Consider the following 49,255-nt stretch of genomic DNA (forward strand, 5'->3'; position numbering starts at 1 on the left):
CGGGTCGACACCGCGCGCCTGGACGAAATCATGAACATGGTCGGCGAGCTGGTGCTGGTGCGTAACCGCCTGGTGCGCCTGGGCCTGAACAGCGGCGACGAGTCCATGGCCAAGGCCGTGTCCAACCTGGATGTGGTCACCGCCGACCTGCAGACCGCGGTGATGAAGACCCGCATGCAGCCGATCAAGAAGGTCTTCGGCCGCTTCCCGCGCCTGGTTCGCGACCTGGCGCGCAACCTGAAGAAGGAAATCAACCTCGAGCTGGTGGGTGAGGACACCGACCTGGACAAGAACCTGGTCGAGGCCCTGGCCGACCCGCTGGTGCACCTGGTGCGCAACGCCGTCGACCATGGCATCGAGTCCCCCGAGGCGCGCGAGGCCGCCGGCAAGCCGCGTACCGGTCGGGTGGTGCTTTCCGCCGAGCAGGAAGGCGACCACATCCTCCTGATGATCACCGACGACGGCAAGGGCATGGACGCGGCCGTCCTGCGCGCCAAGGCGGTGGAGAAGGGGCTGTTGGACAAGGATGCCGCCGAGCGCCTGACCGAACTGGAGTGCTACAACCTGATCTTCGCCCCGGGCTTCTCGACCAAGACCGAGATCTCCGACGTCTCCGGCCGCGGTGTCGGCATGGACGTGGTGAAGACCAAGATCTCCCAGCTCAATGGCACGGTGAACGTGTTCTCGCAGAAGGGCTCCGGCTCGAAGATCGTCATCAAGGTCCCGCTGACCCTGGCGATCATGCCGACCCTGATGGTGATGCTGGGCAACCAGGCCTTCGCCTTCCCGCTGGTCAACGTCAACGAAATCTTCCACCTCGACCTGTCGCGCACCAACGTGGTGGACGGCCAGGAAGTGGTGATAGTCCGCGACAAGGCCTTGCCGCTGTTCTACCTCAAGCGCTGGCTGGTGCGTGACGCCACCTTCGAGGGGCAGGGCGAGGGGCATGTGGTGATCCTCTCGGTGGGCACCCAGCGCATCGGCTTCGTGGTCGACCAGCTGGTGGGCCAGGAAGAGGTGGTGATCAAGCCATTGGGCAAGATGCTCCAGGGCACGCCGGGCATGTCCGGCGCCACCATCACCGGCGACGGCCGCATTGCCCTGATCCTCGACGTGCCGAGCATGCTCAAGCACTACGCACGCCGCGGCTGATAAAGGGCGGCCGGGAATGGCCGCCCGCAAGGAGCTTTTTTCATATGGCAGTCAAGGTTCTGGTGGTGGATGACTCCGGGTTCTTCCGCCGCCGTGTCTCGGAAATCCTTTCTTCCGATCCCAATATCCAGGTGGTGGGTACCGCCACCAATGGCCGCGAGGCCATCGACCAGGCGCTGGCACTCAAGCCGGATGTCATCACCATGGACTACGAGATGCCGATGATGGACGGCATCACCGCGGTGCGGCACATCATGCAGCGCTGCCCGACGCCGGTGCTGATGTTCTCCTCGCTGACCCACGAAGGCGCCCGCGTCACCCTCGACGCGCTGGACGCCGGCGCCGTGGACTTCCTGCCGAAGAACTTCGAGGACATCTCGCGCACCCCCGAGAAGGTCAAGCAACTGCTCTGCGAGAAGGTCCACAGCATCGCCCGCAGCAACCGCCGCTACAGCAGCTTCAGCAGCACGCCGCATTTGCTGCCGGCGACCAGCAGTCCGGCCCGCCCGGCAGCGGCGCCGGCCGCGGTGTCCGCGCAGCCGAGCCATGTCGGCCATGCCGCGCCGACGAGCTCCCACGCCCCAAAGCGTAAGGCCTACCGGCTGGTGGCCATCGGCACCTCCACCGGCGGGCCGGTAGCGCTGCAGCGGGTGCTGACCCAACTGCCGGCCAACTTCCCGGCGCCGCTGGTGCTGATCCAGCACATGCCGGCGGCCTTCACCAAGGCCTTCGCCGAGCGTCTGGACAAGCTCTGCCGGATTTCCGTCAAGGAAGCCGAGGACGGCGATGTGCTGCGCCCCGGCCTGGCCCTGCTGGCTCCCGGCGGCAAGCAGATGATGGTCGACGCGCGTGGCGTGGTGCGCATCCTGCCCGGCGACGAGCGCCTGAACTACAAGCCCTGCGTGGATATCACCTTTGGTTCGGCGGCCAAGTCGTACGCTGACAAGGTCCTCGCCGTGGTGCTCACCGGCATGGGCGCGGACGGCCGAGAAGGCGCGCGCCTGCTGAAGCAGGGCGGCAGCCAGGTCTGGGCCCAGGACGAGGCCAGCTGCGTGATCTACGGCATGCCCATGGCGGTGGTGAAGGCCAACCTGGCCGACGCCGTCTATGGCCTGGACGACATCGGCCGGCACCTGGTCGAGGCCTGCATGTAATGGAGAAACCCAGGTAATGGATGTACTGAGCCTCATCGGGGTAATCCTGGCCTTCGTCGCCATCATCGGCGGCAACTACCTCGAAGGCGGTCACGCCGCGGCCCTGCTCAACGGGCCGGCGGCGCTCATCGTGCTGGGCGGTACCCTGGGCGCGGCTTTCCTGCAGACGCCCATGAGCATCTTCAAGCGTGCCCTGGGCATCTTTCGCTGGATCCTCTTCCCGCCCCATCTGGACCTCGCCGGCGGCATCAACCGCGTGGTGAACTGGAGCATGACCGCGCGCAAGGAAGGCCTGCTGGGCCTGGAACCGGTAGCCGACAGCGAGCCCGACCCCTTCGCCCGCAAGGGCCTGCAGCTGCTGGTGGACGGCGCCGAGCCGGAGTCCATCCGCAGCATCCTCGAAGTCGATCTGTTCACCCAGGAGGGCCGCGACCTGCAAGCCGCCAAGGTGTTCGAGAGCATGGGCGGCTATGCGCCCACCATCGGCATCCTCGGCGCTGTCATGGGCCTGATCCACGTCATGGGCAACCTGGCCGATCCCAGCCAGCTGGGTAGCGGCATAGCCGTGGCCTTCGTCGCCACCATCTACGGCGTGGGCTTCGCCAACCTGCTGCTGCTGCCCATCGGCAACAAGCTGAAGTCCCTCGCCATTCGCCAGTCGCGCTACCGCGAAATGCTGCTGGAGGGCATCCTCTCCATCGCCGAGGGCGAGAACCCGCGCTCCATCGAACTGAAGCTGCAAGGCTTCATGGACTGAGGGACGGACCATGGCGCGCAGGCGGCATCAGGAAGAACACGAGAATCACGAACGCTGGCTGGTGTCCTACGCGGACTTCATCACCCTGCTGTTCGCCTTCTTCGTGGTGATGTACTCCATCTCCTCGATCAACGAAGGCAAGTACAAGATCCTCTCGGAAACCCTGGTGGGCGTGTTCAACCAGCCGGACCGTTCGGTCAAGCCGATCCCGGTGGGCGAGGAGAAACCGCGCACCACCGAGCCGGACCGGTCCATGGCGGAGGAGAGCGAGCGTAGCCAGGCCACCATCGACGATCCGGGCGCCGACCCCTTGCAGGAAATCGCCCAGAGCATGCGCGATACCTTCGGCGACCTGATCAGGTCCGACCAGCTGAGCGTGCGCGGCAATGAGCTCTGGGTGGAGATCGAGATGAACTCCAGCCTGCTGTTTCCCAGTGGCGATGCCATTCCCAACGACGTCGCCTTCACCCTGATCGAGAAGGTCGCCAGGATTCTGGCGCCCTATGGCAACCCGGTGCATGTCGAGGGTTTCACCGACAACTTGCCCATCGCCACCACGCAATTTCCGTCGAACTGGGAGCTGTCCACGGCGCGGGCCGCGAGCATAGTACGCATGCTCTCCGTGGAAGGCGTGGCGCCGGAACGCCTGGCCGCGGTGGGCTATGGCGAGTTCCAGCCAGTGGCCGACAACGCCACGGCCGAAGGCCGGGCGCGCAACCGCCGCGTGGTGCTGGTGGTTTCCCGCAATCTCGATGTGCGCCGCAGCGTCAGTGGCGTGGGCAGCGCACATGCCCGGCCGGATGCCGTCTTGCAGAGGGCTGGCACGCAACCTGCACCAGCAGCGCCAGCACAGGCCCCTGTCACGGGTGCCGTCAATTCCCCGTCACCGGCCCCCTAGGCCAGGTGCTGATTCTCGGCCAGCAGCAGCCGGGAGGATGAAGAAGATGAGAGTCTGGGCAGTAGCCAACCAAAAAGGTGGAGTCGGCAAGACCACCACATCGATCGCCCTGGCGGGCCTGCTGGCCGACGCCGGCAAGCGCGTGGTGGTGGTGGACCTCGACCCCCATGGATCGATGACCAGCTATTTCGGGCACGACCCGGACACCCTGGAGCACAGCTGCTTCGACTTGTTCCTGAACCAGGGCGGCGTGCCCGATGGCCTGCCGCGCGAACTGCTGCTGCCGACCAGCCACGAACGCATTTCGCTGCTGCCGTCGAGCACCGCGCTGGCCACCCTGGAGCGCCAGTCGCCGGGGCAGAACGGCCTCGGCCTGGTGATCGCCAAGAGCCTGACCCAGCTCTGGCAGCAGTTCGACCATGCCATCATCGACAGCCCGCCGCTGCTCGGCGTGCTCATGGTCAACGCCCTGGCCGCCAGCCAGCAGCTGGTCATCCCGGTGCAGACCGAGTTCCTCGCGGTGAAGGGCCTGGAACGCATGGTCAGCACCCTGGCCATGGTCAACCGCTCGCGCAAGCAGGCGTTGCCCTACAGCATCGTGCCGACCCTCTTCGACCGGCGCACACAGGCCTCGCTCAATACCCTCAAGGTGCTGCGCAACAACTACCCCGATCACCTCTGGCAGGCCTATATCCCGGTGGATACGCGCCTTCGGGATGCCAGCCGTGCCGGCGTCACGCCGTCCCAGTACGATGCCAACAGCCGCGGCGTGATCGCCTACCGCGCTTTGCTCAAGCACCTGCTCGGCCAGCAGTTGGCTGCCCAGGTGGCCTGAGGTGCGTCGTCTCGCCGATCGCCGGGGCTCAAGTGAAGGGCGTCGCCTGCCGATAGGCTGTACAGATCAATCCCGTGGGTTCCCAACATGAGTCGTCCCCTCGCTACCGCCACCCGCCCGCAACTGGCCCTGCAGTCGTACCTGGATGCGTTGTTGCACGAGGCTTCGGTCGAGCTGGCCGAAAGCATCAGCCGGGAAGAGTTCGAAGCCGCGGTGCTGGAGGAGCAGGTGCGCGACGCGCGCCTGACTCGCGTGCTCGCCGAGACGCCCCTGGCGGCGCCCGAGCCGACCGTTGCGCCGGTGATCGCACCGGTCGAAGTGGAGTTCGAGCCGGAGCCCGAGTGGGAACCGGAGCTCCTGGTGCCCACCGTCCCGGTGGCCGAACCCGTGCAGGCCCGTGTCGAACCGCTGGTGGAGCTCAGCGCGCCGGGTTCCCAGTCGCTGGAAATCCCGGCGCTGGCAGGCGGCCGTCCGGCCTGGGGTGAGGAACCCTTCGAGTGCCTGCTGTTCGATGTCGCCGGCCTGACCCTGGCGGTGCCGCTGGTCTCGCTGGGCTCCATCTACCCGCTGGCAGGGCAGGAGCTTACTCCGCTGTTCGGCCAGCCGGAGTGGTTCCTCGGCATACTGCCGTGCCAGGCCGGCAACCTGAAGGTGCTGGATACCGCGCGCTGGGTGATGCCCGAGCGTTATCGCGACGACTTCCGCGAAGGCCTGCAGTACGTGATTTCGGTGCAGGGCTACGAATGGGGCCTGGCGGTGCATCAGGTCAGCCGCTCGATCCGCCTGGACCCGAGCGAGATCAAATGGCGCAGCCAGCGTAGCCAGAGGCCTTGGCTAGCCGGTACCGTGATCGAGCATATGTGTGCGCTGCTGGATGTCTCGGCGCTGGCCGAGCTGATCGCCAGTGGCGCCGTGAAACACATGTCGCTGAATTGAGGGGGAGGTTCCGTCGCGCGCGGGACCTGATGGACAAGACAGCGGTAAAAAACCGCGAATGCCACCCCGGGGTGGCTCAAGAGAGGCTAGGGAACATGAAGAAATCGTCCGCTCAAGGTGCCGAAGACCCCATCCTGCAATGGGTGACTTTCCGCCTGGACAACGAAACCTACGGCATCAACGTGATGCAGGTGCAGGAGGTCCTGCGCTACACCGAGATCGCCCCGGTGCCGGGGGCGCCGAGCTATGTGCTGGGCATCATCAATCTGCGCGGCAACGTGGTGACCGTGATCGACACCCGCCAGCGCTTCGGCCTGGGCCCTGCGCCGGTGACCGACAACACCCGCATTGTCATCATCGAGGCGGACAAGCAGGTGGTGGGGATCCTGGTCGACAGCGTGGCCGAGGTGGTCTATCTGCGCCAGTCGGAGATCGAGACCGCACCCAACGTCGGCAACGACGAATCCGCCAAGTTCATCCAGGGCGTCTGCAACAAGAACGGCGAACTACTGATCCTCGTCGAGCTGGACAAGATGATGAGCGAGGAAGAGTGGTCGGAGCTGGAGAGCATCTGAGTTGATCTGGATCGCACTGCTCGCCGCGACCCTCGCCCTGGCCTGCATGGGCCTGGGCTACGTCAGCCATCGGCTGGCCAGGCGCCTGCGCGAGGAAGTGGCGGCCCAGGCCGAGCGCGACGCCGTGCGCGACCAGAAGCTCAAGGAGCTGGTCAAGCGCCTGGACACTTTCGTGGACGGCAGCGTTCGCATGGGCGAAGAGCTGCACGAGCTGCGCCGCCTGGTGGCGCCGCTGCCGGACAAGCTCAACCAGATCGAACAGCGCGACCCCAGCAGCCTGTCCTTCAGCCAGGCCGCACGCCTGGTGGGCCTCGGCGCCAGCGTCGAGGACCTCACCCAATCCTGCGGCCTGACCAAGGCCGAGGCCGAACTGGTGAGCAAGCTGCACCAGGCGCGCCAGGAGCGGGGCTGATCCCCTGGAGTGCTCGCAGGAAGGGAGCACGTAGCCAGATATGTAGGGTGCGCTGTGCGCACCAAACCTGCAGACAGGGCCAGCACAGAGTAGCCGGCACCAATGACTGGTGCGCACGGCGCACCCTACGGTTATCACCTCGCCTATTTCACCCGCACCTCCAGGGCCACGCCACCCACGATCTTCCCGCTCTCCCGCTGCACCAGGTCGAGGGTGAAACGCGTGCCCCGCTTGGCACCCGCCGGCACCCGGACCCGGAGTCCCACCCATTGCGCTTCCGCCGGCTTCAGCGTGACCGGCAGCCGCACGCGCTGGCCACGGGCGAAAGCCAGTTCCAGCGCGCCGGGGAAGGCTTCCGCCAAGCATTCCGGCGCATGGCTGGTGAGCAGCGCCGGGCCGGCGTCTTCCGCCTTGAGGTGATCATCGCAAGAGCAATCCAGCCGACCGGAATGCGCCCGCACCGGGGCCGTCGGCAGGACCAGGGCATTTGCCCGTAATTCGACCGGCAGAGCCCGTTTCTCCACCAGCAGGCTCGCCGCCAGGGTATCCATGCCCGCCGGCCGGATCAGCTCCAGCTCCACTGTCCGTGACAAGCGCGGACGCAGGTTGATGGCCAGCAGCGGCAGAACAATCCAGGCGTTCGGCGCGAGGTCGACCACGCTCAGGTTCTTCTGCGCCAGGTTGTTCTGTTCCCAGACATGACGCCCGGCGAGCGGACGGTCGAAGCGCGTCAGCACGCTGGCCAGCAGGCAGGGGTGGGTGCCCACCGGCGGTATCGAGCTGCGCGGCAGGCGTGCCTTGACGATGCGCGTCTCGCCGGGACCGAGGTCGAAGGCCGCCACTGCGGTGACGGCGGGCAGGAAGTCGGCGGGGTAGACGAACTGGCTCCCGGCGTACTGCTTGATATTGAAACTGACCACCAGGTGGCGGGCGCTGGCCGAGGCGCTACGGTTGCGCACCCGTGCATGGATCCAGTTGTCCTGGCCGTACTCGAGGTTCTGGTGGGTCAGGCCGCCGTCATCGCGATTGCGAATCCACAGGTCGGGCGAGTCCCAGAAGCGGCCCGCCCAGTCGTTGGCGCCGGGGTCCGCCGCGTCGTCGCGTAGCCAGAGGTCGGGCAGCGGCGACGGGTCGCCGAAGCCGTAGACGAAGCGGTGGAAGGCATCCACGCAATCCGGATTGCCGGTGCGCGCGACCAGGTGGCACTCGATGTCCTCGGTGCGCACCGGGCGCGGATAGCGCGCCAGGTAGAAGGCGCGCAACAGGTCGCGAAGACTGGCTGCGCCCACCAGGGCGGCCACGCCTTTCCAGACCCGTTCGCCGGCGCCATAGGCATCGATATGGGTGATGCGTACCCACGGATTACGTGAACACAGCGCCACGGCGGGATTGGCGAAGTTGAACGGCAGCACGGCGGATGCGCCATTGTCGTTGTAGACCGTCCAGGCCTCGTCGAACCAGGCGTCCGGCTGGCTCGCAGGCTTGAGGCCGCGCGCCCACCAGCTGTGGAAGGTTTCGTGGCGCAGTGGCCCGGTGCCGGTCGTGGTGCCCCCCTCGTACTCCATGCCGCCCTGGTGGATGAAGGCGGTGAAGCGCCCGCCGTGGATGTAGCGTCCGGAGCTGCTTTCGTTGTCGACCAGAAAACCGGCGATGGCGTTGGCCTGGGCGACCAGGTCCACGGGGCTGCTGGCCAGCTTCCAGGCGGTGATCGCCACGTGGGTTCCCGAGACCGGCAGCACCACGTTGACCGTGGTGCTCTGCAGGCTGTCCGTCGCCCTTAGTTCCAGCAGCGGTGACAGGGCCGTATGGCGTGAAGGAAAGGCGATGCTCCAGTGATTGGTGCCGAGCGGGGTGATTGTGCCGTTGCTGATGGGCGTATGGGCGATGGCTGTGTTGACCAGCTGCAGGTCCAGGACCAGTTCGAACTGGTCGTAGATGAGGTTGGCCGGTATGAAGGCCTCCAGGTAACGCCCCGCGCCCAGGTCGGTGAAACCGAAGTTGAAGGCCAGCCGCGGGCCGGCGCTCCAGGTGATCTGCGGCAGGTAGGAGCCGGCCATCGAGGCTTGCGGCATGCCGAGCCCATAGGTCAGGCGCAGGCTGTGGCTGCTGCCGGCCTCGAGCACTCGGGCGAGTACCCGCAGGTTGGCATTGGCTCCGCCGCCGAAGTCGTGCGCAGCCACTTCGGTGAGGGCGAGCGGGGTACCGTCGAGCCAGGCGCCGGTCGGGGTCTGGCGCAGGTCGAAGATCGGGCAGCCGGCATGCACGCCGAGGCGGAACTCCAGGGTCGCATCGCCCGTGGCCTGCTGGGTCGCCGCATCGAAGCGCAGGCTGGCGTTGATCTGTGCAATATCGATGGGCACCGCCCACAGACCATCCACCAGGCGTGGCCGTGGAGCCAGGTCGAGGTTGCTGCCCGCCAGGTCGGCCAGTGCCGGCAGCAGGCCGAGCAACCCGGCCAGGCCGGCGACGCACTCACCGTCGCCCGGCATGCAGGCACCGGAATTGCGCTTGAGGATGCCCCTCCAGCCGAAGCCCCGTGCGGCCAGGACGTCCGCCGCCGCTTCGCTGATGAAGATCGTTCGGTCACTGGCCGCCGTGTGCTGCGCCTTGGTCCGCGCCAGGTCGAAGATCGGCTGCGCCGGCTTGCCGAGGTTGCCCGGAAGCTCGGTGGACAGGGTGACCAGTTCGGGCTCGATGTAGCGCGCAAGGTGCAGCTGGTCGAGCAGGGCCTGAATGTCGGCGAGGGTCGTCCCTGCCGCCTGGTTGCTGATGAGGCCGAGGCGATAGCCACGGGCCTTGAGGATTTGCAGACAGTCCAGGGTGTCGGCGTAGCGCTGGCGTACGCCGCCGCTGGTGAAGATCAGGGTATCGCCCAGGTCGAAGAAGACCGTGGCGGGGAAGGGGCCTGGCATATCGCCCTCCTGGCAATGGTTCAGGCCCGGGGTTCAGTCGTCACGGCGATAGGCGAACCGGCAACCCGAGGCATCGGTGAAGGTGAGGGTGTGGGCGTCGAGCACATAGTCGTAGGAGATCACCGCGTCATTGGCGGTCGACAGCGCGAGCTGGCCGGGGGCCTTGACCTCCCAGGTGCCGCCGTCCCACCAGGTAAAAGTGCCGGGAGGTTCGCCGTGGCCGAAGTAGAGCCCGTTGGGTTCGAAGCGCAGGTGCATGGCATAGCCGGCCGCGCAGAGTTGTTCCGTGCTGCGGTGCCACTCGCCCACCAGTCCCATGTCCAGTGCCGCCATGCTGCAATCTCCTGATTCGACTAGGGCGGCGCGATGGCCGGAGCCACCGCGCCGTCCGGTTCCTCGACTGGCTACTTGGCGCGTACCAGGGGGGCGGACTTCGCCTTGCCCTTGAGCGCCTTGGCCAGGTCCTTGGTCGCCGCACCGCCGGCATCGTCGATGAGGCGGATCAGTTTGTCGCGTTCGGCGTCGCTCATCACCGTGTCCTGCTCGATCAGTGCCGAGGCGGCCTTGGCGTCGGGCCGGCGCTTGATGAAGCGGCGCGCCAGCCGTTTCGCCGCGATGGCGGCGAAGTGCGGCTTGAGGACCGCCGAGTCGAGGGCCGCCTCCAGTGCGTCCAGGCCTTCACTGAGGTGGTCACCACCGATGGCCAGCACCAGGTGCAGGTCAGGTGTCGCCAGCACCTTGTGCGCCGCTTCGGCATGTCGGGCGTCGACCGCGGCGGTCACCATCACGGTGGCGCTGCCGGCCAGGTGGGCGACCATGCCTTCGATCTCCCAGTGCACCTCGACCCGCACCTCATGGACGCCGGGTGCGCCGAACAGCGCGCCTTCGGCACCGCGCAACAGGGTCATGGAGTCCTCGATGCGCTCGCCCGGCTGCAGCACCTTGAACGGATGGTCCTCGATGCAGTGGACGACGGTGCGGAAGGTGCGCTGGCTGCCTGCCGGGTCGATCACGCTGCCGCTGACGAAGTCGCTCTTCAGGCTCAGGGTAGCGGGCACTCGAACCGGCTGGTCGCCCTGGTTGACCAGGACCACGCCCACCCGCACCGGCGCACCCAGGGGCACTTCGCCCAGCAGCGGGCTGACTTCCACGGCCAGGCCGTAGACTTCGGCTTCCAGGTCGGTCGGGGTGATGCTCGGGGTGCTGGTGGAGGCGCTGCCGAAGGCTACCGAGCCCGGGCGCACGAAGGCGTCGGGGTAGTGGCGCAGCTGCTTGAGGTTGTCGGGGTGGAAGGACCACTGGATGTTGCTGGGGAAGGGCGTGGCCGGGGTTCCGGCGGCGGCGATGACATCGCTGGTGCACATGAACCCGTGGTCGGCGAAGTTGTGGTACAGCCCCATGGCATGGCCCAGCTCATGCACCGCGGTGCGGAAGTAGGGCGCCGCTGCCGTGCCGAAGCGCTGGTCGCTGACCGTGCCCCAGCCCGGAGCGATGATCCAGTGGGAGGAGATGCCCAGGCCTTCGCGTGGCACGTTGTTGGAGTCGGTGCCGGCGGCGTCGTACATGATCCCGCGTGGCGTGGAGTCGATGTTCTTCACCGCGAGTATGTGGTAGCGCCATTCGCTGTCGAGGTTGACCACCGCGCGCCGGGCCAGCATCGCCGCGTGCATCTCGGCATCGGACCAGGAGTTGCCGGTGGGCTCGACGACGTTGGTGTCGCTGAGGTTGACCGTGGTCTGCCAGCCCACGGCGTCCATCACGGTCGCCCAGGTATGGCCGACGCCGCTGTTGGTGGGCCGTTCGGAGCCGCTCACCGTATCGATCTCCACTGTGCAGCGGCGGAAGTAGGTGGACAGCCAGCCCATGGTCAGGCGCCCAACCACGGTGTTGGCGGCGTTCTTCACATCGCCTTCGGCGTAGTCAGCCGGCGAGGGATAGCCCGCCGGCGCCGTCATGCGCACCATCTGCGCGGTGAGGGTGGACTCCAGGGCCCAGCTGTTGGGCGCGGTGAAGCGGTAGAGCTGGAAGGTCAGGCCGAAGCTGTTGCCCAGGTAGAAGTACTCCGGCAGGGCGGTGACGCGGATGTAATAGCGATAGCGCGAGCGCGCGAGGATCGGGATGCCGGAAGCCGGGTTGGGGCCGGCGAGGAGGATCGGCTTGAGTGGCAGGTTCTGGCTGATGCTCGGCTGGCCCTGGAGGACCGGGAAGGGCGAGGGGATCGGGATGGGCAGGAAGATCACCGGCCGCTGGTAGAGGTCGCCGCTGGCGGTGCGTCCATCGCTGTGGCTTTCGACCCGCAGGGTCCCGTCGTAGGACACCAGGGGCGCGCCGCTGGGCTTGTAGTTCAGCAGCCAGCAGCCGGCGCGCACACTGCGAAATGGCGGCAGGGTTATTGTTCCCGGGAAGGGCTGGAGCAGGTTGGGATTGAGGGCGGTCGGAGCGGGTGTTGGACCGTCTTCCTGGCTGGGAAGGAGCAGGTCGGGCATGGGAGGGATTTGCGAATTTTCAGGCAAGTTGGACACGTTGAACACTCCTATTCAACAAGGGGGGCGCACCCTGCCCGTGTATCCAAAATCCGCGCGAGCTACTGCAGTGGTCTGGTACGTCGCCCTTGAACTTGTCTCCTTATTTCGGTTGGGGTCATGTACGGCGAGCAACCCATGACGCCAGAGAGTATGGGCCGGCCAAAGCGCCTGTAAAACGCCGCTCATCGCCTGCAGGCCGCGTGGTACGTGGGTTCCAGCCTGGTCGCGATGTGCCGTGGGTGGCTTAGAGCGGGGAGTTATTAGCCCCTTGTCGAGTGGCGCCAAGAGTTCCAATCCGCGCCGGCCGGGCTGGCCTAAGCTGAAATTCCGGGGCTTCTCTCCGGGGAGGTCCGGTCATGCGTCTGCTTCCACTGCTTCTGTTCTGCCTGGTGCCCCTGCTCGAGGCCCAGGAGGCTCCCATGGAGGTGGAGGGCGCGATGACGGTCAATGTGCTGCAGGCGCGCTATCTGTACGAGCGAGGGGCGATCTTCATCGATGTCCGGCCCACCCGCGAATGGGCCTGGGGCCATGTCCACGGTGCCCTTCACCTGGACCTGCTGAGCCGCTTCGGCGACCTGGCCCAGCCGCAATGGCCGCGCCAGGTGCCGCTGGTCATCTACTGCGACAGCGAGGTCTGCCCCCATGGCGCCGAGGCGGTGAGGTTGGCGGTGAGCTGGGGGTACCGCCAGGTGTTCTATTTCCGCGAGGGGTATTTCGCCTGGCAGCTGCAGGACTTCCCGCAGGGAAAAGGCCTGGCGGGCGAGCGTCTGGTGTTCACCCAGCGGGACCCGTCAGGCGCTTCATCGGCGGAGTGATGTCGCGTTGGGCGTCTGCAGCTTCCTGATCGAAACCGACCGGGCACTTGCCCTGAGGTACCAGGCAAAGGCGATGATCTCGGCGATGGTGCGGTAGAGCGCCTCGGGAATCGCGTCGCCCAGTTCCAGCCGCGCCAGCAGGCGCACCAGATCGGCATTCTCGTAGATGGGCACTTCGTACTCGCGGGCGATGGCGAGAATGGCTTCGGCCAGTTCGTCGTCGCCCTTGGCGGTCAGGTTGGGGGCGCTGACGCCGTCGTAGGAGAGGGCGATGGCCTGGCGCGGCTTCGTCTGACTCATTCCGGCTTCCTTGCAAAAGTGCAGCGCGAAGGCCAGAGAGCAGCGACGAGACAGTACGAATAGTACGGTGAGGAGCTGCGAGCGCAGCCGACAACGCTGAACGCATGCAAGGGAGTTGGAATCATGCGGTTTCATCCACCCAGCGTTGCTCGAGGGTCGTGCGTTGCCCCTGGGGCGGCTTGCCCTGGCGGCAGGCCAGTTCGCCCACATTGAGGCCGGCTGCCAGCAGGCGCTCGCGCAGATGCGGTAGTTCATGGTCGATCAGTCTGGCGGTGTCGCTGCGCTCGGCCCACAACTGGCTCGACAGGCTGCCCTGGATCAGTTGCGCCTGGACCTGCAGTGGCCCCAGGGGCTCCAGGTCGAAGGCCAGTTCGACGCGCCAGAGACTCTCCTTGCGCGCGTCCTTTTCCTGCCGGGACTCCTGCTCCTGCTGCAGCTTGATCTGCAGCGGGACCAGTTCCTGCTGATTGCGCATGGGCACTTCCAGCTGCCAGGTGGTCAGCAGGTTGCCCTCGGGTGTGACCTGGGTCTGGGCCAGGCTGGACAACTGGTGGGTCTGCAGCCGCGAGACGGCGGCGGCGGCCAGCTTGAGCAGGGTTGCCAGGTCGCCTTCGTCCTCGGCGGTCTGGGCCAGCCGCGACGGCAGGGGAAAACTCAGGGCCTGCTGGCGGGCATTGGCCTGGCCAAGGGCGCCGAGGGCATTGCGGATGAAGGCCGGCAGGGCCTGGGCCATGGCCTGGCTGGTGCCGGCTGTTGGCAGGCTGGAGGGTGTCGGCAGGGCCGGCAGCAGTTGGCCGATCAGGCGCAGCAGGTTGGCCTTGAGGTCCTGGGGCAGGGCGCCGGCCTGGCCGGCTAGCAGGCGTGACTCCAGCAGCGCGCCGCTGTTCTCCAGGGCCTGGGCCAGCAGCTTGGGGTCGCCGAGCTGGCGGATGTCGGGCAGGGCGCCGAGCAGTCGGTCCACGGCGCCGCGCAGGTTGTCCGGAAGTTTGTCCCGGCCCATGGCCTGGAGGGCACGGTGCAGGCCGTCGAGGGAGCCCTGGCGGTTCTGCTGGCCGGCCAACTGCTGGGTGAGTTCGAGCTGGTCCAGCTGCGCGGCCAGGGGCAGGAACTGCAGCATCTGGCTGCCCTGGACCTGGGCGCTGAGGAGGCTGCCGACGGCCAGTGGCCGCGGGCTCTCGATGCTCAACTGGCGGCCGGCGAGCGGCGTGTTGAGCAGATTGACCAGAACCTTGTAGACCGCCGCCTGGGCCTTGCCCTGGGCAGCCAGTTCGCTGGATACCACCTTGCCCTGGACCAGGCTGCCCACCGGCAGCAGCTCCAGGTCGAGGCTGCCGAGGGCCGCTTCAGCGACTTTGAGGACCATGGCCAGGCGGGTGTCCGAGAGCGCGGTGACGTTCAGCTGGCTGCCCGCGGCCAGCGGCCGCGGGCTGATGGCCTCCAGGGTGGCCTGGCTGCCATTGCCCAGGGTCAGCTTCAGCAGCACCTGGAAGCTCTGGGCGGTTTCCCTGAGGGCGACGACTTCGGCCTCGGCGCTCTCCCCGGCGGCCAGCAGGCCTTCCAGCGGCTGCAACAGCCGGAGCGCCAGATCGGCAGCGTTCTGCGCGGGGCGAGCGAGCGGCTGGCTGGGCGGGAGAGGGCGAGTACCGCTGATTTCGGTCATCAAGGGGTTACAACCTGTCGAAAAAGCTCGCTTCGGGGGCCAGGGTTGGCATGTATAATGCCGCCCCGTCCGGGCCGGCCACGAGTCTTGGCGCTCACCAGTATAGCGGCCGGCACCTCCCTGACTTGAATGCTTCCCGGGTATCCATGCCGTGACCAGTCCCTACCTAGAGACCGTGGCCCTCGCCTGCGAGCGGGACTGGCGCCTGCTGTTCGAACGGCTGGACCTGCAACTGGCCCGAGGCGAGATGCTCCAGGTTGCCGGCCCCAACGGCAGCGGCAAGACCAGCCTGCTGCGCCTGCTCTGCGGCCTGATGCAACCCACTGCCGGCGAAGTGCGCCTGAACGGAAAGCCGCTGGCCAGCCAGCGCGGCGAGCTGGCGCGCAACCTCTTGTGGATTGGCCACGCCGCCGGCATCAAGGGATTGCTGACCGCCGAGGAGAACCTGCGCTGGCTTTGCGCCCTGCACCAGCCAGCCGGCCGCGAGGCCATCTGGCAGGCCCTGGACGCGGTGGGCCTGCGTGGTTTCGAGGATGTACCCTGCCATACCCTGTCGGCCGGCCAGCAACGCCGCGTCGCCCTGGCACGCCTGTACCTGGACGCGCCGCCGCTGTGGATCCTCGACGAGCCCTTCACCGCCCTCGACAAGCAGGGCGTCGCCCAGCTCGAGGTGCATCTGGCGCGGCATTGCGAGCAGGGCGGCCTGGTGGTCTTCACCACCCACCACAGCATGGGCCTGGTGCCCGCCGGCTACCGCGAACTTGACCTGGGGCAGCGCCGCGCATGAGCAATGTCTTTACCCTGCTGGTCGCCCGTGAAGCTCGCCTGCTGGTACGCCGTCCGGCGGAATTGGCCAATCCCCTGGTGTTCTTCGCCATAGTGATCGCATTGTTCCCGCTGGCCGTGGGACCCGAGACCCAATTGTTGCAAAGCCTTTCTCCCGGCCTGGTCTGGGTAGCGGCCCTGCTGGCCGTGCTGCTCTCGCTGGACGGGCTTTTCCGCAGTGATTTCGAGGACGGCTCGCTCGAGCAGTGGGTCGTTTCGCCGCACCCCCTGCCGCTTCTGGTACTGGCCAAGGTGCTGGCACACTGGCTGTTTTCCGGATTGGCCCTGGTGCTGCTGGCGCCGCTGCTGGCGCTGATGCTCGGCCTGCCGGCGCGCTGCCTGCCGGTGCTGCTGCTGTCGCTGCTGCTGGGCACCCCGGTGCTCAGCCTGCTGGGTGCGGTGGGCGCCGCGCTGACCGTGGGGCTCAAGCGCGGCGGCCTGCTCCTGGCGCTGCTGATCCTGCCGCTGTACATCCCCGTGCTGATCCTCGGCAGCGGGGCGTTGCAAGCGGCCCTGCAAGGACTGCCGGCGGTCGGCCACCTGTTGTGGCTGGCCAGCCTTACCGCCCTGGCGGTGACCCTGACACCCTTTGCCATAGCCGCCGGCCTGACCATCAGCGTCGGCGAATAAAAAATAGAGTTGCCTGATGAACTGGACTTGGTTTCACAAACTCGGCTCACCGAAGTGGTTCTACGAGATCAGCGGCCGCTGGTTGCCCTGGTTCGCCTGGGGCGCGGCAATCCTGATGACCGTGGGCCTGGTCTGGGGCCTGGCCATCGCGCCGCCGGACTACCAGCAGGGCAACAGCTTCCGCATCATCTATATCCATGTGCCGGCCGCCTTGCTCGCCCAGTCCTGCTACATCATGCTGGCGGTCTGCGGCGTGGTCGGCCTGGTGTGGAAGATGAAGCTGGCCGACGTCGCCCTGCAGGCCGCCGCTCCCATCGGCGCCTGGATGACCTTCGTCGCGCTGCTCACCGGCGCCATCTGGGGCAAGCCAACCTGGGGCGCCTGGTGGGTTTGGGATGCACGCCTTACGTCGATGCTAATCCTCCTTTTCCTGTACTTCGGTGTCATTGCCCTCGGCCAGGCGATCAGCAATCGTGACAGCGCCGCCAAGGCCTGTGCAGTGCTGGCGATAGTCGGGGTGATCAACATCCCGATCATCAAGTACTCGGTGGAGTGGTGGAACACCCTGCACCAGCCGGCCACCTTCAAGATCACCGAGAAGCCGGCCATGCCGCCGGAAATGTGGCTGCCGCTGCTGATCATGGTGCTCGGCTTCTACTGCTTCTTCACCACCGTGGTATTGCTGCGCATGCGCCTCGATGTGCTCAAGCGTGAGGCACGCAGCAGCTGGGCCAAGGCCGAGATTCAGGCACAAGTGGGTAAGGTCTGATGAGTTTTTCTTCCTTCACCGAATTTCTCGCCATGGGTGACCATGGCCTTTATGTCTGGACCGCCTACGGCATCAGCCTGGTGGTACTGGCCATCAACGTCGCCATGCCGCTGATCGCGCGGCGGCGTTACCTGCACGACGAGGCGCGCCGTTTGCGCCGGGAGGAGTCGAAGTGAATCCGGTTCGCAAGAAGCGCCTGTTCATCATCATCGCCATCCTGGCGGGGGTGGGCATTGCCGTGGCGCTGGCGCTGTCTGCGCTGCAACAGAACATCAACCTGTTCTACACCCCCACCCAGATCGCCAATGGCGAGGCCCCGCAGGACACCCGCATCCGCGCCGGCGGCATGGTGGAGAAAGGCTCGGTACAGCGTTCCGGCGACTCGCTGGACGTGCAGTTCGTGGTCACCGACTTCGCCAAGAGCGTGACTATCCGCTACCACGGCATCCTCCCCGACCTGTTCCGCGAAGGGCAGGGCATCGTCGCTCTCGGCAAGCTGAATGCAGACGGCGTGCTGGTGGCCGACGAAGTGCTGGCCAAGCACGACGAGAACTACATGCCGCCGGAGGTGACCAAGGCCCTCAAGGAAAGCGGCCAGCTCCCGAAGAAAGAGGGTTGAACCGATGATTCCCGAACTCGGCCACCTGGCCCTGATTCTTGCCCTGTGCATGGCCCTGGTGCAGGCGACCCTGCCGCTGATCGGCGCCTGGCGCGGCGACCGCCAATGGATGAGCCTGGCCCAGCCGGCCGCCTGGGGGCAGTTCGCCTTCCTGGCGTTTGCCTTCGGTTGCCTGACCTACGCCTTCATGGTGGATGACTTCTCGGTGGCCTATGTCGCCAGCAACTCCAACAGCGCGCTGCCCTGGTACTACAAGTTCAGCGCCGTCTGGGGCGCCCACGAGGGTTCGCTGCTGCTCTGGGCGCTGATCCTCGGTGGCTGGACCTTCGCCGTGTCGGTGTTCTCCCGCCAGCTGCCGGAACAGATGCTGGCCCGCGTGCTGGCGGTGATGGGGATGATCAGCATCGGCTTCCTGCTGTTCCTCATCGTCACCTCCAACCCGTTCAACCGCCTGCTGCCCAACATGCCGGCCGATGGCAACGACCTCAACCCGCTGCTGCAGGACTTCGGCCTGATCGTCCACCCGCCGATGCTCTACATGGGTTACGTGGGCTTCTCGGTGGCCTTCGCCTTTGCCATCGCCGCCTTGCTCGGCGGTCGCCTGGACGCCGCCTGGGCGCGCTGGTCGCGGCCCTGGACCATCATCGCCTGGGCCTTTCTCGGCATCGGCATCGTGCTCGGCTCATGGTGGGCCTACTACGAACTGGGCTGGGGCGGCTGGTGGTTCTGGGACCCGGTGGAGAACGCCTCCTTCATGCCCTGGCTGGTGGGCACCGCGCTGATCCACTCCCTGGCGGTGACCGAGAAGCGCGGCGTGTTCAAGAGCTGGACCGTGCTGCTGGCCATCGCCGCCTTCTCCCTGAGCCTGCTGGGCACCTTCCTGGTCCGTTCCGGCGTGCTGACCTCGGTCCACGCCTTCGCCTCGGACCCGGAGCGCGGCGTGTTCATCCTCGCCTTCCTGATGCTGGTGGTGGGCGGTTCCCTGGCCCTGTTCGCGGTGCGCGCGCCCGTGGTCAAGAGCCAGGTGGGCTTCGCCCTCTGGTCCCGCGAGACCCTGCTGCTGGTGAACAACCTGGTGCTGGTGGTGGTGGCCTCGATGATCCTCCTCGGCACCCTCTATCCGCTGGTGCTGGACGCCCTGACCGGCGCCAAGCTGTCGGTGGGTCCGCCGTACTTCAACGCCCTGTTCCTGCCGCTGATGGGCATCCTCATGCTGGTGCTCGCCGTCGGCGTGCTGGTGCGCTGGAAGGACACCCCGCTCAAGTGGCTGGCGGGCATGCTCAGCCCGGTGCTGATCGGCGGCCTGGTGTTCGGCGTGCTGGCCGCCTTCATCTACGGCGACTTCCACTGGGCCGTGCTGGCCGTGGGCTTCCTCGCCGCCTGGGTGGTGCTGGCCGGAGTCCGCGACCTTGTCGACAAAACCCGCCACAAGGGCCTGCTCAAGGGCGCCGCTGGCCTGACCCGCAGTTATTGGGGCATGCAGCTGGCCCATGCCGGCATCGCCCTATGCGCCCTGGGTATTGTGCTGTCCAGCCAGTACAGCGCCGAGCGCGACCTGCGCCTGGCGCCGGGCGAGTCGGTGGAGCTGGGCGGCTACCGCTTCCTCTTCGAAGGCGCGGCGCACCATGAGGGCCCGAACTTCACCTCCGACAAGGGCAGCGTGATCGTCTTTGATGGCGACAAGCAGATTGCCGTGCTGCACCCGGAAAAGCGCCTGTATACCGTGCAACAGTCGGTGATGACCGAGGCCGGTATCGACGCCGGACTCACCCGCGACCTCTACGTCGCCCTCGGCGAGCCGCTGGACAACGGTGCCTGGGCGGTGCGCTTACACGTGAAACCCTTCGTCCGCTGGATCTGGCTGGGCGGCCTGCTGATGGGCCTCGGCGGCCTGCTGGCGGCCTTCGACCGGCGCTACCGGGTGAAAGTGAAGACCCGCGTCCGCGAGGCGTTGGGCATGGCTGGAGCGCAAGCATGAAGCGTCTGATCCTGGTCCTGCCGCTGCTGGGCTTCCTGGCCATCGCGGTGTTCCTCTACCGCGGCCTGTTCCTCGATCCGGCCGAGCTGCCCTCGGCGCTGATCGGCAAGCCGTTCCCGGCCTTCTCCCTGCCCAGCGTCACCGGCGAGCGCACCCTCACCGAGGCCGACCTCAAGGGCAAGCCGGCGCTGGTCAACGTCTGGGGCACCTGGTGCGTGTCCTGCCGCGTCGAGCATCCGGTGCTGAACAAGCTGGCGCAGATGGGCGTGACCATCTACGGCGTCAACTACAAGGACGACAACGCCGCCGCGCTGAAATGGCTGAAGGAGTTCCATAACCCCTACCAGCTGGACATTCGCGACGAGCAGGGCAGCCTCGGCCTCGACCTGGGCGTTTACGGTGCCCCGGAAACCTTCCTGATCGACAAGGACGGCATCATCCGCCACAAGTTCGTCGGCGTGATCGACGAAGTCGTCTGGCGCGAGCAGCTGGCGCCGCTGTACCAATCCCTGGAAGACGAGGCGGGCAAATGAAGCGCCTGATCGCCGCCGCCCTGCTGGGCCTGGCCCTGGCTGGCGGCGCCCGTGCCGCCATCGACACCTACGAGTTCAAGGACGAGGCCGAGCGCGAGCGCTTCCGTACCCTCACCGAAGAGCTGCGCTGCCCCAAGTGCCAGAATCAGAACATCGCCGACTCCAACGCGCCCATTGCCACCGACCTGCGCCGGGAAATCCACCGGATGCTGGAAGAGGGCAAGAGCAACCAGGACATAGTCGACTACCTGGTGGCGCGCTACGGCGACTTCGTGCGCTACAAGCCGCCGGTCAATGCCCGCACCCTGCTGCTCTGGTACGGCCCCGCCGGCCTGCTGGTGGGTGGTCTGGTGGTGCTGGGCATCATCGTCGTGCGTCGCCGCCGGGTCGAGAACAGCCCCGGCCAGGTAGTGCTTTCCGCTGATGAGCAGGCGCGCCTCGATGCGCTGCTGAGCTCCGAGAACCAGGACAAGAAAGACCCATGATCGATTTCTGGCTCGCCGCCGGCCTGCTCCTGCTGGTCGCCCTGGCCTTCCTGCTGATTCCCGTGTTGCGCGGCCGCAAGGCCCAGACCGAGGAAGACCGTACTTCTCTCAACGTCGCCCTGTACCAGGAGCGCCTGGACGAACTGGAAACCCAGCGCGCTTCCGGCACCCTGACCGCCGAGCACTACGAGGACGGCCGCGCCGAGGCCGCCCGTGAACTGCTGGCCGACACCGAAGGCGCCGACAATGGTCGTGCTTCCCGTCTGGGCAAGGCCCTGCCGTTGGCTGCTGCCGTGATCGTGCCGCTGCTGGGCTTCGGCCTCTACCTGCACTGGGGCGCCAGCGACAAGGTTGAGCTGACCCGTGAGCTGCGCGAGCAGCCCCGCAGCCTCGAGGAAATGACCTCGCGCCTGGAGCGTGTGGTGGAGGCCCAGCCGGAATCGGCCGAGGGCTGGTATTTCCTCGGCCGCACCTACATGGCCCAGGACCGCGCGGCCGATGCCGCGCGCGCCTACGAACAGGCGGTCAAGCGTGGCGGGCGTGAACCCGAGCTGCTCGGTCAGTGGGCCCAGGCGCTTTATTTCGCCAGCCAGAAACGCCTGACCCCGGAGGTCAAGGCGCTGACCGAGGAGGCCCTGAAGGCCGACCCGAATGAAATCACCAGCCTTGGCCTGCTGGGCATCGCCGGCTTCGAAGAAGGTCGTTTCCAGGACGCTATCAAATACTGGGAACGCCTGATCACCCAGCTGCCGGCGGACGACCCGTCCCGTGGCGCCCTGCAGGGCGGTATCGACAAGGCCCGCGAGAAGCTCAAGGAGAGCGGTGTGGCCGTCGAAGAGCCGGCTGCCGCTCCGGCCCCGACCGGTGCCCAGCTCAAGGTTCGCGTCGATCTGGCGGCGGCATTGAAGGACAAGGTGCAGCCTGGCGACAGCGTGTTCATTTTCGCCCGCGCCACCTCCGGCCCGCCCATGCCGCTGGCGGTCAAGCGCATGACGGTGGCCGACCTGCCGGTGGAAGTCAGCCTGAGCGACGCGGACGCGATGATGCCGCAGCTCAAGCTCTCCAACTTCCCGCAGGTGCAGCTGGTCGCCCGGATCTCCCGTAGTGGCAATGCGACTGCGGGTGAATGGATAGGAAGCAGTTCGCCGCTGTCTACCGGTACGTCGGATACCCAACGACTGACCATCGACAGCCCGGACAAGAAATGACCACCTACACCGCACTCCCGGCAGCGCCGAGCACCCGCTTCGGCCTGCCCCTGATCTGCCTCCTCCTGACCCTGGCCGGCTGCGCCGGCCAAGGCCCTTATCACGAGCCGACCGAGCCCGAGTGGGAACCCTCCCACGAGCCCTCCCGCCAGCCTCCGGCCGTGCAGACCCCGCCGCAACAGCGCCCCATGCCGCCGGCACAGCCCCAGCCGCCCAAGCAGGCGCCACGAATGAAGGCGCACCCGCGATTCGCCCCGCCGCCCGGAGGCAACTGCTATTGGGATACCGGCCTCGGCGTCTATGTGCTCGAGAATGAGCACAACATTTTCTACCGCGAGCGCGTCTACTACCGCTGGGACAATGGCTGGAGCTACTCCAACGGCCCCCATGGCCCCTGGCAACCCACCGATTCCAGCGGTGTGCCGGCCGGGCTGGGAAGGCGCTTCCAGTAGTCCGTTCCTTGCGAGCGGGCCGGTGGCCCGCTTCGCGAATGAATTGGCTATGTCTGCATTAAGTGTTGCTAGAGCGTCCTGAACCGAGTTGCTTATCGAGTGGGCTGCGAGTCCCTGTTTCGCCTCCCGGCGAGTCACTTTTCTCAAACGCCAGAAAAGTAACCAAAAGCGCTTGCCCCTGCATCCGGGTCCGGCTTCGCCGGACTTCCCTCGCTCCATCGCTGCTCCGGGGGCCCGGCGTGAGGGGCCATCCATGGCCCCACACGCCTCTCGCGGCATCCATGCCGCTCGTCCCCCTGCGCAACGATTCCACTCGGCCTCCTGACGGGGCAGAGTCCCTGCCCCACCTCTTCTGCTCAGGTTCAGGCAATGACCAGGCATCAGGATTGCTGCGCCCTGTCAGGCGCGAGTCACCCCTCTACCTCTGGGGCGAAGAGGCACGCTTTCGGAAGCAACGCTTCCGGTGCCGATGAGCGACTGAGCGCGAAGCGCTCAGGCTGGGGCGCAGGGCGGGGGCGGGGGTGAGGGATGTATCAGGCCGGTGCGCAGGCCTGAAAGACCCGTGCTAGACACTTCTGTTCGGTATTGCAACAGCTAACGCAGACATAGCCAATGAATTCGCCCCCAGCGGTGTGCCCCTTCCTCTCCGGGAGGGGGCGCCGCGACGGGAATGGTGAGGGGCGTGCGCTTTTCACATTCCTGATTTCCCGCCATTGCCCCCGGGAAACAGCTTCTGTAGTGTGCTGGCACTCAGCCATCTCGGAGGTCCTGGATGTCCCCCCGTATCGCCCTTGCCACCCTTGCCTTGCTGCTGGCCCAACCCCTTGCCGCCCAGGTTTACAAGTGGCGCGATGCCGACGGGAAGCTGCATTTCACCGATACCCCGCCGCCGCAGAGCCGGGAGGTGGAGTCCCCTGACCTCCAGGTCCATAGCATTGAAGCGGCGCGGACAAGACCGGACGAGCCGGCCGCCGGGGCGCAGGCCACAACCCAGCAGCACCAAGCCAGTCCCAGCGAGCTGCAGGAGAAGGGCAGGATGCAGTGCTCCACCGCCATCGCCCGCATGCCGTCGCTGATCAACGAGACGCAGAAGCTCGGCCGCGATGGGGTGCGCAAGCAGAAGATCACCCAGGACCAGCTCGACAAGGCCATGTACCGGATGGACGATTTCTACAAGGGCCTGAAGCGCAATGAGCGGGAGTGCCTCAGCGAGTACCTCGCCAGCGACAAGTCCCGGACCTCGGTCGATTGCCTGGCCGATACCCCCGATGTGCTGAGCTTCGGCCAGTGCATGCAGTTCGCCGACTGGGCGGAGACCTTCAGGTAGGCAGCCTCGGCGCCGCGGTCATTGCTGGTCGGGCAGGGTGGTGGCGGAAGCGGCCGTCTTGCTGCGCTTGTGCGCCAGGCCTATCAGCAACTGCATGGCCAGGTAGCCGCCGATGATCAGCAGTGGATAGGCCAGCATCAGTTCGGCGAGGCTGTACTTCCATGCCAATGGCCGTCCAACCCCCAGCAGGGCGGCGTAGAACCAGGAAACCGCCGATACCGTGCCAGTGAATACTGCCAGCGTGCGCACGCCGGATTCGAGGCCGAGCAGGGTTCCGGCGCGAACCATCGCGGGCATGACCACCCGATGCAGCAGCACGCCATTGAAGGTCAGCAGGGACACGATCAATACCTTGGCCTGCAGCTTGGGATTCTGCAGATAGGTCAGGCCCTTGACGGAAAGGTCCAGCAGGATGATGGCCGCGCCAGTGATCCAGAGCACCAGCAGGGCCAGCGAGATGGTGCGCTGCAGGGACTCGAGGTGGGCCCTTTCGCAATGGGCGGAATCGTTGCCTTGCAACAGCTGCCTGACCATGGCGAAGTCGCTGGTGAGCACCAGGCCAACCGCCACGCAGCAGGCGATCAGGTGCATGTACAGGACGCCCAGCCGCATCAGGTCGAATGTTGCTTCCTGCTTCAGCAGCGCGGTGATCAGGTGAAAGAATTCCATGCTCTGTCTCTTGTTCTATGAAATCGCTCATCCCTGGCCGGCACTGGTGCGGGCGGCCAGACTGCGACGGCAGTCGTCGAGTGGCATGGATGACCGTGCCGGGCGCGACTGCCGACGGCGGGCGATCTTATTTGTAAATAATTATTAATGTCAAAAGAAGTAATGGTGACTAGCGTCCCATTCTGTGTTTGGCCGATGGACGGCTGCTACCGGCGCCGGATGCTGAAGTCTTGCAGGGGGGGGGCAGGGATACCCTGGACTGGAGGCGGAAAGTCCTGCCCGCCGAGGCGGGCAGGGAGACGGGAGATCACTGGGCGGTATAGACCTGGTCGAAGACTCCGCCGTCGTTGAAGTGGGTCTTCTGCACGTCACGCCAGTCGCCGAAGGTCTTCTCCACGGAAAGGAATTCCACCTTGGGGAAGCGGTCGGCGAACTTGGCGAGGATGTCCGGGTTGCGCGGGCGCAGGTAGTTGTTGGCGGCGATGGTCTGGCCCTCGTCGCTCCACAGGTACTTGAGGTATGCCTCGGCGGCGGCGCGGGTGCCTTTCCGATCCACCACCTTGTCGACCACCGCCACCGGCGGTTCGGCCTCGGCGGACACGCTGGGGTAGACCACCTCGAAGCCGCCGCGGCCGAACTCGCGGGCGATCATCTCGGCCTCGTTCTCGAAGGTCACCAGCACATCGCCGATCTGGTTCTGGATAAAGGTGGTGGTGGCGGCGCGGCCGCCGGTATCCAGCACCGGTGCCTGCTTGAACAGCTTGCCGACGAAGTCCCTGGCCTTGTTCTCGTCACCGCCGTTCTTCAGCACGTAGCCCCAGGCGGAGAGATAGGTGTAGCGGCCGTTGCCGGACGTCTTGGGGTTGGGCACCACGACCTGCACGCCATCCTTGAGCAGGTCCGGCCAGTCCTTCAGGCCCTTGGGGTTACCCTTGCGCACGATGAACACGGTGGCCGAGGTGAAGGGTGCGCTGTTGTTCGGCAGACGGCTGGCCCAGTCCTGCGGTACCAGGCCGCCGTTGTCGGCCAGGGCGTTGATGTCGGTGGCCTGGTTCATGGTGATGACGTCGGCTGGCAGGCCATCGATCACCGCGCGGGCCTGCTTGCTGGAGCCGCCATGGGACATCTGCAGGGTGATGTTCTCGCCTTTTTCCGCCTGCCAGTGCTTCTGGAAGGCCGCGTTGTAATCCTTGTAGAAGTCGCGCATCACGTCGTAGGAGACATTCAGCAGGGTGGGCGCGGCCTGGGCGGCGCCGGCGAGGGCCAGGCCGGCGGCGAGGAGGGAGGCGGAGAGCAGTCGTTTCACAGGGCGTTCCTTCTGGGCAGTGTGAGCGCCTGACTATAGCCGAATGGCATATGTCCTTTTAATACTGAAAAGTCATTTGGTTATTTCAATTCAGCAGGATGGGTGGAGCGGAGCGATACCCATCGCCGCGATTGATGGGTATCGCGGGGCTCCACCCATCCTACGAGACTACCGACTGCCGCCGTGGCCCGGACGAAAGCCGGGAACGACCCTGATTGCGCCCGGGTTTCAGACCTGCCGGGGCCCCTTGGGAGGCGGAGCCTGGCGCAGTCAGAAGACGCGCCCGAGGTTCAGGTAGAGCGCCCGCTCCGACTCGTCGTTGAGGCCGAAGCTGAAGTCCAGCGGCCCCAGCGGCGTATCGAAGCTGATGAAGAGGCTGGCGGCGTTGATGTAGCCGCTGTCGAAGCTGTTGTCGTTGTTCCAGGCCCGGCCGCGTTCCAGGCTGCCGCCGAGGTAGACCGGGAAGTCCAGCGGCAGGAAGGAGCGGCGGGTCATGCGCCGGTAGTAGACCATCCGCCCCAGGCTGATGTTCTGTCCGGAGATGGAGTCCTCGCGGAAGCCCGAGAGTTGGCGCGCGCCGCCCAGCAGGAAGCTGGAGGTGACCACCTCGGCATCGTCCAGGGTGCGCCCGTAGCGGCCGCCGAGGACGAAGGTATCCGGGCCTGAACCCATGGCCTTGTCCAGGCTCAGCTGCCACTGCCGATAGCGCTCGTCCGAGCCCAGGTCGGGGTCGTACTGGCGCAGCGTCAGGCCGATGTCCTCGCCCTCGTGGGGGTAGTCCACGTTGTCCAGGGTGTCGAAGGAGTACGTCAGCTCGTAGTAGCCCTCGCTGAAGCTGAAGCTGGGCAGGTCGCGTTCGCCCACCCGCACATCGGCCTCGCCCCAGGCCTGGCCCACGCCGAAGCGGATCTCGCCATTGTTGGCGATCTGCCGGCCGAGGTTGAGTCCGTAGCCATAGCGCTCCAGGCGGTACTCGGCTACGGGGTCGTTATCGAGGATGGCCTCGACGTTCTGTGATTCGCCGAACAGGTAAGGGGCGACGAAGTAGCGCGAGCCGGCGTCCAGGGGCTGGTAGAACTCGCTGTAGAGCTCCTGGTGGTCGCCCAGCTGCAGGCGCGTCAGCCATTCGGCGCCCAGCTCGTTGATGCCGTTCTTGCGGTAGCTGGCGCCCAGGTTGAAGGCGCTGTCGCCACGCATGTCGTCGGACAGGTTCAGCCCCAGGCGCAGGTAGTCGGTGCCGGCGCGCTTGCCGCGGGCATTGATCACCAGGGCGTTGCCGTCCTTGCGCTTGACCACCCGGTAATGCACCTGCTCGAAGTAGTCCAGGCCGTAGAGGGTGCTCATGTCGCTCTGCAGACGGTCGAGGTCCAACGGCTGGCCCAGGGGCTGGCGGATGTAGCGGCGGATCACGGCGTCGCCGATCTTCGAGTCGTTCTCGATCAGGATGCTGCGGATCACCGGCGTGCGTTCGCTGGGCAGGCGCGCGCTGTCCAGGGCCTGGTCGCGGTTGGCGGCCAGCGGGCGCAGCTCGGCCAGGCGGCCTTCGAGGATGCGGGTGGCGCGGTAGCCGGCCTCGATCATGTCGCGGGCGCGGCCGAAGTCGGTGGCGCCGAAGCCCGCCAGCGGTGGCTGGATCAGCACGTCGGTGGGGTCCAGGGTGGCCAGCTGGACCTCGGAGTTGCTGCGGGTCATCAGGGTCACCGACTGGTTGAGCACGTCCACCACCGTGCCCAGATCCTTGCGCGGGCGCAGCGGTGTGCCGATGTCCACCACTATCACGCGGTCGACGCCCATCTCGCGGGCCACGTCAACCGGGATGTTGTCCACCATGCCGCCGTCCACCAGCAGCCGGCCGTTCACTTCCACCGGAGCGAACACCGCGGGTATCGACATGCTGGCGCGGATCGCCTGGGGCAGGTGGCCGCGGCGGAACACCACCTTCTCGCCGGTGGCGATATCGGTGGCCACGGCGCGAAAGGGGATGGCCAGTTGGTCGAAGTCGCGGGTATCGCTGGTGTGCACCAGCAAGCTTTCCAGCAGCAGGGCGAGGTTCTGGCCCTGGATTACGCCCAGGGGCAGACCGAGGCTGCCGTCGTCGCGGAAGCTCAGGCGCTGCTTGACCAGAAAGTCGCGGTCGTCCTGCTTGCGGCGGAAGGGTACGTCCTGTCGTGGCGGGTCGTCGGACAGGGCCTTCTGCCAATCCAGGTGGATGGCCAGCTTCTCCAGCTCGTCGACCTGGTAGCCCGCAGCAAAGAGCCCGCCGATCACCGCTCCCATGCTGGTGCCGGCGATGGCGTCGACCTTGATGCCCTGTTCTTCCAGCGCCTTGAGCACGCCGATATGTGCCAGGCCGCGGGCGGCGCCGCCGGACAGCACCAGGCCGATCCGGGGTTCGGGCTGGGCCAGGCAGAGGAGGGGGAGAAACAGCAGGCAAAGCAGAAGGCGGCGCATAACGCATCCCTGGTCAGGCGGAGGTCCGAAGCCGGCTATTATAGGGCGCCCATCCCCTCGCCGAGCCCAGCCATGTCGTCAGCCAAGCCTGAAATCGTCATCACCTACTGCACCCAGTGCCAATGGCTGCTGCGCGCCGCCTGGCTGGCCCAGGAACTGCTCAGCACCTTCAGTGATGACCTCGGCAAGGTGAGCCTGGAGCCGGGCACCGGCGGCGTGTTCCGAATTACCTGCGACGGCGTACAGATCTGGGAGCGCAAGGCCGATGGCGGTTTCCCCGAGGCCAAGGTGCTGAAACAGCGGGTGCGTGACCAGATCGACCCGGCGCGGGACCTGGGCCACAGCGACCGCCCCTGAGCCGCGTCCGACCCATCCTACGGTCTAAGGTCAGTTTGTAGGATGGGTCGGGCGGCGCTCCGCGAGCGGAGCGATACCCATGCGGATCGGCAGTGGGTATCGGAAGCTCAACCCACTCTACGGTCAGGCCTGGGCGGTCGCGGGCCTCGTCTCCGCCGCGCCCTTCCTGGCCGACCGGGCGATGGCGAAGATGATCAGCGCGCCGCCCGCCCCTTGTGGGGCGAGCGCAGGTCGGTGGGGCGTGGTCGCTGTGGTCCAGGCGACGATCGCGGCGGCGTTGGTGCCGCTTGAGTACCTTGCCTGGTCAGTTATTGAGCTGATTGACCGGTGCGTACTGGTCCGTCAGCATGCGCGCGTTGATATCCCAGTCAGGACTCGTGGCCATGATCTGGGGGAATGCCGTGACGTTCATGTCGAAGCGCTGGAGACGTCCGTACAGGGCTGCCGCGCGCTCTTCGAGCGTCGTACGATCAGGCAACGGCTGCATGGAGGCGATGATGACGCGGCTGCCGATACTGCTGTGGCGCAGGTTGTAGAACTGGCCGAAGACGGCGTTGTAGGTCACCGACTCGGCATCATACAGCTGGCTTTTGGCGAAGGTGTTGGCCGCGACCAGGCCCTTCTCGGATAGCAGCTGTTTCACTTCCTCGAGAAACTCTTTGGTCATCAGGTGCTCGGGGATGTATTCGCCATTGAACGCATCCAGTATCACCAGATCGAACTTTTCCCCGCGCAGGCCCGCGCGCTTGATGTAGACGCGGCCGTCTTCGATGGGGGCGCTGATCTTGTCCGTTTCCTTGAAATCGAAATAGTTCTTCGCAACCCGCACGACGGCCTCGTCGATTTCCGGCGCGACAATTTCCGCGTCGGGGAACAGGGTGCTATAGGCCTGGGCGAGCGAGCCGCCGCCGAGGCCGATGATCAGGATGCGCTGCGGGTTGTCCTGCACCAGCAGGCTGGAGAGCACCATCTTGCCGTACGGGAATATCAGGCGGTCGCGGTCGATGGGGTTCCGATAGCGGCAGCTCTGGTTCTGGCCGGGGGAGGCCAGGTCGCTGACGATGAAGGTCATGCAGCGGCGCTGATCGTCTTCGGTCACGATGATGTTGCGATAGAGCGAACGCTCCGAGTGGATCACGCGCGGTTTGCTCTCATTGGCGAGGGGCATGGCAGCCGGCAGGCCGAGGAGAAGCAGCGTGGAGGCGACAAGCAGGCTGAGTGATTTCTTGCTCATGATCGAGTTTCCACGATGGAGACTTTACCCGCGGCCACGGCGAGGGCGCCTGCCAGGAGGAGGACGGTGCTCATGGTGATGAGGATCTGATTCACCTCGATCCACAGCACCAGGTAGAAGGAGGTCGCGAGGGTGCCCAGGGCGCTGCCAAGGGTCGACACGAAATAGAGCGTGCCCGCTACCTGACCGCTGCGCTCGCTATCCTTCATCAGCAGGCGCACTGAATACGGCGCGATCATTCCGAGCACGGCGGTTGGCGCGAAGAACAGCAGCATTGCGGTGACCAGCGAGCCGTAGCGTGGATCCACGATCATCAGGAAAACCGCTTCCATGATGGTGTTGCTCCAGAGCACCAGCGGCAGCATGAGGAACGCGGCGCCAAGGTAGAAGCAGCCGTAGCGACCGAGATTGGGATTGCGCAGCGACTGACGGCCGCCCAGCAGGTAGCCGATCGACAGCGACAGCATGAATACCGTAATGATGCTGCCCCACACGTAGATGCTGCTGCCGAAGTAGGGGGCCAGGATACGGCCGCCCAGCAGTTCGATGCCCATGATGATGAAACCGCTGGTGAAAGCCAGGCAAAGGACGAGGAGGTTATACAGTGGGCTTTTCGTCATAAATATAATTTTGCCTAGATTGAATGGTTATAAGTGGGCGCGTAGCGCGCGCCTGCCGCCTGGCGTCTCGATCTATTTTCAGTTGTTCCAGGACCCAAGCCGGACGGCTTGGGCAAGCTGCAGGGAGGGGCGGGGTATGTGGCCCAGCCTTTCGCCTTCCCTCTAGTGGGCATCGTTCGATGATGGGGATGGCGTTCCCTGAAAAACAGATGGTCGAACCAGTCTAGTGACGAAGAATGGTTACTGTCTGTCCTCAGGTTTGTAGGAACTGTCGCGTTGATCGCGACGATTTCGTAAGCGCGAAGGGAAGGCAGAGCTTACGGGAGAGGGCGACCTGAGGTGCCTCGGGAGTTGCAGCGGGGATCTCCGCCCGACAGGTTCCACCTCAGGATATACAAGCGATTTCCATCGCGATTGTCGGAGGAGCAGTTGCGCGGCCTTTTCGCGAATGCGTTCGCTCACGCAGGGCGGTGTCGTGTCAGTCGTGCGTCGATTGACATGGCGTCTCCCACGGGGATTACGAGGTCGCCGGCGACGCCTTGGTTACCGCTGCAGTGCCCTTTCGTGCCGACAGGGCGATGGCGAAGATGATCAGCGCTCCGCCCGCCAGCATGCGCAGGCCGGGTTGCTCGTCGAACAGCCACCAGGCGAAGGCGATGCCGTAAACCGGTTCCAGGGCGAAGATCACCGCGGTGGTCCGCGCCTTCAGCACCTTGAGGCTGGCGACGAACAGGCTGTGGGCGAGGCCGGTGCAGAACACCCCGAGCAGGGCGATCCACAGCCAGTCCATGGCCTTGACCTCCGCCAGCAGCGGCCAACTGAAGGGCGCGAGGCAGAGCACTATGGTCAGGTTCTGGCAGAGCGCCGCCTTGACCGGGTCCAGGCCGCGCACGCTGGCGCGGTTGAGCAGCGACAGCAACGAGAACAGCAGGCCGGAAAGCACGGCCGAGAGCAGCCCCTGGGTGGCCGCGCTGGCCCATTCGAAGCTGGGCGTCACCAGCAGCAGGCCCAGGCTCACCAGCCCCACGATGAGGATTTCCTGGGCGCGGATGCGTTCGCGGAACAGCACGCCTTCCAGCAGCAGGGTGAAGGCCGGGAAACTGGCGAAGCCGAGGGTGGCGATGGCGACGCCGGCCACATTCACCGCATGGAAGAAGGTGATCCAGTGGGTGCCCAGCAGCAGGCCGCCGAGCCCGAGCAGGGCCATTTGGCGCAGGTCGGGGTTGCGCGCCTTGCCGCGCGTGATCAGTTGGGCGAACAGCGCCAGGGCGATCACCGCGAACAGCCCGCGGCCGAAGGTGATGATCATGGGGGCGCTGTCGGCGAGCTTGCCGAAGATGCCCGAAAGCCCGAACAGCAGGGCTCCCAGGTGGATGGCCAGCAGCGCGTTGCGCTCTTTCATGCCAGGCGGGCCCCATTGGGCAGCGGCTTGTCGAAGCTTGCCAGGACCACCTTGTTTTCATCGTCATGGATGCCGGTGACCAGCACTTCCGAACGTATCCCGGCAATGCGTTTGGGCGCGAAGTTGCAGACGCAGAGCACCTGCCGGCCCACCAGCTCTCCGGCCTCGTAATGGGCGGTGATCTGGGCGCTGGAGGTCTTCACCCCGAACTCGCCCAGGTCTACTTCCAGCACATAGGCCGGCTTGATCGCCTTGGCGTTGGGGGCGGCGGAAAGGATGGTGCCGACGCGCAATTCGACGCGCTGGAAATCGTCCCATTCGATGGTGGACATGGAGTGCTCCCTGACTGCGGTCGAACCAGTCTAGTGGCGGCTCGCCGCCTTGTCTGTCGCCAGACTCGCAGGCTTTGTCGCGTTACTCGCGGGCGTTGCGCAGGGCGCGCGGAGTGACGCCGAACTCGCGGGAGAGGGCGGCGGTGAAGGCGCTCTGCGAGCTGTAGCCGACCATTGCCGCGATCTCGCCCACCGCCAGGCGGCTTTCCAGCAACAACTGGCGGCCGAGGTGCAGGCGCCGGGAGCGCACGTAGTCCATGGGTGTCTGCCCGGCCTCGGCGAGGAAGCGCGCGTGGAAGCGCGCCACCGACAGGCCGGAGAGCCGCGCCAGGTCGGCCACTTGCAGGGGGCGGGCGGCGTGCTGGTCGATATGCGCGTCCAGCGCCGCCAGGGGCAGGGCGCTGCTTTCCGCGGTGCTGGCGCCGGGAGCGGCGAGGCTGGCCAGCAGGAGGCCGGCGGATTGCCCGGAGATCACCTCATCGGCCAGGGGGCTGGCGGCGATCCAGCTGACCAGCTGGCTCTGCGCGGGGTTCAGGGACAGCGCGCCCGGTTGCTCCAGCAGGCGCCGGCCCGAGTCGAAATGCCGGCCCAGGGTGTGGCGCAGCCAGTCCTCGTCGGGCACGTCCACCACCAGGCAGAGGCTGCCGCCGGGACTGCCGCAGGCGTGCTGCGCCTCGGGTGGCACCACTGCCAGGGTCTGCCGCTCGACCCGTGCGCCACGGCCGTCCACCTCGAACTCCAGGCAGCCGGAGAGGCCGAACACCAGTTGGGCGTGGCTGTGGCTGTGGACCAGCAGGTCGTGGTTGTACTGGCGCAGGGACAGGATCGAATTCATGGCGGCACCCTCGACGGAGGCGGCCATTCTAAACCTTGTCGCGGGCCGCGCGCTGTCACAGCCCTGCAACTTCCCGGTCATTCCCACTTCACCGCCCGGCGTTACGATCGGCGAAACCCCTCCGGAGGTCGCCCATGAGCAGCGTCGAACGCCTGGAACCCGCCAGCAAAACCAAGCCCCGCAAGCAGCGCGTGCGTACCCTGTGGATCTCCGATGTCCACCTGGGCACCCGCGACTGCCAGGCCGAGCACCTCGCGCGCTTCCTCAAGCAGTACCACGCCGACCGCATCTACCTCGTGGGCGACATCATCGACGGCTGGAAGCTGCGCGGCGGGATGTACTGGCCGCAGGCGCACACCAACGTGATCCGCCGGCTGCTGACCATGAGCAAGCGCGGCACCGAGGTGATCTACGTAACCGGCAACCACGACGAGTTCCTGCGCCTCTATTCCAGCCTGATGCTGGGCAATATCCAGCTGGTGGACGAGGCGGTGCACGAGACCGCCGACGGCCGCCGGATGCTGGTGATCCATGGCGACCAGTTCGACGTGATCACGCGCTACCACAAGTGGCTGGCCTTCCTTGGCGACTCGGCCTACGAATTCACCCTGACCCTCAACCGCTGGCTCAACCGCTGGCGCGAACGCTGGGGTTACGGCTACTGGTCGCTGTCGGCCTACCTCAAGCACAAGGTGAAGAGCGCGGTGAACTTCATCAGCGACTTCGAGGAAGCCATCGCCCACGAATGCGTCAAGCGCGGCCTGGACGGCGTGGTCTGCGGCCATATCCACCATGCGGAGATCCGCAAGGTGGGCGCGGTGGACTACCTCAACTGCGGCGATTGGGTAGAGTCCTGCACGGCGCTGATCGAGCACTGGGATGGCAGCATCGAACTCTTCCGCCTGGCCGACGCCCAGGCGCGGGAGCTGGAGGCCCGTGCCGTGGAGCTGGTCGAGCCGGCTGCATGAGGATACTGATCGTCAGTGATGCCTGGCTGCCCCAGGTGAATGGCGTGGTCACCAGCCTGCAGGCGCTGGTGACCGAACTGCAAGCGCTCGGGCACCAGGTGCTGCTGCTGTCGCCCCAGGGCTTCCGTAGCCGGCCCTGCCCGAGCTACCCCGAGATTCCCCTGGTCTGGGACCTCTGGCGGGTGGGTGCGAAGATCGAGGCCTTCCAGCCCGATTGCGTGCACCTGGCCACCGAGGGTCCCCTCGGCTGGGCAGCGCGGCGCTGGCTGGTCAAGCGTGGGCTGGCCTTTTCCAGCGCCATCCACACGCGCTTTCCGGAATACGTCCATGGTCGCTGGCCGCGGGTGCCTCTGAGCTGGGGCTATGCCTTCCTGCGCCTGTTCCACCGCCCCAGCCAGGCGGTGCTGGTGACCACCGAACGCATGCGCGAGACCTTCGCCAGCCATGGCCTGGATAGGCTCAGCCTGTGGCGCAAGGGTGTGGATACCGCGCTGTTCCGCCCGCTGGCGCTGCCACGGCCGGACCAGCCGGTGTTCCTCTATGCCGGCCGCCTGGCCACGGAAAAGAACCTCGAGGCATTCCTCGGCCTGGAGCTGCCGGGGGAGAAATGGGTGGTGGGCGATGGCCCGTTGCGTGCCGCGCTGGCGGCGCGTTATCCCGCGGCGCGCTTCTTCGGCTATCGCCAGGGCGAGGAACTGGCGCGCTTTTACGGCCAGGCCAGCGTGCTGGTGTTCCCCTCGCTGACCGACACTTACGGCCTGGTGATGCTCGAAGCCCTGGCCTGCGGCACGCCGGTGGCGGCCTTCCCCGTGGCGGGGCCGCTGGACGTGCTGGAAGCGGGCGTCACCGGTTGCCTGGACGACGACCTGCAACGGGCCTGCCTGGCGGCCCTGGAACTGGATCGGGAGCGTTGCGCCGAACGGGCAGGGCGGTTGTCCTGGCGCGCTTCGGCCCTGGAGTTCCTGGCGCGCCAGCCGATGCTGGATGGGGAGCCGTGCGTAGCGCTCTCCCCGGAGTGGGGACAATCTTGTGGGGGCGAATTCATTCGCTGAGGACTGCGCAGCAGTCCCAACCACCTTTGCGGCAGGTCTTCGACCTGCATAGCGAATGAATTCGCCCCCACAGGAATCCGGCGCGTCGCCAGGATCAGGGAATGATCTTGTCCCGCAGCTTTTCCGCCGCCTGTTGCAGGGCCTGGATGACCTTGGCCTTGTCGTAGGTCTCGATGCTGTTGGTATCCAGGTACATGGAGAAGCCCGGCAGTTCGTGTTCGACGTAGCTGGAGGCGGCGCCCAGGTCGCGGCGGAAGTCCACCACCTGGTAGATCTGCACGGGGCGGGTGAAACCCTTGACGTTTATCTGGCCCTTGTCGCGGCACATGATCACGTCCTTCACCAGCGAGTAGGTTTCGTGGGAGATGAGGATTTCCCCAGTGTCGGAGGCGTTTTCCAGGCGGCTGGCCAGGTTCACCTCGCGGCCGATGATGGTGTAGTCCATGCGCGTGTCGGCGCCGAAGTTGCCCACGGTGCAGTAGCCGGTGTTGATGCCCATGCGGATTTCCAGGGGCTTGGTGATGCCCTGGGCGCGCCACTGCTGGCGCAGGACCTTCATGTGCTTGCGCATGGCCACCGCCATGGATACGGCTGCCACGGCGTCTTTCTTGGCGCCCTGGGTGGCGGGGTCGCCGAAGAACACCATGACGCTGTCGCCGACGAACTTGTCGATGGTGCCGCCGTACTTGAGCGCGATCTTCGACATGTCGTTGAGGTAGTTGTTGAGCAGGTCGGTCAGCTGCTCGGCTTCCAGTTCCTCGGACAGCTCGGTGAAACCCTTGATGTCGGAGAAGAACACGCTGAGCTTCTTGCGCTGGGTTTCCAGGCGCACGCTCTTCTTGCCGCTGAAGATCATTTCCCAGACCTGGGGCGACAGGTATTTGGCGAGGTTGCGTGCCAGGCGCGCGGCCTTTTCCTGTTCGCGCTTGATCTCGCTGCGGGCCTGGGCCAGGCGCAGGCCCTGCTGGTGCACGAAGAAGGCGGTGATGCAGATGTAGAGGGTGGTGAAGGACACGCTGACCAGTGCCGCCAGGGCCGGGGTGCCACCCTTGAACACGGGCTGCAGGGCCAGGCCGACCGCCAGCATGCTAGTCAGCGAGCCCACCAGTACCAGCGTCATCTGGCGCAGCCCGCCGAGCAGCATGGCGCTGAAACAGAGGGTCAGGAGGATCATCAGCGCCGGCACCACGGAGAACCCCAGCAGGGCCACGGCAGCTCCGGCGTGGAAGGTGTCGAGGCCGAGCAGGATGCGTTCGGTGCGCTCCCCCGGGAACCGCAGGCTCAGGTGATGGGCCAGGTGCGGATAGAGTAGCGCGTAGGGGACGATCCAGAGGAGGTCGAAGCCGAAATGCTGGACGTAGGTGCCGGCGGCGATGGTGGCGGCAACGGCCATGTAGGCCAGCACCCGGGAGTAGTACTCGCGCAACACGGGCGTCGCGGTGGTGGGGTCGAGCATGGCGGGCTTCATGGCTGGGGTCTGTCCCTGATGCATTCTTGACGCCGGGTTGCGGCATTCGCGGAATGCTGCAACTCCTGGGCCATGACGTTGGCTGGTGCGGGATCATAACCAAGCCAGGGACCGGCTGCCAGCGACGGCGCCGGCCGGCCACTGCTCACCCCTGAGGCTGCCCTAGGGCGGCTTTGCGGTCAGAAGCGGATACGGCCGGTCAATGCGTCCCGGAGCATCACCCAGTCGCCCATGAAGCTGTAGAGCGGGTACTTGAAGGTGGCCGGCTTGTTCTTCTCGAAGGCGAAGTGGCCGACCCAGGCGAAGCCATACCCGGCCAGCGGCAGGGCCAGCAGCCAGAGCCACTGCTGGGTGAGCAGGGCATAGCCGAGGATGTACAGCACCAGCAGGCTGCCGACATAGTGGAGGCGGCGGCAGGTGTCGTTGCTGTGCTCCTGCAGGTAGTAGGGATAGAACTCGGCGAAGCTTTGGAAGCGGTGGGCGGACTCGGCAGGCATGGCGGTGACTCCAGGTTCTTGTTTTCTGAAGCAGTGTAGGGCCTGTGTCTCCATGGGCCAGTGACAATGGGCGCCACTTTAGTATCCTTGCCGGCACGCCGCCCGGTTGGCGGCCGCCTTGAATTCCAGAACAAGAAGGCGCCATGAGCGAACGCACGACATCCTCGAACTGGGCCCTGGGGATAGTCCAGGCCCTGGAAATGGGCGGAGTGGACTGCCGCAAGCTGTTTCCCGAACTCGGCCTCGACTACCAGGCCCTCAGCGATCCCGACGCCCGCTTCCCCCAGGACGGCATGACCCGTCTCTGGTTGCGTGCGGTGGAGTTGTCCGGCAACCCTGCGATCGGCCTGAACATGGCCAAGGTGGTGCGACCGGCATCCTTCCACGTGGTGGGTTATGCGCTGATGTCCAGCCGCACCCTGAAGGAGGGTTTCGCCCGGCTGGTGCGCTACCAGCGGATCATCGCCGAAGGTTCCGACCTCAGTTTCTCCGCCACTCCCGCTGGCTACGAGCTGCGCCTGTCGATCCATGGCGACCGCCTGCCGCCCGCCCGGCAGAGTGCGGAAGCTTCCATGGCGTACTGCCTGGCCTTCTGCCGCTGGATGACCGGACGGTCGATCAACCCGCTGGAGATCCGCCTGCAGGGTCCGCAACCCGCTGATCCGGAGCCTTACCGCCAGGTGTTCCAGGCGCCGCTGCGGTTCAATGCCGAGCATTGCGCGCTGCTGTTCAGTCGGGCCGACATGGAGATCCCGCTGCCTACGGCCAACGAGTCCCTGGCCCAACTGCACGACCGCTTCGCCGGTGACTACCTGGCGCGCTTTTCCGGCACCCGCGTCACCCACCAGGTGCGCCAGGTGCTCTGCCGCCTGCTACCCCAGGGCGAGCCCAAGCGCGAAGTGGTCGCCAGTTCGATGCACCTGTCCCAGCGCACCTTGCAGCGGCGTTTGCAGGAGGAGGGGATGAGCTTCCAGCAACTGCTCGACGACACCCGCCGCGAACTGGCCGAACAATACCTGGCGCAGCCGAACCTGACCCTGCTGGAGATCGCCTACCTGCTGGGCTTCGCCGATCCGAGCAACTTCTTCCGCGCGTTCCGCCGCTGGTTCGACAGCACCCCAGGGGAGTACCGCGCGCGGCTGGAATAGTCCGTAGGTTGGGCTGAGCGAAGCGAAGCCACAACCTACGGGGCGAACTCTCCCCCGCAGGTGCGTGGCATCAGTGCCGCCAGAAGTAGGGCGTCAGCAGCACCAGCACGGTGAGGATTTCCAGGCGGCCCAGCAGCATTCCCAGGGTCAGCAGCCACTTGGCGCCATCCGGCAGGCTGGAGAAGTTGCCCGCCGGGCCGATGACCTCGCCAAGGCCCGGGCCGACGCCGGAAACCGTGGCCGCCGCGCCAGTGAGCGCGGTGATCCAGTCCAGCCCCAGCAGCGACAGGCCCAGGGCGATGGCGCAGATGATGATGGTGAAGAAAAAGGAGAAGGTCAGGATCGAACGGACGATGTCATCGTCCAGGCGGTGGCCGTTGTAGACCTGCTTGATCACCGCGCGCGGGTGCACCAGTTGCTGGAGGTTGGCCTTGAGCAGGATGTAGGCCACCTGGAAGCGGAAGATCTTGATGCCGCCGGCGGTGGAGCCGGAGCAGCCGCCGACGAAGCCCAGGTAGAAGAACAGCATCAGCGAGAAGTTGCCCCAGAGGCTGTAGTCGCCGAGGGCGAAGCCCGTGGTGGAAAGGATCGAGGTGGTGTTCACCGCCACGTGGCGCAGCGCGTCGAGCCAGTGCAGCTGGGTGGTCAGCCAGTACCAGGTGCCGAGCACCAGCCAGATGACCACCAGCAGGCCGAGGAAGCCGCGCACCTGCTCATCCTTGAGCAGCGCCATGCGATGGCCGCGCAGCACCGACACATAGAGCATGAAGGGCAGGCTGCCGAGGATCATCACCACCACCGCGACCCAGTGCACCGCTGGCTGGTGCCACTTGGCCAAGGACGAATCGGAAGTGGAGAAGCCGCCCGTTGAGATCGCCGACATGGCGTGATTGACCGCATCGAACAAGCCCATGCCGGCCGCCCAGAAAGCCAGGCTGCCGAGCAGGGTGAAGCCGACGTAGATGGCGACTATGTACTTGGCCACCATGTGCGAGCGCGGCAGGACCTTCTCCGAACGGTCGGAGGATTCGGTCTGGAACAGGCGCATGCCACCGATGCGCAGCAGGGGCAGGATCGCCACCGCCATGCCGATGAAGCCGATGCCACCCAGCCAGTGCAGCAGCGAGCGCCAGATGAGAATGCCCGGCGACATGCTGTCCAGCCCGCTGAGCACGGTGGCGCCGGTGGCGGTGATGCCGGACATGCTCTCGAACCAGGCATCGGTGTAGCTGATGTGCTGGGTAAAGAGGAAGGGCAGGGCGGCGAAGATGCCGACGATTATCCAGCTCGACACCGTCAACAGGTACATGTCGCGAGGGCGCAGGTGCACCTGCTCCGGGCGCCCGGGGATGACCAGGGCCAGGCCGGCGACGAAGGTGATCAGGCTCGACCAGACGAAGGCGTTGATGTCTCCGGTGCGCTCATAGAAAACCAGGGTGAGCACGGGAATGGCCATGCTTACCGCCAGGGTGATCAGGAAGATGCCGATGAGAAAGCCGATGATGCGAAGGGTCGGCAGGGCCATGGGGTCCGTTTCTGGCTGAGGGGCGAAAGGCGCAATTCTAACCGCGCCAATCGCCCTGTAAACCCGGCGCCCGCAAGTGCTTGCAGTAGGTCGGCGTGAACGGCGCCATTGCGATACGGTCCGCACTGCTACGAGCTGTCGCCGCCGAGGTAGGCAATGCTATCGCCGCTAGCGCCGGACCGGGTCGCCGGGGGGGCGGTTTGTGCGAGACTGAGTCGCGTTATCGGCTAGAATGCCGGCTCCCTGATTTCTGGAGGTGGCCGATGGAGGCTCTCGACGCTCTGCTCAACCGCGTATCCCTGGGCCGCCTGCAGGAGCCGGCACCGGACGCCGCCCAGCGCGAGCTACTGTTCCGCGCCGCCTTGCGTGCGCCGGACCATGGCTATCTGCGCCCCTGGCGCTTCCTCACCATCGAAGGTGACGCACGCGCGAAGCTGGGCGAACTGTTCGTTTCCGCGCTGCAGGCCAAAGACCCGCAGGCGTCCGAGGCGGCCATCGCCAAGGCCCGCGCCATGCCGTTGCGGGCGCCGCTGATGGTGGTGGTGATCGCTACCCTGCAGGCCGGTCACAAGGTGCCGGAGGTGGAGCAGATGCTGTCTGCCGGATGCGCCGCCCATGGCATCCTCCTCGCCGCCCATGCCCAGGGGCTGGGCGCCATGTGGCGAACCGGCGACATGGCCTATGACCGCAACGTCGCGGCCGGGCTTGGCCTGGGCGAGCAGGAGCGCATCGTCGGCTTCCTCTACCTGGGCAGTGTCGAAGGTGAACGCCGCGCCGCGCCGGAGCTGGCTCCGGCGGACTTCGTCAAGGCCTGGGGCTGATCAGGCCAGCAGCGCCAGGGGCAGTTCCAGGGTGGCGATGAAGCCGCCTTCGGGGTGATTGCCCAGGCGCAGGCTGCCACCGTGGCGCTCCACGGCCCGGCGCGCGATGGCCAGACCCAGGCCATGGCCGGCACCGGCCTGGTTGGGCGCGCGGAAGAAGGGCTCGCCCAGTTGCGCCAGGTGCTCCTCGGCAACGCCGGGGCCGTGGTCGCGGACCGCGATCAGCAGGCGGCCTTCCTCTTCTCTGGCACTCACTTCTACCGGTTGGCCCTGCGGGTTGAAGCGCAGGGCGTTGCGCAGCAGATTGTCCAAAGCCCGCTCCAGCATGTCCGGCCAGCCTTCGAGCTGGGGTTCGCCGCTGCAGTCGATGCGGATCTCCTGGTCCGGTGCCAGCAGCCGCGCATCTTCCTTCAGCTTTTCCAGTAGCGGCCGCAGCGCGATGAGGTGGCGCGCGCCGGGTTCGGCGTCCAGGCGGGCGAGGGCGAGGATTTCGCTGATCAGGGCCTCCAGCCGGTCGCACTCCTGACCCAGGCGTGGCCAGAGGGCTTCCCTCTGGTGGGGTTCGGCTCGTTCCGCCAGCGCCAGGGCGATACGCAGGCGCGCCAGTGGCGAGCGCAGTTCGTGGGAAACGTCACGCAACAGCTGGCGCTGGCTGCCGATCAGGCCCTGCAGGCGTTGGCCCATGCGGTTGAAGTCACCGGCCAGCACGCCCAGTTCGTCGCGCCGACGTGCCAGGCGGGCCAGGCTGTCCTGCTGGTAGGCGGTCTGGCCGAGGTCATGCACCGCGCTGCGCAGGCGATTGAGGGGGCGGGTGATCGAAAGGGTCAGGGCCAGGCTGAACAGTGTCATCACCACCAGGGCGATGCCCAGGGCACTGATCGGCCAGAGCAGGCTGTCGCGGTGCCAGGCGTCCAGCTCAGGGTAGGGAATACGGTAGATCAGCAGGTAGGACTCACCGCTGGACGGGCTGGTGTATTCCTCGGTGAGGCGTCGCCAGGGCAGGCGTCGCGGGTTCTTCTGGCGTGCCTCGAAGGCGGCGGCGCGGCGCGGGAAGGTGCCCTCCACCACCAGTTGGCCGGTGTCGTTGAGGATCTGCACGTCGATTCGCGCGCGATGCCGGAAGTGCTCCAGGTAGCGCTGGGTATCGTCCACGCCCTGGTCTTCGTAGCGCTGCACCAGGCGTTCGGCCAGCCCCTGCAGCGACGGGTGGTGGCTGAGGATCCAGGCGTCCTGGTTCAGGGTGCGGCCGAGCAGGATGGAAAGGCCGGCCACCAGGGCCAGGGCGAGCCAGAGGGTGGCCAGGATTCGCCAGAAAAGTGAGCGCAAGTGGGGCTCCCGAACGACAAAGCCCACCAGGCCGGTCGGCCTGATGGGCGGGGCTTTGGTTGGCGGACAAGCCGCACGGACTTACTCGGCCTTCTTGGCTTTCTCGGCCTTCCAGGCTTCGAACTCGGCGCGTTCCGCGCGGCGTTCTTCCAGCTTCTTCTGGATCTCGTCGAAGGTCTTCTGCTGCTCCGGCTTGAGCTGGGCGCGGATGGCTTCTCGGTTCTTGGTCTCGGCAGCCTTGAGCTCGTCCTGCATGGCTTTCTTCTCGGCGGCCGGCAGCTTGTCAAGGTAGCGCTGGGTAATCTCGTGGCGGGACTTCATCTGTTCGCGCATCAGCTTGCCGATTTCATGGCGCTGCTCCTGGGTGAGGTCCAGCTCCCTGAACATGTGGCCACCGAAACCGCGCTCATGGCGCGGGCCGTCTTCCGGCATGGCCATGGCCAGGGTCGGCAGGGTAGCGGCGAGCAGCAGGGCGGTAAGGGTCTTGCGCATGGTGTTTCTCCTAGTCTCGATTCCGGCCGGTTGCCGGATGTGCCCAGTCTAGGGACGGCAAGGTCAAGGGCGGTCAGCCATGGGTAAAGGCTGGGTAAAGAAAGTCCGGAACTGTCGCGTTGCTTCTTCGTAGGTTGGTGCGGGCCGCGTAGGTCTGAGCGAAGCGAAGCCCAACGAAGCGGCGCTAGCGTCGCCCAGCCTGCCGGAACGACCAGCGGCTGGTTCAGGCGCTGTAGTAGTAGCCGCGGCTGCGCAGGGCAAGGATGCGCGGGCGCCCGTCGGCATGGGCGCCGAGCTTCTTGCGCAGATTGCTGACGTGCATGTCGAGGCTGCGGTCATAGAGGGTCAACTTGCGGCCCAGGGCGAGTTGGGCCAGCTGCTGCTTGTCCAGCGGTTCGCCGGGCTGGCGCAGCAATGCCTCCAGCAGGCGGCCTTCGGACAGGGTCAGGCTGATCTCGTGGTTGCCGATGCTGACGATGCCGCGCACCGGGCTGTAGCAGAGGTCGCCCACTTCCAGCTGGCTGGAGGGCTGTGGTGGCTGGCTGCGGCGCAGCACGGCGCGCAGGCGGGCAGTGAGTTCGCGGGGGTCGCAGGGTTTGGCCAGGTAGTCGTCGGCCCCCAGCTCCAGGCCGAGGATGCGGTCCAGCGGCTCGCCCCGGGCCGAGAGCATCAGCACCGGCAGCTCCGGGTGGTCGCTGCGCAATTGCTTGAGCAGTTCCAGGCCGCTGCCGTCCGGCAGCATGACGTCCAGCACCACGGCTGCCGGCGCGTGCTCGGCCAGGGCGGCGCGCGCCGAATGGCCGTCATGGCAGGCGCGCACGCTGAAGCCTTCCTGGCTGAGCCAGCTGATCAGGAGCTCGCAGAGTTCCTGGTCGTCATCGATTAGCAGCAGTTCACTCATGGGGCGGTTCAGTTGATCCATTGACGACGCTGGCGGCGCCCACCGCGGGCGGCCAAGCCGGTAACCAGGGACAGCAGGGCGACGCCGCCGCCGATGGCGAACCAGGTCTGCTGCTCGCTGAGCAGGCGCGGCGGTTGCGACGCCTCGGCCGCCTTGAGCTGCAGCTTGAGGCGCTGGTTCTCCTGGCGCAGCCGGCTGAGCTGGGCGCTTTCCGGCTCGCCGCTGGCGGCCTCGAGCCTGGCGCTCAGCTCGCTGCGCTGGCGTTCACTGTCGGCCAGTTGGCCCTGCAGCTGGTGGAGTTGGGCGGCCAGTTCGTTGGGGGCGACAGACGAAGCCACCGCAGGGGTGTTCTCCGCCAGGGCCGCCGGTTGCAGGGGTTCTTCAGCCAGGGCCAGGCGGCAGAGCAGCGCGGCGGTTAACAGCAGGGGCAATTGACCGGCGGGCATCGGAACTCCTTTTTCCTGGCGTGGTTAGGCTGGCGAACGTCGGCTTAGGGGTAGACCTGCTTGAACGGCTTGACCACTACCTCGGCGTAGACGCCGGCGGCGCGATAGGGATCGGCGTCGGCCCAGGCCTTGGCGGCGTCGAGGGAGTCGAACTCGGCAACGATCAGGCTGCCGGAGAAGCCCGCGCTGCCCGGATCGATGCTGTCCACCGCCGGGTGCGGGCCGGCCAGGACCAGGCGGCCTTCAGCTTTCAGCTGCTCGAGGCGCGCGAGGTGCGCGGGGCGGCTGGCGAGGCGGTTTTCCAGGGATCCGGCAACGTCGGTGGCGATGATGGCGTAGAGCATGGCAGTCCTTACTGTTGAGGCTTTTCGGATTCGCTGTCGTGGATGTGGCGGGCCAGGAAGACGCCCTGGCCGACCAGGAAGAGTACGGTCATGCCGAGGCTGCCGAAGACTTTGAAGTCCACCCAGAACTCATGGAAGGTGAAGGCTACGAACAGGTTGGCGAAGCCGCAGACCAGGAAAAACGCGATCCAGGCCAGGTTCAGGCGCACCCAGATGGCATCCGGCATGTTCAGGGCGTGGCCCATCACTCGCTGGATCAGCGGCTTGTCGCCGATGAAGTGGCTACCGGCGAAGGCCAGGGCGAAGAGCCAGTTCACCACGGGCGCCTTCCACTTGAGGAAGGTCTCGCTGTGGAAGGCCAGGGTCATGCCGCCGAACACCAGACAGGCCGCCAGGGTCAGCCACTGGCCTTTTTCCAGGCGGCGCTGGAGCAGGAAGATGGCGCCGTAGACGATCACCGAGCTGATGATAAGAACGGCAGTGGCGCTGAAAATACCGCCTAGCATATAGGTATGCCCGGCCAGCTCGACGGCGCGCGGTTCCAGTTTGTAGACGATGAAGAAGAGGATGAGTGGGATAAAGTCGATGAATTGTTTCACGGCGGCAGCCAGAAGCGGGATGTGGCGGCATAATAACAAACCATTCCCCTAGCGAAAGCAGAGCCCATGCAGATAGACCTGCATTGCCACAGTACGGCCTCCGACGGTGTCCTGGCCCCCGCAGTCCTGGTCGCCCGCGCCTTTGATCGCGGCGTGCGCCTGCTCGCGCTCACCGACCACGACACGCTGGAAGGTCTGGAAGAGGCGCGGGCAGCGGCCCAGGCGCTGGATATGCAACTGATCAACGGTATCGAGCTGTCCTGTACCTGGGGCGGCGCGACCATCCATGTCCTCGGCTATGCCTTCGCCGCCGATGCCCCGGCCCTGCTCGAGTCCATCGCCGCCTTGCACGATGGCCGTTGGGCGCGGGCCGAGGAAATCGCCCGCCGCCTGGCGGCCAAGGGCATGCCCGGCGCGCTGGAGGGCGCGCGGGCGGTGCAGCAGGAGCTGGGCGACAGCGGCAACGCACCGGCGCGGCCGCACTTCGCGGAATTCCTGGTCCGCGGCGGCTTCGTCAGCGACCGTGCCGAAGCCTTCCGCAAGTGGCTGGGGGCCGGCAAGCTGGGCGACGTCAAGCAGCACTGGCCGACCCTGGCTGACGCAGTGGGTACCCTGCGCGCCGCCGGTGCCTGGATCAGCCTGGCGCACCCCTGGCAGTACAACTTCACCGGCGCCAAGCGGCGCAAGCTGGTGACGGATTTCATCCAGGCCGGCGGTCACGCCCTGGAAGTGTCCAACGGCCTGCAGCCGGCGGAACAGGTGGGAAGCCTGTCCACCCTGGCGCGAGAATTCGGCATGCTGGTCAGTGCCGGTAGCGATTTCCACGCACCCTGCGATTGGTCGGAGCTGGGCATGTACCGACCCTTGCCGGATGACTTGCCGCCGATCTGGGGGCGCTTCCGCCATGCACACAGCCCTATTGCTGCCCTCTGAACAGGGAGATGTCGTGAGTCAATTTTTCCAGGTACACCCGGAGAATCCACAGCCGCGCCTGATCAAGCAGGCCGTGGAGATCGTCAAGGCCGGCGGGGTGATCGTCTATCCGACCGATTCGTCTTATGCGCTGGGCTGCCTGATCGGCGACAAGAGTGCCGTCGAGCGCATCCGCCGCCTGCGCAGGCTGGACGAGAAGCACAATTTCACCCTGGTCTGCCGCGACCTGTCCGAGATCGGCGTCTTCGCCAAGGTGGATACCACCGCCTTCCGCCTGATCAAGGCGCACACGCCGGGGCCCTACACCTTCATTCTCAGCGCCACCCGCGAAGTGCCGCGCATGCTGATGCACCCGAAACGGCGCACCATCGGCCTGCGGGTACCCGACCACCCCATCGCCCTGGCCCTGCTGGAGCAACTGGGCGCACCCCTGATGAGCACCAGCCTGATCCTCCCCGGTGAAGAGCTGCCCATGAGCGATCCCTACGAGATGCGGCAGATCCTCGAGCACCAGGTGGACCTGATCATCGATGGCGGCCATGGCGGCATGGCCGCGTCCACCGTGATCAACCTCGCCGACGGCGAACCCGAGGTGGTGCGCGTGGGCTGCGGAGACCCGGAACCCTTTCTCGGCGAGGGCTGAACTGGCCGGTCACAGCAGGATCGCCACCAGGATGATCAATAGCAGGATGATGATGAAGTCGGTGGTGCTGAGGTTCCCCCCCGCGGGCACCGAGTCCATCTTCTGCACTATCTGCGCGGCTTCTTCATTGGTCAGGGCCTTGACCCTGGCCCGCGCCGCGGCAGCGTCCACGCCCATGGCGCGCATTTCGTCCTGAACCTTGGACTGAGTGAGAAATGCATCGAGCTTGGCGCGATCGTTCGACTGTTGCTGGGTCGAGACCGCTTCATCGGTGCCGATCATGCCGGCTTGGGCCGTGGTTGCCGGCACCAGGCTGAGGCAGAGGAACATCAGGACGGCACTGAACATCAGGGTGACGAGTTTCATCGGAACCTCCTTGAGCTTTTAGCTCCAGACCTGACCAGGGGTGCTGCGTCGTACTTTTTTAGTCTGGCACATGGTGCTAACGTGCCCTTTTTCCGCCGACCGGCGCATTGCCGGCGAGCCCTCCCACCCCAGGCAGCAGCGCCGCGCCGGCCGCGCCGCGAGAGAAACAGATGCAGAACACGCCGCCCCCCGAGGGTCAGGACAGCCAGGCGGGCGCCCAGCAGGAACTGCCCTTCGCCCTGGTCTACGGCCAGGCGGTCACCGAGCTGCCGCAGGATCTCTATATTCCGCCGGACGCCCTGGAAGTCTTCCTCGAGGCCTTCGAAGGTCCGCTTGACCTGCTGCTCTACCTGATTCGCAAGCAGAACATCGACATCCTCGACATCCCGGTCGCCGCCATCACCCATCAGTACATGTCCTACGTGGAACTGATGAAGTCGGTGCGCCTGGAGCTGGCCGCCGAGTACCTGGTGATGGCGGCCATGCTCGCCGAGATCAAGTCGCGCATGCTGCTGCCGCGCTCCAGCGAGGTGGAAGAAGAGGAAGACGATCCGCGTGCCGAACTGATCCGTCGTCTCCAGGAGTACGAGCGCTTCAAGCAGGCCGCCGAAGGCATCGACCAACTGCCGCGGGTGGGCCGTGACGTCACGGTGCCGCGTCTGGATGCCCCGGAGGCACGGGCGCGCAAGCTGCTGCCGGACGTTGCCCTGGAGGAATTGCTGCTCTCCATGGCCGAGGTGCTGCGCCGCGCCGATATGTTCGAGAGCCACCAGATCACCCGCGAAACGCTGTCCACCCGCGAGCGCATGAGCGAAGTGCTGGAAAAGCTCAAGGGCGGCGCTTTCGTGCCCTTCGTCAGCTTGTTCACGGTGGAGGAAGGGCGCCTGGGGGTGGTGGTCACCTTCATGGCGGTGCTGGAACTGATCAAGGAACAGCTGGTGGAACTGGTGCAGAATGAGCCCTTCGCTGCCATCCATGTGCGCGCCAGAGCCGAGTAGATGAACCTCAACGACCCCAACGAACTCGCCTCGTTGCTGGAAGCCTTCCTGCTGGCCTCCGGCAAGCCTTTGTCGCTGGAGCGCCTGGCCGAACTCTTCGAGGAGGCCGAGCGCCCCGAGCTGTCGGTGATCCGCTCGGCGCTTGCCGTGCTGGCGCGAACCTGCGAAGGGCGGGCCTTCGAGCTGCGCGAGGTGGCCTCCGGCTACCGCCTGCAGGTGCGCGAACGCTTCGCCCCCTGGGTCGGTCGACTCTGGGAGGAGCGTCCGCAGCGTTATTCCCGCGCCATGCTGGAGACCCTGGCGCTGGTGGCCTATCGGCAACCTATCACCCGTGGCGAAATCGAGGATATCCGCGGCGTCGCGGTCAACAGCCAGATCGTCAAGACCCTGCTCGAGCGCGAATGGATACGGGTGGTCGGCTACCGCGACGTGCCCGGCAAGCCGGCGATGTTCGCCACTACCCGCGCCTTCCTTGATCACTTCAACCTGAAAAGCCTGGACGAGCTGCCACCGCTGGCCGCCCTGCGCGAACTGGAGCCCGAGCCGATGCTGGCCCTGGACGATGGCGAACTCCCGGTTCCCGAAGCCTTGCAGGCCCGCGCCGATGCCGAGCAGCCGACCGAGCCGCGGGAGGAAACCAGTTTCCGCAGCTTGCTGGCCGAGCTGGACATCATGGAGGAGGGTTTGAAGACCGATTTCGACGACCTGCTCCAGGATCAGTCGGAGGACGCAGAAGCCGTCGCCACCGAGGACGACGACGAGCCGCTGCCGGACGAGACCCTGCATTGACCGCCGCCACTCGGCGGCGGGGCTGACACCGCGTCATTACTCAGCTAGCTTCAGTGTCTTCGGCCACGTATGATGCGCGACCTTTTTACTGCCACACCGGGAGGTGCCCAGTGAGTGAAGTCGAATACAGCCCCGCAGGGGAAAAGCTGCAAAAGGTCCTGGCCCGCATGGGGCTGGCCTCACGCCGCGATATCGAGGCCTGGATCACCGAAGGCCGGGTCAAGGTCAACGGCGAAGCCGCCACCCTTGGCCAGCGCGTCGATAGCCACGACGCCATCAGCGTCGACGGCCGCCTGCTCAAGCGCGAAGAGGAAGCCGAAAGCGTCCGCCGCGTCCTCATCTACAACAAGCCGGAAGGCGAAGTCTGCACCCGCGACGATCCGGAAGGCCGTCCCACCGTGTTCGAGCGCCTGCCGCGGCTGAAAGCCGGCCGCTGGATCAACATCGGCCGCCTCGACATCAACACCACCGGCCTGCTGCTGTTCACCACCGACGGCGAACTGGCCAACCGCCTGATGCACCCTTCCTTCGAGATGGACCGCGAGTACGCAGTGCGCGTGCGCGGCGAAGTCACCGACGAGATGCTGGAGAACCTCAAGCGCGGCGTGATGCTGGACGACGGCCCGGCCAAGTTCACTGACATCAAGGAAGCCCCTGGCGGCGAAGGCCTGAATCACTGGTACCACTGCGTGGTGATGGAAGGCCGCAACCGCGAAGTGCGCCGTCTCTGGGAGTCCCAGGGCCTGGTGGTCAGCCGCCTGAAGCGCGTGCGCTTCGGCCCGGTGTTCATCACCTCCGACCTGACCATGGGGCGCTGGCGCGAAATGGGCCAGAGCGAAGTGGACATCCTCAGCACCGAAGTTGGCCTGAAGCCGGTGGCCCTGCCGGCCATGAAGGGCAAGTTCCGCGAGAAGCTGGATCGCCTGCAGCGCAAGTCGGCCAAGCCGGTCGGCGCGCGTGCGCCGCGTCGCGAAGA

The 49,255-nt window shown here is 66.2% G+C and carries 52 protein-coding genes and 1 pseudogene; 30 read left to right on the forward strand and 23 right to left on the reverse strand.

All coding sequences use genetic code 11. From position 1 onward, the window contains the following. The 8 genes from E8F11_RS23100 to E8F11_RS23135 form a co-directional block, all read left to right on the forward strand. Positions 1-1,152: chemotaxis protein CheA (locus tag E8F11_RS23100; RefSeq protein ID WP_280291227.1), on the forward strand; the 1,152-nt coding region annotated here is incomplete at its 5' end. Positions 1,153-1,196: 44 nt separating this feature from the next. Further along, a complete protein-coding gene (locus tag E8F11_RS23105; protein WP_280291228.1) occupies positions 1,197-2,306 on the forward strand; it encodes a chemotaxis response regulator protein-glutamate methylesterase in 1,110 nt (369 codons plus the stop codon). 16 nt (positions 2,307-2,322) lie between these two features. After that, positions 2,323-3,063, forward strand: a complete 741-nt coding sequence (locus tag E8F11_RS23110) for a flagellar motor protein (protein WP_280291229.1) — start codon at positions 2,323-2,325, stop codon at positions 3,061-3,063. A gap of 10 nt (positions 3,064-3,073) precedes the next feature. Then, the gene (gene motD, locus E8F11_RS23115; RefSeq protein WP_280291230.1) at positions 3,074-3,961 is read left to right on the forward strand and encodes a flagellar motor protein MotD; all 888 of its coding nucleotides are present in this window, start codon (positions 3,074-3,076) and stop codon (positions 3,959-3,961) included. Between the two features lie 46 nt (positions 3,962-4,007). Then, the gene (locus E8F11_RS23120) at positions 4,008-4,796 is read left to right on the forward strand and encodes a ParA family protein (protein WP_280291277.1); all 789 of its coding nucleotides are present in this window, start codon (positions 4,008-4,010) and stop codon (positions 4,794-4,796) included. A gap of 87 nt (positions 4,797-4,883) precedes the next feature. Further along, positions 4,884-5,732 (forward strand): CheW domain-containing protein, encoded by an 849-nt coding sequence (locus E8F11_RS23125; RefSeq protein ID WP_280291231.1) that lies wholly within the window; start codon positions 4,884-4,886, stop codon positions 5,730-5,732. Between the two features lie 95 nt (positions 5,733-5,827). Next, positions 5,828-6,307: a chemotaxis protein CheW gene (locus E8F11_RS23130; RefSeq protein ID WP_016493839.1), complete on the forward strand. Its 480-nt coding sequence runs from the start codon at positions 5,828-5,830 to the stop codon at positions 6,305-6,307. Position 6,308: 1 nt separating this feature from the next. Further along, the gene (locus tag E8F11_RS23135; RefSeq protein WP_280291232.1) at positions 6,309-6,719 is read left to right on the forward strand and encodes a DUF2802 domain-containing protein; all 411 of its coding nucleotides are present in this window, start codon (positions 6,309-6,311) and stop codon (positions 6,717-6,719) included. A 143-nt stretch (positions 6,720-6,862) separates the two neighbouring features. On the opposite strand, the gene E8F11_RS23140 is transcribed toward E8F11_RS23135, so the two are convergent. The 3 genes from E8F11_RS23140 to E8F11_RS23150 all read right to left on the reverse strand — a co-directional run bounded on the left by E8F11_RS23140 (position 6,863) and on the right by E8F11_RS23150 (position 12,117). After that, entirely contained in the window at positions 6,863-9,631 is a 2,769-nt protein-coding gene (locus E8F11_RS23140; protein WP_280291233.1) for an HAD family hydrolase, read from the reverse strand. 33 nt (positions 9,632-9,664) lie between these two features. Next, entirely contained in the window at positions 9,665-9,964 is a 300-nt protein-coding gene (locus E8F11_RS23145; protein ID WP_280291235.1) for a hypothetical protein, read from the reverse strand. A 71-nt stretch (positions 9,965-10,035) separates the two neighbouring features. Beyond that, entirely contained in the window at positions 10,036-12,117 is a 2,082-nt protein-coding gene (locus tag E8F11_RS23150; RefSeq protein ID WP_280291237.1) for a hypothetical protein, read from the reverse strand. Positions 12,118-12,512: 395 nt separating this feature from the next. On the opposite strand from E8F11_RS23150, the gene E8F11_RS23155 reads away from it, so the two are divergent. After that, complete coding sequence (locus E8F11_RS23155) at positions 12,513-12,971, forward strand: rhodanese-like domain-containing protein (protein WP_280291238.1); 459 nt, start codon at positions 12,513-12,515, stop codon at positions 12,969-12,971. Here the strand turns inward: E8F11_RS23155 and E8F11_RS23160 are convergent. Both E8F11_RS23160 and E8F11_RS23165 read right to left on the reverse strand, forming a co-directional pair. Continuing rightward, positions 12,931-13,271: pseudogene (locus tag E8F11_RS23160) on the reverse strand (EscU/YscU/HrcU family type III secretion system export apparatus switch protein). The gene E8F11_RS23155 and the pseudogene E8F11_RS23160 overlap by 41 nt on opposite strands. Positions 13,272-13,392: 121 nt before the next feature. Further along, the gene (locus E8F11_RS23165) at positions 13,393-14,931 is read right to left on the reverse strand and encodes a flagellar hook-length control protein FliK (RefSeq protein WP_280291239.1); all 1,539 of its coding nucleotides are present in this window, start codon (positions 14,929-14,931) and stop codon (positions 13,393-13,395) included. A 151-nt stretch (positions 14,932-15,082) separates the two neighbouring features. Between E8F11_RS23165 and ccmA the strand changes: the two genes are divergently transcribed. The 11 genes from ccmA (at position 15,083) to E8F11_RS23220 (ending at position 23,757) form a co-directional block, all read left to right on the forward strand. Next, on the forward strand, positions 15,083-15,718 hold the full coding sequence (gene ccmA, locus E8F11_RS23170) for a cytochrome c biogenesis heme-transporting ATPase CcmA (protein ID WP_280291240.1): 636 nt from the start codon (positions 15,083-15,085) through the stop codon (positions 15,716-15,718). After that, complete coding sequence (gene ccmB, locus E8F11_RS23175; RefSeq protein ID WP_280291241.1) at positions 15,715-16,386, forward strand: heme exporter protein CcmB; 672 nt, start codon at positions 15,715-15,717, stop codon at positions 16,384-16,386. Before ccmA ends, ccmB begins: the two co-directional genes overlap by 4 nt. A gap of 13 nt (positions 16,387-16,399) precedes the next feature. Further along, positions 16,400-17,155, forward strand: coding sequence for a heme ABC transporter permease (locus E8F11_RS23180; RefSeq protein WP_280291278.1), 756 nt, complete (start codon positions 16,400-16,402; stop codon positions 17,153-17,155). Then, on the forward strand, positions 17,155-17,331 hold the full coding sequence (gene ccmD / locus E8F11_RS23185) for a heme exporter protein CcmD (RefSeq protein WP_280291242.1): 177 nt from the start codon (positions 17,155-17,157) through the stop codon (positions 17,329-17,331). The genes E8F11_RS23180 and ccmD overlap by 1 nt, the downstream gene beginning before the upstream one ends. Continuing rightward, positions 17,328-17,774 (forward strand): cytochrome c maturation protein CcmE, encoded by a 447-nt coding sequence (gene ccmE / locus E8F11_RS23190; RefSeq protein WP_280291243.1) that lies wholly within the window; start codon positions 17,328-17,330, stop codon positions 17,772-17,774. The genes ccmD and ccmE overlap by 4 nt, the downstream gene beginning before the upstream one ends. Positions 17,775-17,778: 4 nt before the next feature. Next, on the forward strand, positions 17,779-19,752 hold the full coding sequence (locus E8F11_RS23195; RefSeq protein ID WP_280291244.1) for a heme lyase CcmF/NrfE family subunit: 1,974 nt from the start codon (positions 17,779-17,781) through the stop codon (positions 19,750-19,752). Then, entirely contained in the window at positions 19,749-20,285 is a 537-nt protein-coding gene (locus E8F11_RS23200) for a DsbE family thiol:disulfide interchange protein (RefSeq protein WP_280291245.1), read from the forward strand. The genes E8F11_RS23195 and E8F11_RS23200 overlap by 4 nt, the downstream gene beginning before the upstream one ends. Continuing rightward, positions 20,282-20,770 carry a cytochrome c-type biogenesis protein CcmH gene (locus E8F11_RS23205; protein ID WP_280291246.1) on the forward strand — a complete coding sequence of 163 codons (489 nt, stop codon included), beginning with the start codon at positions 20,282-20,284 and terminating at the stop codon, positions 20,768-20,770. Before E8F11_RS23200 ends, E8F11_RS23205 begins: the two co-directional genes overlap by 4 nt. Next, on the forward strand, positions 20,767-21,978 hold the full coding sequence (gene ccmI / locus E8F11_RS23210) for a c-type cytochrome biogenesis protein CcmI (protein WP_280291247.1): 1,212 nt from the start codon (positions 20,767-20,769) through the stop codon (positions 21,976-21,978). Before E8F11_RS23205 ends, ccmI begins: the two co-directional genes overlap by 4 nt. Beyond that, a complete protein-coding gene (locus E8F11_RS23215; RefSeq protein ID WP_280291248.1) occupies positions 21,975-22,430 on the forward strand; it encodes a hypothetical protein in 456 nt (151 codons plus the stop codon). The genes ccmI and E8F11_RS23215 overlap by 4 nt, the downstream gene beginning before the upstream one ends. Positions 22,431-23,202: 772 nt before the next feature. After that, positions 23,203-23,757: a DUF4124 domain-containing protein gene (locus tag E8F11_RS23220; protein WP_280291249.1), complete on the forward strand. Its 555-nt coding sequence runs from the start codon at positions 23,203-23,205 to the stop codon at positions 23,755-23,757. An 18-nt stretch (positions 23,758-23,775) separates the two neighbouring features. Here the strand turns inward: E8F11_RS23220 and E8F11_RS23225 are convergent, their stop codons facing one another. The 3 genes from E8F11_RS23225 to E8F11_RS23235 form a co-directional block, all read right to left on the reverse strand. Further along, positions 23,776-24,426, reverse strand: a complete 651-nt coding sequence (locus E8F11_RS23225; protein ID WP_280291250.1) for a hypothetical protein — start codon at positions 24,424-24,426, stop codon at positions 23,776-23,778. A gap of 307 nt (positions 24,427-24,733) precedes the next feature. After that, positions 24,734-25,732: a sulfate ABC transporter substrate-binding protein gene (locus E8F11_RS23230; protein ID WP_280291251.1), complete on the reverse strand. Its 999-nt coding sequence runs from the start codon at positions 25,730-25,732 to the stop codon at positions 24,734-24,736. A 270-nt stretch (positions 25,733-26,002) separates the two neighbouring features. Further along, positions 26,003-28,183 (reverse strand): patatin-like phospholipase family protein, encoded by a 2,181-nt coding sequence (locus E8F11_RS23235; RefSeq protein WP_280291252.1) that lies wholly within the window; start codon positions 28,181-28,183, stop codon positions 26,003-26,005. 72 nt (positions 28,184-28,255) lie between these two features. Between E8F11_RS23235 and E8F11_RS23240 the strand changes: the two genes are divergently transcribed. Beyond that, a complete protein-coding gene (locus E8F11_RS23240) occupies positions 28,256-28,540 on the forward strand; it encodes a SelT/SelW/SelH family protein (protein WP_280291253.1) in 285 nt (94 codons plus the stop codon). 304 nt (positions 28,541-28,844) lie between these two features. On the opposite strand, the gene E8F11_RS23245 is transcribed toward E8F11_RS23240, so the two are convergent. From E8F11_RS23245 to E8F11_RS23265, 5 genes are all read right to left on the reverse strand, one after another. After that, positions 28,845-29,774 (reverse strand): fused MFS/spermidine synthase, encoded by a 930-nt coding sequence (locus tag E8F11_RS23245; protein WP_280291254.1) that lies wholly within the window; start codon positions 29,772-29,774, stop codon positions 28,845-28,847. Continuing rightward, positions 29,771-30,328, reverse strand: a complete 558-nt coding sequence (locus E8F11_RS23250; protein ID WP_280291255.1) for a fused MFS/spermidine synthase — start codon at positions 30,326-30,328, stop codon at positions 29,771-29,773. The genes E8F11_RS23245 and E8F11_RS23250 overlap by 4 nt, the downstream gene beginning before the upstream one ends. A 583-nt stretch (positions 30,329-30,911) precedes the next feature. Next, entirely contained in the window at positions 30,912-31,796 is an 885-nt protein-coding gene (locus E8F11_RS23255; protein WP_280291256.1) for a DMT family transporter, read from the reverse strand. Then, complete coding sequence (locus E8F11_RS23260; protein ID WP_280291257.1) at positions 31,793-32,128, reverse strand: tRNA-binding protein; 336 nt, start codon at positions 32,126-32,128, stop codon at positions 31,793-31,795. Before E8F11_RS23260 ends, E8F11_RS23255 begins: the two co-directional genes overlap by 4 nt. An 82-nt stretch (positions 32,129-32,210) precedes the next feature. Continuing rightward, positions 32,211-32,963: an AraC family transcriptional regulator gene (locus tag E8F11_RS23265; protein WP_280291258.1), complete on the reverse strand. Its 753-nt coding sequence runs from the start codon at positions 32,961-32,963 to the stop codon at positions 32,211-32,213. A 134-nt stretch (positions 32,964-33,097) separates the two neighbouring features. Between E8F11_RS23265 and E8F11_RS23270 the strand changes: the two genes are divergently transcribed. Both E8F11_RS23270 and E8F11_RS23275 read left to right on the forward strand, forming a co-directional pair. Beyond that, positions 33,098-33,931, forward strand: coding sequence for a UDP-2,3-diacylglucosamine diphosphatase (locus E8F11_RS23270; protein WP_280291259.1), 834 nt, complete (start codon positions 33,098-33,100; stop codon positions 33,929-33,931). Then, complete coding sequence (locus E8F11_RS23275) at positions 33,928-34,983, forward strand: glycosyltransferase family 1 protein (protein ID WP_280291260.1); 1,056 nt, start codon at positions 33,928-33,930, stop codon at positions 34,981-34,983. The genes E8F11_RS23270 and E8F11_RS23275 overlap by 4 nt, the downstream gene beginning before the upstream one ends. Positions 34,984-35,077: 94 nt before the next feature. Here E8F11_RS23275 and E8F11_RS23280 read toward each other — a convergent pair whose 3' ends face one another. Both E8F11_RS23280 and E8F11_RS23285 read right to left on the reverse strand, forming a co-directional pair. Next, on the reverse strand, positions 35,078-36,451 hold the full coding sequence (locus tag E8F11_RS23280) for an adenylate/guanylate cyclase domain-containing protein (RefSeq protein WP_280291261.1): 1,374 nt from the start codon (positions 36,449-36,451) through the stop codon (positions 35,078-35,080). A 179-nt stretch (positions 36,452-36,630) separates the two neighbouring features. Beyond that, entirely contained in the window at positions 36,631-36,948 is a 318-nt protein-coding gene (locus E8F11_RS23285; RefSeq protein ID WP_280291262.1) for an Mpo1-like protein, read from the reverse strand. 143 nt (positions 36,949-37,091) lie between these two features. On the opposite strand from E8F11_RS23285, the gene E8F11_RS23290 reads away from it, so the two are divergent. Continuing rightward, positions 37,092-38,096, forward strand: a complete 1,005-nt coding sequence (locus E8F11_RS23290) for an AraC family transcriptional regulator (RefSeq protein WP_280291263.1) — start codon at positions 37,092-37,094, stop codon at positions 38,094-38,096. Between the two features lie 70 nt (positions 38,097-38,166). Here E8F11_RS23290 and E8F11_RS23295 read toward each other — a convergent pair whose 3' ends face one another. After that, the gene (locus E8F11_RS23295) at positions 38,167-39,621 is read right to left on the reverse strand and encodes a TrkH family potassium uptake protein (RefSeq protein WP_280291264.1); all 1,455 of its coding nucleotides are present in this window, start codon (positions 39,619-39,621) and stop codon (positions 38,167-38,169) included. Positions 39,622-39,884: 263 nt separating this feature from the next. Between E8F11_RS23295 and E8F11_RS23300 the strand changes: the two genes are divergently transcribed. Next, a complete protein-coding gene (locus E8F11_RS23300) occupies positions 39,885-40,442 on the forward strand; it encodes a nitroreductase family protein (protein WP_280291265.1) in 558 nt (185 codons plus the stop codon). Here E8F11_RS23300 and E8F11_RS23305 read toward each other — a convergent pair whose 3' ends face one another. The 6 genes from E8F11_RS23305 to E8F11_RS23330 form a co-directional block, all read right to left on the reverse strand. Beyond that, complete coding sequence (locus E8F11_RS23305) at positions 40,443-41,768, reverse strand: HAMP domain-containing sensor histidine kinase (protein ID WP_280291266.1); 1,326 nt, start codon at positions 41,766-41,768, stop codon at positions 40,443-40,445. It abuts the gene before it with no gap. 81 nt (positions 41,769-41,849) lie between these two features. Then, positions 41,850-42,260, reverse strand: a complete 411-nt coding sequence (locus tag E8F11_RS23310; RefSeq protein ID WP_280291267.1) for a Spy/CpxP family protein refolding chaperone — start codon at positions 42,258-42,260, stop codon at positions 41,850-41,852. A gap of 223 nt (positions 42,261-42,483) precedes the next feature. Next, on the reverse strand, positions 42,484-43,161 hold the full coding sequence (locus E8F11_RS23315; RefSeq protein WP_280291268.1) for a response regulator transcription factor: 678 nt from the start codon (positions 43,159-43,161) through the stop codon (positions 42,484-42,486). Positions 43,162-43,169: 8 nt separating this feature from the next. Continuing rightward, complete coding sequence (locus E8F11_RS23320; protein ID WP_280291269.1) at positions 43,170-43,607, reverse strand: hypothetical protein; 438 nt, start codon at positions 43,605-43,607, stop codon at positions 43,170-43,172. 44 nt (positions 43,608-43,651) lie between these two features. Continuing rightward, the gene (locus tag E8F11_RS23325; RefSeq protein WP_280291270.1) at positions 43,652-43,951 is read right to left on the reverse strand and encodes a YciI family protein; all 300 of its coding nucleotides are present in this window, start codon (positions 43,949-43,951) and stop codon (positions 43,652-43,654) included. Between the two features lie 8 nt (positions 43,952-43,959). Beyond that, on the reverse strand, positions 43,960-44,550 hold the full coding sequence (locus E8F11_RS23330) for a septation protein A (protein ID WP_280291272.1): 591 nt from the start codon (positions 44,548-44,550) through the stop codon (positions 43,960-43,962). Positions 44,551-44,616: 66 nt separating this feature from the next. Between E8F11_RS23330 and E8F11_RS23335 the strand changes: the two genes are divergently transcribed. Then, the gene (locus E8F11_RS23335) at positions 44,617-45,483 is read left to right on the forward strand and encodes a PHP domain-containing protein (protein ID WP_280291273.1); all 867 of its coding nucleotides are present in this window, start codon (positions 44,617-44,619) and stop codon (positions 45,481-45,483) included. A 13-nt stretch (positions 45,484-45,496) separates the two neighbouring features. Then, positions 45,497-46,126 carry an L-threonylcarbamoyladenylate synthase gene (locus tag E8F11_RS23340; protein WP_280291274.1) on the forward strand — a complete coding sequence of 210 codons (630 nt, stop codon included), beginning with the start codon at positions 45,497-45,499 and terminating at the stop codon, positions 46,124-46,126. Between the two features lie 9 nt (positions 46,127-46,135). Here the strand turns inward: E8F11_RS23340 and E8F11_RS23345 are convergent, their stop codons facing one another. Next, positions 46,136-46,492 (reverse strand): PA2779 family protein, encoded by a 357-nt coding sequence (locus E8F11_RS23345; protein ID WP_280291275.1) that lies wholly within the window; start codon positions 46,490-46,492, stop codon positions 46,136-46,138. A gap of 299 nt (positions 46,493-46,791) precedes the next feature. Between E8F11_RS23345 and E8F11_RS23350 the strand changes: the two genes are divergently transcribed. The 3 genes from E8F11_RS23350 to rluB form a co-directional block, all read left to right on the forward strand. Next, positions 46,792-47,490 carry a ScpA family protein gene (locus E8F11_RS23350; protein ID WP_280291279.1) on the forward strand — a complete coding sequence of 233 codons (699 nt, stop codon included), beginning with the start codon at positions 46,792-46,794 and terminating at the stop codon, positions 47,488-47,490. Then, positions 47,491-48,279: an SMC-Scp complex subunit ScpB gene (gene scpB, locus E8F11_RS23355; protein WP_280291276.1), complete on the forward strand. Its 789-nt coding sequence runs from the start codon at positions 47,491-47,493 to the stop codon at positions 48,277-48,279. Positions 48,280-48,446: 167 nt separating this feature from the next. Further along, positions 48,447-49,255, forward strand: an 809-nt coding sequence (gene rluB, locus E8F11_RS23360) for a 23S rRNA pseudouridine(2605) synthase RluB (RefSeq protein ID WP_280291280.1), incomplete at its 3' end; no start/stop codon positions are given.

Origin of the sequence: Pseudomonas sp. BN417, assembly GCF_029871205.1 — a bacterium.
GTDB lineage: Bacteria > Pseudomonadota > Gammaproteobacteria > Pseudomonadales > Pseudomonadaceae > Metapseudomonas.

Excerpts from the sequence above, each read along its gene's own strand:
- E8F11_RS23105 (WP_280291228.1), top strand. The coding sequence starts at position 1,197 with ATGGCAGTCAAGGTTCTGGTGGTGGATGACTCCGGGTTCTTCCGCCGC.
- E8F11_RS23110 (WP_280291229.1), top strand. The coding sequence starts at position 2,323 with ATGGATGTACTGAGCCTCATCGGGGTAATCCTGGCCTTCGTCGCCATC.
- motD (WP_280291230.1), top strand. The coding sequence starts at position 3,074 with ATGGCGCGCAGGCGGCATCAGGAAGAACACGAGAATCACGAACGCTGG.
- E8F11_RS23120 (WP_280291277.1), top strand. The coding sequence starts at position 4,008 with ATGAGAGTCTGGGCAGTAGCCAACCAAAAAGGTGGAGTCGGCAAGACC.
- E8F11_RS23125 (WP_280291231.1), top strand. The coding sequence starts at position 4,884 with ATGAGTCGTCCCCTCGCTACCGCCACCCGCCCGCAACTGGCCCTGCAG.
- E8F11_RS23130 (WP_016493839.1), top strand. The coding sequence starts at position 5,828 with ATGAAGAAATCGTCCGCTCAAGGTGCCGAAGACCCCATCCTGCAATGG.
- E8F11_RS23140 (WP_280291233.1), bottom strand. The coding sequence starts at position 9,631 with ATGCCAGGCCCCTTCCCCGCCACGGTCTTCTTCGACCTGGGCGATACC.
- E8F11_RS23145 (WP_280291235.1), bottom strand. The coding sequence starts at position 9,964 with ATGGCGGCACTGGACATGGGACTGGTGGGCGAGTGGCACCGCAGCACG.
- E8F11_RS23150 (WP_280291237.1), bottom strand. The coding sequence starts at position 12,117 with ATGCCCGACCTGCTCCTTCCCAGCCAGGAAGACGGTCCAACACCCGCT.
- E8F11_RS23155 (WP_280291238.1), top strand. The coding sequence starts at position 12,513 with ATGCGTCTGCTTCCACTGCTTCTGTTCTGCCTGGTGCCCCTGCTCGAG.
- E8F11_RS23165 (WP_280291239.1), bottom strand. The coding sequence starts at position 14,931 with ATGACCGAAATCAGCGGTACTCGCCCTCTCCCGCCCAGCCAGCCGCTC.
- ccmB (WP_280291241.1), top strand. The coding sequence starts at position 15,715 with ATGAGCAATGTCTTTACCCTGCTGGTCGCCCGTGAAGCTCGCCTGCTG.
- ccmD (WP_280291242.1), top strand. The coding sequence starts at position 17,155 with ATGAGTTTTTCTTCCTTCACCGAATTTCTCGCCATGGGTGACCATGGC.
- E8F11_RS23195 (WP_280291244.1), top strand. The coding sequence starts at position 17,779 with ATGATTCCCGAACTCGGCCACCTGGCCCTGATTCTTGCCCTGTGCATG.
- E8F11_RS23200 (WP_280291245.1), top strand. The coding sequence starts at position 19,749 with ATGAAGCGTCTGATCCTGGTCCTGCCGCTGCTGGGCTTCCTGGCCATC.
- E8F11_RS23205 (WP_280291246.1), top strand. The coding sequence starts at position 20,282 with ATGAAGCGCCTGATCGCCGCCGCCCTGCTGGGCCTGGCCCTGGCTGGC.
- ccmI (WP_280291247.1), top strand. The coding sequence starts at position 20,767 with ATGATCGATTTCTGGCTCGCCGCCGGCCTGCTCCTGCTGGTCGCCCTG.
- E8F11_RS23215 (WP_280291248.1), top strand. The coding sequence starts at position 21,975 with ATGACCACCTACACCGCACTCCCGGCAGCGCCGAGCACCCGCTTCGGC.
- E8F11_RS23220 (WP_280291249.1), top strand. The coding sequence starts at position 23,203 with ATGTCCCCCCGTATCGCCCTTGCCACCCTTGCCTTGCTGCTGGCCCAA.
- E8F11_RS23225 (WP_280291250.1), bottom strand. The coding sequence starts at position 24,426 with ATGGAATTCTTTCACCTGATCACCGCGCTGCTGAAGCAGGAAGCAACA.
- E8F11_RS23235 (WP_280291252.1), bottom strand. The coding sequence starts at position 28,183 with ATGCGCCGCCTTCTGCTTTGCCTGCTGTTTCTCCCCCTCCTCTGCCTG.
- E8F11_RS23240 (WP_280291253.1), top strand. The coding sequence starts at position 28,256 with ATGTCGTCAGCCAAGCCTGAAATCGTCATCACCTACTGCACCCAGTGC.
- E8F11_RS23245 (WP_280291254.1), bottom strand. The coding sequence starts at position 29,774 with ATGAGCAAGAAATCACTCAGCCTGCTTGTCGCCTCCACGCTGCTTCTC.
- E8F11_RS23250 (WP_280291255.1), bottom strand. The coding sequence starts at position 30,328 with ATGGGCATCGAACTGCTGGGCGGCCGTATCCTGGCCCCCTACTTCGGC.
- E8F11_RS23255 (WP_280291256.1), bottom strand. The coding sequence starts at position 31,796 with ATGAAAGAGCGCAACGCGCTGCTGGCCATCCACCTGGGAGCCCTGCTG.
- E8F11_RS23260 (WP_280291257.1), bottom strand. The coding sequence starts at position 32,128 with ATGTCCACCATCGAATGGGACGATTTCCAGCGCGTCGAATTGCGCGTC.
- E8F11_RS23265 (WP_280291258.1), bottom strand. The coding sequence starts at position 32,963 with ATGAATTCGATCCTGTCCCTGCGCCAGTACAACCACGACCTGCTGGTC.
- E8F11_RS23270 (WP_280291259.1), top strand. The coding sequence starts at position 33,098 with ATGAGCAGCGTCGAACGCCTGGAACCCGCCAGCAAAACCAAGCCCCGC.
- E8F11_RS23275 (WP_280291260.1), top strand. The coding sequence starts at position 33,928 with ATGAGGATACTGATCGTCAGTGATGCCTGGCTGCCCCAGGTGAATGGC.
- E8F11_RS23280 (WP_280291261.1), bottom strand. The coding sequence starts at position 36,451 with ATGAAGCCCGCCATGCTCGACCCCACCACCGCGACGCCCGTGTTGCGC.
- E8F11_RS23285 (WP_280291262.1), bottom strand. The coding sequence starts at position 36,948 with ATGCCTGCCGAGTCCGCCCACCGCTTCCAAAGCTTCGCCGAGTTCTAT.
- E8F11_RS23290 (WP_280291263.1), top strand. The coding sequence starts at position 37,092 with ATGAGCGAACGCACGACATCCTCGAACTGGGCCCTGGGGATAGTCCAG.
- E8F11_RS23295 (WP_280291264.1), bottom strand. The coding sequence starts at position 39,621 with ATGGCCCTGCCGACCCTTCGCATCATCGGCTTTCTCATCGGCATCTTC.
- E8F11_RS23300 (WP_280291265.1), top strand. The coding sequence starts at position 39,885 with ATGGAGGCTCTCGACGCTCTGCTCAACCGCGTATCCCTGGGCCGCCTG.
- E8F11_RS23310 (WP_280291267.1), bottom strand. The coding sequence starts at position 42,260 with ATGCGCAAGACCCTTACCGCCCTGCTGCTCGCCGCTACCCTGCCGACC.
- E8F11_RS23315 (WP_280291268.1), bottom strand. The coding sequence starts at position 43,161 with ATGAGTGAACTGCTGCTAATCGATGACGACCAGGAACTCTGCGAGCTC.
- E8F11_RS23320 (WP_280291269.1), bottom strand. The coding sequence starts at position 43,607 with ATGCCCGCCGGTCAATTGCCCCTGCTGTTAACCGCCGCGCTGCTCTGC.
- E8F11_RS23325 (WP_280291270.1), bottom strand. The coding sequence starts at position 43,951 with ATGCTCTACGCCATCATCGCCACCGACGTTGCCGGATCCCTGGAAAAC.
- E8F11_RS23335 (WP_280291273.1), top strand. The coding sequence starts at position 44,617 with ATGCAGATAGACCTGCATTGCCACAGTACGGCCTCCGACGGTGTCCTG.
- E8F11_RS23345 (WP_280291275.1), bottom strand. The coding sequence starts at position 46,492 with ATGAAACTCGTCACCCTGATGTTCAGTGCCGTCCTGATGTTCCTCTGC.
- scpB (WP_280291276.1), top strand. The coding sequence starts at position 47,491 with ATGAACCTCAACGACCCCAACGAACTCGCCTCGTTGCTGGAAGCCTTC.